Source organism: Zhongshania aquimaris (genome assembly GCF_019312595.1).
GTDB classification, from domain to species: Bacteria; Pseudomonadota; Gammaproteobacteria; order Pseudomonadales; family Spongiibacteraceae; genus Spongiibacter; species Spongiibacter aquimaris.
On record NZ_JAHWDQ010000001.1, the window covers coordinates 1,552,926 to 1,610,596 of the forward strand.

37 protein-coding genes and 1 pseudogene (1 of these 38 only partly in view) are annotated in these 57,671 nt (G+C 48.8%); 21 read left to right on the top strand and 17 right to left on the bottom strand.

What is annotated here, in order from left to right:
• Window positions 1-434 precede the first annotated feature (434 nt).
• Both KXJ70_RS07085 and KXJ70_RS07090 read right to left on the bottom strand, forming a co-directional pair.
• Entirely contained in the window at window positions 435-1,988 is a 1,554-nt protein-coding gene (locus KXJ70_RS07085; RefSeq protein ID WP_219042720.1) for a hydantoinase B/oxoprolinase family protein, read from the bottom strand.
• A 112-nt stretch (window positions 1,989-2,100) separates the two neighbouring features.
• On the bottom strand, window positions 2,101-4,506 hold the full coding sequence (locus KXJ70_RS07090; protein ID WP_255558213.1) for a TonB-dependent receptor: 2,406 nt from the start codon (window positions 4,504-4,506) through the stop codon (window positions 2,101-2,103).
• Between the two features lie 227 nt (window positions 4,507-4,733).
• Here KXJ70_RS07090 and KXJ70_RS07095 point away from each other — a divergent pair, with 227 nt between their 5' ends.
• From KXJ70_RS07095 to KXJ70_RS07120, 6 genes are all read left to right on the top strand, one after another.
• Window positions 4,734-5,894 carry an iron-containing alcohol dehydrogenase gene (locus KXJ70_RS07095; protein WP_219042721.1) on the top strand — a complete coding sequence of 387 codons (1,161 nt, stop codon included), beginning with the start codon at window positions 4,734-4,736 and terminating at the stop codon, window positions 5,892-5,894.
• A gap of 261 nt (window positions 5,895-6,155) precedes the next feature.
• On the top strand, window positions 6,156-7,346 hold the full coding sequence (locus KXJ70_RS07100; RefSeq protein WP_219042722.1) for an acetylornithine transaminase: 1,191 nt from the start codon (window positions 6,156-6,158) through the stop codon (window positions 7,344-7,346).
• Window positions 7,347-7,373: 27 nt separating this feature from the next.
• Window positions 7,374-8,288, top strand: a complete 915-nt coding sequence (argF, locus tag KXJ70_RS07105) for an ornithine carbamoyltransferase (protein WP_219042723.1) — start codon at window positions 7,374-7,376, stop codon at window positions 8,286-8,288.
• Between the two features lie 150 nt (window positions 8,289-8,438).
• Window positions 8,439-9,500 (top strand): ABC transporter ATP-binding protein, encoded by a 1,062-nt coding sequence (locus KXJ70_RS07110; protein WP_219042724.1) that lies wholly within the window; start codon window positions 8,439-8,441, stop codon window positions 9,498-9,500.
• Window positions 9,501-9,908: 408 nt separating this feature from the next.
• Window positions 9,909-12,803 (top strand): ribonucleoside-diphosphate reductase subunit alpha, encoded by a 2,895-nt coding sequence (locus KXJ70_RS07115; RefSeq protein WP_219042725.1) that lies wholly within the window; start codon window positions 9,909-9,911, stop codon window positions 12,801-12,803.
• A 95-nt stretch (window positions 12,804-12,898) separates the two neighbouring features.
• Window positions 12,899-14,137, top strand: a complete 1,239-nt coding sequence (locus KXJ70_RS07120; protein ID WP_219042726.1) for a ribonucleotide-diphosphate reductase subunit beta — start codon at window positions 12,899-12,901, stop codon at window positions 14,135-14,137.
• Window positions 14,138-14,344: 207 nt separating this feature from the next.
• Here the strand turns inward: KXJ70_RS07120 and KXJ70_RS07130 are convergent.
• The 8 genes and pseudogenes from KXJ70_RS07130 to KXJ70_RS07165 all read right to left on the bottom strand — a co-directional run bounded on the left by KXJ70_RS07130 (window position 14,345) and on the right by KXJ70_RS07165 (window position 27,949).
• A pseudogene (locus tag KXJ70_RS07130) lies at window positions 14,345-17,566 on the bottom strand (phosphoribosyltransferase-like protein).
• Between the two features lie 50 nt (window positions 17,567-17,616).
• Complete coding sequence (locus tag KXJ70_RS07135; RefSeq protein WP_219042729.1) at window positions 17,617-18,333, bottom strand: M48 family metallopeptidase; 717 nt, start codon at window positions 18,331-18,333, stop codon at window positions 17,617-17,619.
• 39 nt (window positions 18,334-18,372) lie between these two features.
• Window positions 18,373-21,651 carry a type I restriction endonuclease subunit R gene (locus KXJ70_RS07140; protein ID WP_219042730.1) on the bottom strand — a complete coding sequence of 1,093 codons (3,279 nt, stop codon included), beginning with the start codon at window positions 21,649-21,651 and terminating at the stop codon, window positions 18,373-18,375.
• Between the two features lie 43 nt (window positions 21,652-21,694).
• Window positions 21,695-23,434, bottom strand: coding sequence for an ATP-binding protein (locus KXJ70_RS07145; RefSeq protein ID WP_219042731.1), 1,740 nt, complete (start codon window positions 23,432-23,434; stop codon window positions 21,695-21,697).
• A gap of 1 nt (window position 23,435) precedes the next feature.
• Window positions 23,436-24,521, bottom strand: a complete 1,086-nt coding sequence (locus tag KXJ70_RS07150; protein WP_219042732.1) for an SIR2 family protein — start codon at window positions 24,519-24,521, stop codon at window positions 23,436-23,438.
• Between the two features lie 12 nt (window positions 24,522-24,533).
• On the bottom strand, window positions 24,534-25,787 hold the full coding sequence (locus KXJ70_RS07155; RefSeq protein WP_219042733.1) for a restriction endonuclease subunit S: 1,254 nt from the start codon (window positions 25,785-25,787) through the stop codon (window positions 24,534-24,536).
• Complete coding sequence (locus tag KXJ70_RS07160; protein WP_219042734.1) at window positions 25,777-27,300, bottom strand: type I restriction-modification system subunit M; 1,524 nt, start codon at window positions 27,298-27,300, stop codon at window positions 25,777-25,779. The genes KXJ70_RS07155 and KXJ70_RS07160 overlap by 11 nt, the downstream gene beginning before the upstream one ends.
• A 43-nt stretch (window positions 27,301-27,343) precedes the next feature.
• Window positions 27,344-27,949, bottom strand: coding sequence for a restriction endonuclease subunit S (locus tag KXJ70_RS07165; protein WP_219042735.1), 606 nt, complete (start codon window positions 27,947-27,949; stop codon window positions 27,344-27,346).
• A 335-nt stretch (window positions 27,950-28,284) separates the two neighbouring features.
• On the opposite strand from KXJ70_RS07165, the gene KXJ70_RS07170 reads away from it, so the two are divergent.
• The 7 genes from KXJ70_RS07170 (at window position 28,285) to KXJ70_RS07200 (ending at window position 36,704) form a co-directional block, all read left to right on the top strand.
• Entirely contained in the window at window positions 28,285-29,037 is a 753-nt protein-coding gene (locus KXJ70_RS07170) for a hypothetical protein (protein WP_219042736.1), read from the top strand.
• On the top strand, window positions 29,037-30,983 hold the full coding sequence (locus KXJ70_RS07175; protein WP_219042737.1) for a TnsB C-terminal domain-containing protein: 1,947 nt from the start codon (window positions 29,037-29,039) through the stop codon (window positions 30,981-30,983). Before KXJ70_RS07170 ends, KXJ70_RS07175 begins: the two co-directional genes overlap by 1 nt.
• A 23-nt stretch (window positions 30,984-31,006) precedes the next feature.
• Window positions 31,007-32,002, top strand: a complete 996-nt coding sequence (locus KXJ70_RS07180) for a TniB family NTP-binding protein (RefSeq protein WP_219042738.1) — start codon at window positions 31,007-31,009, stop codon at window positions 32,000-32,002.
• The gene (locus KXJ70_RS07185) at window positions 31,992-34,073 is read left to right on the top strand and encodes a TniQ family protein (RefSeq protein ID WP_219042739.1); all 2,082 of its coding nucleotides are present in this window, start codon (window positions 31,992-31,994) and stop codon (window positions 34,071-34,073) included. The genes KXJ70_RS07180 and KXJ70_RS07185 overlap by 11 nt, the downstream gene beginning before the upstream one ends.
• Window positions 34,074-34,351: 278 nt before the next feature.
• On the top strand, window positions 34,352-34,741 hold the full coding sequence (locus KXJ70_RS07190; protein ID WP_219042740.1) for a hypothetical protein: 390 nt from the start codon (window positions 34,352-34,354) through the stop codon (window positions 34,739-34,741).
• A gap of 699 nt (window positions 34,742-35,440) precedes the next feature.
• Window positions 35,441-36,235, top strand: a complete 795-nt coding sequence (locus KXJ70_RS07195; RefSeq protein ID WP_219042741.1) for a metallophosphoesterase — start codon at window positions 35,441-35,443, stop codon at window positions 36,233-36,235.
• A gap of 46 nt (window positions 36,236-36,281) precedes the next feature.
• Window positions 36,282-36,704 (top strand): DUF6957 family protein, encoded by a 423-nt coding sequence (locus KXJ70_RS07200; RefSeq protein WP_219042742.1) that lies wholly within the window; start codon window positions 36,282-36,284, stop codon window positions 36,702-36,704.
• A 738-nt stretch (window positions 36,705-37,442) separates the two neighbouring features.
• Here KXJ70_RS07200 and KXJ70_RS07205 read toward each other — a convergent pair.
• The 3 genes from KXJ70_RS07205 to KXJ70_RS07215 all read right to left on the bottom strand — a co-directional run bounded on the left by KXJ70_RS07205 (window position 37,443) and on the right by KXJ70_RS07215 (window position 41,632).
• Entirely contained in the window at window positions 37,443-39,488 is a 2,046-nt protein-coding gene (locus KXJ70_RS07205; protein ID WP_219042743.1) for an ATP-dependent helicase, read from the bottom strand.
• Complete coding sequence (locus tag KXJ70_RS19320) at window positions 39,485-40,105, bottom strand: hypothetical protein (protein ID WP_255558214.1); 621 nt, start codon at window positions 40,103-40,105, stop codon at window positions 39,485-39,487. Before KXJ70_RS19320 ends, KXJ70_RS07205 begins: the two co-directional genes overlap by 4 nt.
• 387 nt (window positions 40,106-40,492) lie before the next feature.
• Window positions 40,493-41,632, bottom strand: a complete 1,140-nt coding sequence (locus KXJ70_RS07215) for an RWP-RK domain-containing protein (protein WP_219042745.1) — start codon at window positions 41,630-41,632, stop codon at window positions 40,493-40,495.
• A 1,086-nt stretch (window positions 41,633-42,718) separates the two neighbouring features.
• Here KXJ70_RS07215 and KXJ70_RS07220 point away from each other — a divergent pair.
• From KXJ70_RS07220 to KXJ70_RS07230, 3 genes are all read left to right on the top strand, one after another.
• Window positions 42,719-44,968 carry an argonaute/piwi family protein gene (locus KXJ70_RS07220; protein ID WP_219042746.1) on the top strand — a complete coding sequence of 750 codons (2,250 nt, stop codon included), beginning with the start codon at window positions 42,719-42,721 and terminating at the stop codon, window positions 44,966-44,968.
• Complete coding sequence (locus KXJ70_RS07225; RefSeq protein WP_219042747.1) at window positions 44,956-46,128, top strand: PD-(D/E)XK nuclease domain-containing protein; 1,173 nt, start codon at window positions 44,956-44,958, stop codon at window positions 46,126-46,128. Before KXJ70_RS07220 ends, KXJ70_RS07225 begins: the two co-directional genes overlap by 13 nt.
• Before the next feature lie 509 nt (window positions 46,129-46,637).
• A complete protein-coding gene (locus tag KXJ70_RS07230; RefSeq protein ID WP_219042748.1) occupies window positions 46,638-47,042 on the top strand; it encodes a PaaI family thioesterase in 405 nt (134 codons plus the stop codon).
• A 121-nt stretch (window positions 47,043-47,163) separates the two neighbouring features.
• Here the strand turns inward: KXJ70_RS07230 and KXJ70_RS07235 are convergent, their stop codons facing one another.
• A complete protein-coding gene (locus tag KXJ70_RS07235) occupies window positions 47,164-48,231 on the bottom strand; it encodes a hypothetical protein (RefSeq protein ID WP_219042749.1) in 1,068 nt (355 codons plus the stop codon).
• A 300-nt stretch (window positions 48,232-48,531) separates the two neighbouring features.
• Between KXJ70_RS07235 and KXJ70_RS07240 the strand changes: the two genes are divergently transcribed.
• The gene (locus KXJ70_RS07240) at window positions 48,532-49,356 is read left to right on the top strand and encodes a restriction endonuclease (protein WP_219043114.1); all 825 of its coding nucleotides are present in this window, start codon (window positions 48,532-48,534) and stop codon (window positions 49,354-49,356) included.
• 95 nt (window positions 49,357-49,451) lie between these two features.
• Here the strand turns inward: KXJ70_RS07240 and KXJ70_RS07245 are convergent, their stop codons facing one another.
• From KXJ70_RS07245 to KXJ70_RS07255, 3 genes are all read right to left on the bottom strand, one after another.
• Complete coding sequence (locus KXJ70_RS07245) at window positions 49,452-49,742, bottom strand: helix-turn-helix transcriptional regulator (RefSeq protein ID WP_219042750.1); 291 nt, start codon at window positions 49,740-49,742, stop codon at window positions 49,452-49,454.
• Window positions 49,739-51,073, bottom strand: a complete 1,335-nt coding sequence (locus KXJ70_RS07250; RefSeq protein WP_219042751.1) for a type II toxin-antitoxin system HipA family toxin — start codon at window positions 51,071-51,073, stop codon at window positions 49,739-49,741. The genes KXJ70_RS07245 and KXJ70_RS07250 overlap by 4 nt, the downstream gene beginning before the upstream one ends.
• A gap of 309 nt (window positions 51,074-51,382) precedes the next feature.
• A complete protein-coding gene (locus KXJ70_RS07255) occupies window positions 51,383-54,364 on the bottom strand; it encodes an ImpA family metalloprotease (protein ID WP_219042752.1) in 2,982 nt (993 codons plus the stop codon).
• A gap of 411 nt (window positions 54,365-54,775) precedes the next feature.
• Here KXJ70_RS07255 and KXJ70_RS07260 point away from each other — a divergent pair, with 411 nt between their 5' ends.
• The 4 genes from KXJ70_RS07260 to KXJ70_RS07275 form a co-directional block, all read left to right on the top strand.
• Window positions 54,776-55,600 (top strand): restriction endonuclease, encoded by an 825-nt coding sequence (locus KXJ70_RS07260; RefSeq protein ID WP_219043115.1) that lies wholly within the window; start codon window positions 54,776-54,778, stop codon window positions 55,598-55,600.
• Window positions 55,601-55,981: 381 nt separating this feature from the next.
• Window positions 55,982-56,134 (top strand): hypothetical protein, encoded by a 153-nt coding sequence (locus tag KXJ70_RS07265; protein WP_219042753.1) that lies wholly within the window; start codon window positions 55,982-55,984, stop codon window positions 56,132-56,134.
• Between the two features lie 238 nt (window positions 56,135-56,372).
• Window positions 56,373-57,251 carry a sterol desaturase family protein gene (locus KXJ70_RS07270; RefSeq protein ID WP_219042754.1) on the top strand — a complete coding sequence of 293 codons (879 nt, stop codon included), beginning with the start codon at window positions 56,373-56,375 and terminating at the stop codon, window positions 57,249-57,251.
• 187 nt (window positions 57,252-57,438) lie between these two features.
• Window positions 57,439-57,671 carry the beginning of an AMP-binding protein gene (locus KXJ70_RS07275; protein ID WP_219042755.1) on the top strand. 1,441 nt of this gene lie beyond the right edge of the window, so 233 of the gene's 1,674 nt are visible here — the first part of the coding sequence; its start codon is at window positions 57,439-57,441; its stop codon lies off the right edge, out of view.

Sequence of the window (57,671 nt, forward strand, 5' to 3'; positions counted from 1 at the left end):
CGTCTGACTTCAGGCCTGCGACACTTTTCAGTTTCTCCCATCTCCCGTCCAGCATTTTGCGCCCGGCCTGTCGTTCGCCCTCAACCCGCCGACGCTTGCGCATCTGGATCCCCGATCGGGGTCTGGGATGACGTACTTAAAGCTTCAAACTTCTTTTGACTTTATCGTCCGACTTCTGACTTCAGACCTCCGACACTTTTCAGCTTCTCCCATCTCCCGTCCAGCATTTTGCGCCCGGCCTGTCGTTCGCCCTCAACCCGCCGACGCTTGCGCATCTGGATCCCCGATCGGGGTCGGGGATGACGTACTTTAAGCTTCAGACTTCTTTTGACTTTATCGTCCGACTTCTGACTTCAGACCTCCGACACATTCAGCTTCTCCCATCTCCCGTCCAGCATTTTGCGCTCTGCCGTCCGACTTCAGAACTCCGACGCTTAAAGCCCTCCCCAGCCACCCCCGCCCGGCGTTTCTATCGTCAGTACGTCACCTATATTGGCATGCATACTTACCTTAGCCGGCAGGGCCTGGCCATTAAACATATTACGTCCGGGCTGGGCATCACCGCCGCCCGCCAGCCCCCAGGGCGCGATAGACCGACGCTCGGTGAGCAAGGTAAATTGCGCTGGGGCGAGAAATTCAAACTCGCGAATCACACCTTCACCACCGACAAATTGCCCGGAGCCGCCGGATTGCTTGCGCAGCGCATAGCGCTTTATTCGCAAGGGGTAGTGCATCTCAAGGCTTTCAACAGGAGTATTAAGGGTATTTGTCATATGACTTTGGACGGCACTTAAACCCTGCCCATCGGCGTGTGCACCCATGCCGCCGGCAATGGTTTCGTAGTAATTCCAAGTCGCCGCTTCGCCGCGAGCATTGCGCAACCCGCCCATCGCCACATTATTCATGCTGCCCTGGCTCGCTGCTGGAATCAGTTCTGGAACCGCCTGTGCTAGCGCACCCAATACCGCATCGGTAATACGCATTGAGGTTTCCACATTGCCGGCGGCCACCGCCGCGGGCCGCTGTGCATTGAGTAAACTGCCGACGGGTGCCGATAATTGAATCGGCCGAAACAGCCCCATGCACACGGGTACTTCATTGGGCATCAAACAGCGAAAGACGTAATAGACTGCCGCCGCTGCCACCGACAAAGGGCAATTAATATTGCCCGCCACTTGCGCTGCGCTACCGCTAAAATCCACGACAACATCGTCACCACCCAAGCGAATACTGACCGCAATCGCCAAGCGCGAATGCCCAAACCCATCACCATCCATGTAATCGGTAAAGTGATAAGCGCCAGCCGGCAGCTCTGCCAAGCGTCGCCGCGCTATGCCTTCGGCGTAATCTTGCAACTGCGATACCGCATTCGGAAATGGCAGAGGCAGCGCGGCAATGACCTCGGCCAAGCGCACCAAACCGCTGCGGTTGGCACTAATTTGGGCGATGAAGTCACCGTGCTGGCCTTCGCCAAACCAGCTATTTAATAAGTCGCGATCCAACTCTCCATTGCGCACCAAGCGGGTCGGCGGAATCACCACACCCTCTTCATCGAGGTGTTGCGACAGCGGCATCGACCCCGGCGTAGATGCACCGATATCAGCGTGATGAGCGCGGTTAACAATAAACGCCAGCAACTCACCGCGCTCGTCGAAAAAGGGCGCAATCACCGTCACATCCGGCAAGTGGGTACCGCCAAGAAAGGGGTCATTAACCACGACCATATCGCCAGCATGCCATTCGCAGGCGCTCACAATATCGGCCATCGCGTAAGCCATGCTGCCAAGATGAACCGGAATATGCGCCGCTTGCGCACATAAATCGCCACGGGCATCAAAAATTGCGCAGGAGAAATCCAAGCGGTCTTTTATATTCGGCGAGAATGCGGCGCGCTGCAGCACCGCCCCCATTTCTTCGCACACGGATTCCAAGCGGCTAACGAAAAGACCGAGTTTAACGGGGTCGAGTTTGGAAGGTTGCGCCGCCATGGAAATGCCATCGGATTAGAAAAATACTATTATCGCGGATATCTGCGCGCATACCAATTCAGCACCAAATAAAAACGGCCCAACAGGGCCGTTAAATATCGAGGGGGCTTCGCTAGAAATTATAGCGAGCGCTAACACCAATCGTGCGCGGCTGATTAACGTGATAGGCAACTCGCCCGCGACCATCGCGCTCAGTATCTAGCGATAATATCGCTTTTTCATCCGCCGCATTATTAATAAACAAGGCGGTATCCCACTGCTCCGTTTTTGCGCCTAAGCGCAGGTTTACAATCTGATAAGCCGGCAGCTCGCGATCGTACTCATAAGTTGCTTGCGACAGAGGCCCACCCACTCCGGGGAAAAGCGTAACGCTACCTTGGCCACCATTTTCTTGATCAGCGATTTGTGTGTAACGCGCGCCAATATTTTGATAAGTCGCCGTCAAGTAACCTTCCCACACATCAGCAATAGGGAAGTAATAGGTCGCCGTTATCGCCATCTGAAAACCCGGCGCTGTCGGCAACTCGTTGCCATCTCTAATTCCACCCACAATACTCGTCACGCCACCAGTGGTTGAAGTCACCTCTGAATCAAGCTCGGCCTGCACATAACTGCCAGAGAGACCAAATTCCAGATTGTCTAAGGGGCGGCTAAACAACTCTAGCTCAAACCCTTGGCTATGCGCCTTGGGAACGTTATATACCAAGCGAGACGAGCACGAGCCAGCAACCACCGTCGCCTGCAGGTCTTTAATATCGCTGTAAAACGCCGACATATTCAAGGTTGCCGCGCCGCCAAGCAGCGTTGTTTTGGCACCGACCTCGTAGTTGGTTAGCTTTTCATCCTCCCAGGTGTCATTGCCGCCAAAGGTGGTTAAATCAGTGGGGCTGCAAAGCGGAACATTGAGGGGGTCATTAATTCCCCCTAGGCGAAAGCCCTGTGACACTTGCGCATTCAGCATAACCTCATCGTTAAGGTCATAGCGCACCATTACCCGCGGCGAGACACCATCAGATGAGACCTTGCCTTTTTTTGCGATAACTGACGCAGCGTAAATGCCGTCAAACGTAAGCTCACGGGTTTCTTCATAATCAAACCAGCGCGCACCGACAATAACCGTTGTCTTGCCATTGACGTCGAGGGAGAGTTCACCAAACACAGCGATCTGCTCAAGCTTGTAGGGAACCTCAGAAAAATACAGCTCATCGGTTCTTGCTCTAGCACCCGCAGTTGGCCCAGACAAATCGCCAGCCACCGGCCCTGACGCCTCGAAGCCCGCTACGAATAGTGACTGTGCGTAGTCGCGCCGAACGTCGCTGTAAAACAGGCCACCCACCCATTGAAGTGCAGAGTCACCGCTTGAGCTCAAGCGCAATTCCTGGGTTGTCACTTCAGCTGCGGTGGTGTCGTACAGCGGCGCGTCCAGCGTATAAATCGACTCGGCCTCGCCGTATGAACCGCCCACAATACTGGCGTTCAAGGTGGTTGCATCACGCAAAACCAAGACATCACGATCAGTATAAGAAGTTACCGATGTGAGCGTTAAAGACTCTGACAAGTCGTAACTTACCGTCAAATCAAAAAGGGTAAAGTCGTCTTCAAACTTTTCCTGAAGCTGGGTGAACTGTTCGTATTCGCCAAGTGTTATCGGTGTACGGCTACCGGGGTCGGTATAGGGGTTAGCGAGAATATTGTACTGATCCTCGCGATTAAAGCCGTCCATTTCAATGGACTGGTAAACGATCTTAGGCGTAATTGTTAATGCGTCACTAGGCTGGAAAGTCATCGCCAAACGCAGCCCCTCACGGCTACCCTCATTAACATCCTTATCGACACTTCCGTCTGGCTGACGGGCGTCGATATATCCGGCATATTGTTGGTAATAAGCCACCGCACGCAAAGCCACCGTACTACTCAAGGGAATATTCCAATGGCCTTTTATATTTCCGCCCTCACTACCTTCTTTTACCGTTTCCCCACCCACCTGCAAGGAACCACTCTGCTCTTCAAAGCTAGGTTGATTAGTAATGTAACGAATGGTGCCAGACAAGGAACCCGAACCAAATAAGGTACCTTGGGGGCCGCGCAATACCTCCACGCGATTAATATCGTAAAAATCTAAATCGGGGGTGAACAGCGACATAGAAATCACTGATTCATCCATGTACACGCCAACCTGCTCTTTCACACCCGGCTGATCGCGCACAATTTGGCCTGCAGAAATACCCCGAATCGCAACCTGACTTTGACCAGGGCCAAGGTTTTGAATTGAAATACCGGCGACATTGGCGGCCATTGACTCAAGATCATTCGCGCCACTTTGCTGCAGCTTGCTCTCGGTCATTGCCGCAATGGAAAACGGCACATCTTGCAAGGTCTCGGACTGCTTACGCGCCGTGACCAGCACCTCCTCGATCACCCGGGTGGATTCTGCAACACTCGACGGCGCGGCAACCGCAATCCCCATTGCCGCCGAAACCCCGAGCACTGCCCTTATCGATCTACGATTTTTATTCATTGCACTCTCCCGATTTTTATTTTTTCTTCTTATTAAGTTGGTCCCGACTGCGCTGCATGCCAACACACTCATTGACGCTCACCGCAATATGACTCTTCCATTGGTATAGCAGACTCGATGGGAAATGCACTTTATTGAGGCAATAAATTCCTGGGAGCAAAACCTCATTTGTGTTTCGAGCCCACTCAATATTAAATGCCGTGATAATTAAGAAAGAGAACCCGACCATGACTGCGAACATCAATCTGCCGAGAATACTGCGCATCGGTGCCGAAGCCAGCCAAATGCTGCCAGCAACCTTGAAAGAGCTTGGCTTATCGCGGCCGCTGCTCGTCAGTGACGCCTTTATTGTTAGCCTGGGGTGGCTTAATACCCTGCAAGAGCAACTGGATAAGGAAGGCATATTCCACCGCAGCTTCACCGGTGTGGTACCAGACCCCACCACCGACGCGATTTACCAGGGCTTAGCGGTATTACGCCAAGAAAATCACGACTGCGTGGTGGCACTCGGCGGTGGCAGCACTATTGATACCGCCAAAACGATAGCCGCCATGGCCAATCGCGACCAGCCAATCCGCCACTACAAAGTGCCGCAAAGTCTGGACGACGGCTTACCCATTATCGCCATCCCCACCACCGCCGGCACCGGCTCGGAGGCCACCCGCGCCGCCGTGATCACCGACACCGAAACCCATGAGAAAATGCTTTGCATGGGCTTGGGGCTCATGCCGGTGGCCGCACTGGTAGATTACGAACTGACCATGACCATGCCGCTGCGCTTAACCGCCGACACGGGTTTAGATAGCCTTTGCCACGCACTCGAAGCCTACGTCAGTCGCCGCGCCAATCCCTTTACCGACACCATTTCGCTAGCGTCCATGGCGGCCATTGCCAAACACCTGCGCACAGCCTGCCGCGAACCCGACAATCGCACCGCTCGCGAGGCGATGATGCTGGCGGCAACCCAAGGCGGTCTTGCGTTTTCGAATTCCTCTGTCACCCTAATTCACGGCATGAGCCGACCAATCGGCGCGCTGTTCCATGTTCCCCACGGCATGAGCAATGCCATGCTATTACCCGAGATCACTGCATGGTCTATATCCGGTGCACCTGAGCGCTATGCTCACAGCGCCCGCGCCATGCAACTCGCCACCGACGAAGATAGTGACGAGGAGGCAAATCAGAAACTTATTATTGGCCTGCGCCAGCTGTGCACCGACTTACAGGTGCCGACACCGGCGAGCTTCGGCATTACACATGCACAGTGGCAGGGTTCAATCAGCACCATGGTTCAGCAAGCATTGGATTCCGGCTCGCCAGCCAATAACCCTCGTATTCCCAATGCCGAGCAAATCGCCACTTTGTATCAAACGGTTTGGGGAAATTAATTTGGCGCAGAGCAATTGGTAAAAACGCTACCGAAGCAAGCGCAGAATTCCGTGGGCTGAGCCGTAAGTTAACGCTCGCCTACTGAATATGTCGGCTTCGGTGTTTTTCCCACCTCAAGGCCTAGAATTCCCGCCTAGTTCCTTATATTATTGGGGGTCTGACTGGGCAGCTCTGGCTGCCTTTTTGCGTTTTTAATCCTTTACACTGCTTTTTTTGCGCCTAATTGCATCTTAGATGCATACGCGCACGGAGACCTGTTGATGACACAGCCCGCACTAATGAACACCTACGGACGCTTACCGGTAACATTTACCCGGGGCGAGGGTGTGCGACTGTTCGATACAGAAGGTAAACGCTACTTAGATTGCATTAGCGGTGTTGGCGTAAACTCCTTAGGTCATGCCCACCCCGCCGTAACCGAAGCCATTCAGACCCAGGCCGGCCAACTTTTGCACACCTCCAATTTATACTCGGTGCAAAAACAGCAGCAATTGGCAGAAGCACTGTGCGCCGTCAGTGGCATGGACAATGTATTTTTCTCAAACTCTGGTGCCGAAGCCAACGAAGCGGCGATTAAGCTCGCGCGTAAACACGGTCACAATCGCGATATCGAGATTCCCCACGTTGTGGTGATGGAACAAGCCTTTCACGGCCGGACCTTGGCGACCCTAACGGCGTCGGGCAATCGCAAAATTCAAGCCGGCTTTGAACCGCTGGTGCGCGGCTTTATACGCGCACCCTTTGGCGACATTGCCGCACTGGAAACCATCGCTCACAACAACGACAGCGTTGCAGCGGTATTAATTGAACCGATTCAAGGCGAGGGCGGCATTCACACCCTGCCACCAGAATACCTTTCGCAATTGCGGGCGCTGTGTGACAAGCACGACTGGCTATTAATGCTGGACGAAGTGCAAACCGGCAATGGTCGTACCGGCAAGTATTTTGCTTACCAACACAGTGACATCATGCCCGATGTGGTTGTGACGGCTAAAGGTCTTGGCAACGGCGTCCCCATTGGTGCCTGCCTTGCCCACGGCAAAGCCGCGTCCTTGTTTCAGCCCGGCAACCACGGCTCAACCTTTGGCGGTAATCCGCTGGTGTGTGCTGCGGGGCTGGCGGTAGTAAATACCTTAACCAGCAATAATATGATTGAGCAGGTAGCCGAGAGCGGACGCTACCTTATTGCCGGCCTAAAAGAACAACTTGAATCGGCAGCGCATGTAAAAGAAGTGCGGGGCCAAGGCCTTATGATCGGCATAGAATTGACTACGCCCTGCGCGCCACTGGTTGCACAAGCGCTGGCGAAAGGCCTACTGATCAACGTGACATCAGAGCGGGTGGTGCGTTTACTACCACCACTAATTATTAACCAACAGGAAATTGATGAATTGCTCTCGATCCTTTGCCCGCTGATTTTAGCGTGGGCGGATCAGGGCAGCGCGGCGTGATGCCGGTTCAGCAGTAAAGGTAGCCGAATGGCCTTAAGACATTTTTTGACCCTCACGGATTTGAGTCCCGCCGAACTGGAGCAACTGATTCAGCGCGCCATCGAACTCAAAGCAGAGCACAAAGCCCGCAAAACCAGCGTGCAATTTCCTAATTACGTCTTGGGCATGGTGTTTGAAAAAGCCTCTACCCGCACGCGCATTTCCTTTGAAGCGGGCATGGCGCACTTAGGCGGTCACGCCATCTTCCTGTCACCACGCGACACCCAGCTCGGCCGTGGCGAACCCATAGAAGACAGCGCCAAAGTCATCTCATCAATGTGCGACATCGTCATGATTCGCACTTTTGAACACGACATCATCGAGCGCTTTGCGGCCAACTCTAGCGTGCCCGTCATCAATGCATTAACTGACGACTACCACCCCTGCCAGCTACTCGCCGACATTCAAACCTTTGTCGAAAATCGCGGTAGCATGAAAGGCAAGCAAGTGGCCTGGATTGGCGACGGCAACAATATGTGCCAGTCGTATATCAACGCCGCCGTGATGCTGGACTTTAAATTAATGGTCGCCTGCCCAGAGGGCTTTGAGCCCCGCGCCGACCTTGTCGCCGCCGCTGGCAACCACGTCGAAATCGTTCGCGACCCAGTCGATGCCGCGCGCAATTCAGACTTGCTCGTCACCGACGTGTGGGCCTCGATGGGCCAGGAAGAAGAAAAAGCAGAGCGTCGCCGCAAGTTGTCTGGCTACCAAATCAATCGCACCCTGATGAATTTGGCCAACCCCGACGCGCTGTATATGCACTGCCTACCCGCCAAGCGCGGTGAGGAAATCAGCGCCGAATTAATGGATGACCCGACAACCGTCATTTGGGATGAAGCGGAAAATCGCCTGCATGCGCAAAAGGCCTTGCTGGAGTTTTTATTGCTAAAGGCGCAGGCCTAGTGCTTGGTCGCTTAACGCTGGACGGGAGACGAGCGGCTGGCGCTCCGGAAACGCTGAAACATTGCGGCTGCGCCGCCGAATCAGCGCGGCAAAGCCGCGCCCGCTTTTGCATCTCCCATCTCCCATCCGGCCTATAGCGGGTCCAAAGCCATGCTGCAAATTCACGAAATCCAATGCCAATACGAAAGCGACATCGTCGTCGACAAAGTCAGCTTCCACGTTAATGACGGCGACATTTGCAGCCTGCTCGGTCCCAGCGGCTGCGGCAAAACCACCATCCTTCGCGCCATTGCGGGCTTTCAACCGCTGACCCACGGCCAGATAATTCTGCGCGACCGCTGCCTGAGCGAGCCGGGCAAGTTAGTCGACCCCGAGCAGCGCAATATCGGCATGGTGTTTCAAGACTACGCCCTGTTCCCACACCTCAGTGTTGACGACAATATTCGTTTCGGCCTGCGCAAACAAAGCAAAGCGCAGCAAAATAGCACCGTAAAGCGTCTGCTAGAACTGGTGCAATTAGAGGGTATAGCCCACCGCTATCCCCACGAATTATCCGGCGGACAGCAGCAGCGCGTCGCCCTCGCCCGCGCCCTAGCGCCAAGCCCTGACCTGCTCTTATTAGACGAACCGTTTTCAAACCTCGACGCCGAGTTACGCAAGCGCTTAAGCCTTGAAGTGCGCGACATTCTCAAAGAACTCAAAATCAGCGCCATTTTAGTGACCCACGACCAGCAAGAGGCCTTTGCCTTTAGCGACCAAATTGGCCTGCTGCACGGCGGCCAACTGCAGCAGTGGGACACACCATTTAATCTTTACCACGAACCCAATAACCGCACCGTCGCCGACTTTATTGGCGAGGGCTGTTTTCTACCCGGCATTATTGGCAGCGAAGCGAACACCGTCACCACCGAGTTCGGCACCTTAATGGGCAACCGCGCCTACCACTGGCCAGAGGGAACGCCCGTAGAGGTGCTGCTGCGCCCCGATGATATTGTGTTAAGCGATTTTGGCGGCATCACCGCCACCATCGAAAAAAAGGTGTTTTCTGGCAGCGCGACGCTCTACACCCTGAGCCTGCCAACCGGCAGCCGAGTAGAAGCCTTGCTGCCAAGCCACCGCAATTACGCCATAAATGAAACCGTGCAAATCACCACCGAAGCCGACCATTTAATCGCCTTCAGTCGCGAAGAATTACGGCACGGCAGCGTGTAATTTTTTAAGATATAAAAAAACCTTTTTTATTCACAATCCGTCTACCGCACCGCAAGCTGTAACAGGCCGCCGCCAATCTGGCGGAAACCCACGTGTCGTGGGCCTCTGCAACTTCGCACAGGCTTTACACACCTCTTACCGACACTTTATCCACAGAAAACACACAGCATCTAGTGCTTGCGAACTGGAGCAAACCGCATTATCTTGTATCCCAGCTTCAGCCAAGCCCCATATATAGGGTTTCAGCCAAACAAAATAACAATGGATCACAGATCCAAACTGAAACCTCGTTTCAAGGTTATAGAAGCCTCATACAAAGTCCTCAACCCACAATTGGGTATCAAGAGGCAACGCAGGACGACTGCCGCACAAAACGTTCAAGGACATCAGCAAGGGCCCGGAGATATCATGCAAACCCAACAAGACAGCACCACCAGTGCCACAGGCATTCCCCCGCAACACAATAACGAAGCAGAACTCAAAGCCACCGCTCCCGGTCAGTTACGGGTAATCAAGCGCAATGGTTCTGTGGTGCCCTACACCGACGACAAAATCAGTGTGGCAATCACTAAAGCGTTTCTGGCGGTAGAAGGTGGCAATGCTGCAGCCTCTACCCGCATCCATGAAACGGTTGCCAAGTTAACTGACCAAGTCAGCGCCACCTTCAAACGCCGTATGCCCTCCGGCGGCACCATGCATATTGAAGAGATTCAAGACCAGGTTGAACTGGCCCTGATGCGCAGCGGCGAACACAAAATTGCCCGCGGCTATGTTTTATATCGCGCCGCCCGCGCTGAAGAGCGCAGCCAGCTAGCGCCTGTTGGTGAAAAAATTCACCCCAGCATCCGCGTTAAGCACGCCGATGGCAGCGAGTCGCCACTAGATCTAGGTCGCTTAGAATTCATCGTGCAAGAAGCCTGCGAAGGTCTTAAAGATGTCTCTGCCGCAGCCGTCCAAGAAGAAGCGCTGAAAAGCCTTTATAACGGCGTACCAGAAGATGAGGTCAATACCTCTCTGGTCATCACCGCCCGCGCCATGGTGGAAAAAGAACACAACTACAGCTTGGTCACCGCCCGCCTGCTGCTAGATAAATTGCGCGCTGAATCCTTGAGCTTTTTGAACATTGCGCAAAGTGCCACCCAGCACGACATGACCATTTACTACCCACAAGCCCTGCCCGCTTATTTAGCTAAAGGCGCTGAGCTAGAGCTACTGGACCCGCGCCTGGAAACTGAATACGACGTTGCCGCACTGGGCGCCGCCATCAAGCCTGAGCGCGATATGCAGTTCCATTATCTGGGCCTGCAAACCCTGTACGACCGCTACTTTATTCACAGCAACGAAGTGCGCATTGAATTGCCGCAAATCTTCTTTATGCGTGTTGCCATGGGTTTGGCAATGAACGAAGAAGATCGCAATGCCCGTGCCATTGAGTTCTACGACCTGCTTAGCTCATTCGACTATATGAGCTCTACGCCGACGCTATTCAACGCCGGTACGCTGCGTCCTCAGCTATCTTCTTGCTACCTAACCACTGTGCCAGACGATCTGCACGGTATTTACGGCGCCATTCAAGACAACGCCATGCTGTCTAAATTTGCTGGCGGCTTGGGTAATGACTGGACACCGGTTCGCGGCCTGGGCGCTTACATCAAAGGCACCAACGGCAAATCACAAGGTGTTGTCCCCTTCTTAAAAGTAGTTAACGACACCGCCGTGGCAGTAAACCAAGGCGGCAAGCGCAAAGGCGCGGTGTGTGCTTATTTAGAAAGCTGGCACATCGACGTTGAAGAGTTTCTTGAGCTGCGCAAAAACACCGGTGATGACCGTCGTCGTACCCACGACATGAACACCGCCAACTGGATTCCTGACCTGTTCATGAAGCGGGTTTTCCAAGACGGCGAGTGGACCCTGTTCTCACCAAACAATGTACCCGACCTGCACGACCTGTACGGCAAAGCCTTTGAAACCCGCTTTGAAGAATACGAGGCGATGACTCGCACTGGCGAACTCAAACTGTTCAAGCGCATAAAAGCGGCTGACCTGTGGCGCAAAATTCTGTCTATGCTGTTCGAAACTGGCCACCCATGGATCACCTTTAAAGACCCATGCAACCTGCGCAGCCCACAGCAACACGTTGGCGTAGTGCACTCATCCAACCTGTGTACAGAAATCACCCTGAACACCAGCAAAGATGAAATCGCTGTTTGTAACCTCGGCTCGGTTAACCTGGCTCAGCACATTGGCGACAATGGCCTAGACTTGGTGAAACTAGAGAAGACCGTTAAAACCGCAGTGCGCATGCTCGACAACGTCATCGACATTAACTACTACAGCGTGCCACAAGCGAAAAACTCAAACTTCAAACACCGCCCTGTTGGCCTGGGTTTGATGGGTTTCCAAGACGCGCTATACAAGCAGCACATCCCCTACTCCTCTGACGAGGCAGTGGAATTTGCCGACCGCTCAATGGAAGCCATCAGCTACTACGCCATTAAATCCTCAAGTGATTTGGCCGTAGAGCGCGGCGCTTACCAAAGCTACGAAGGCTCACTGTGGAGCCGTGGCATTCTGCCTATCGACTCAGTTGGCATCTTGGTTGAAGAGCGCGGTGCAGACTACATCGAAGTGGATCGCAGCGAAACGCTAGACTGGAACAGCCTGCGCGCCGTTGTTAAAGCGCAAGGCATGCGTAACTCCAACGTGATGGCGATTGCGCCTACGGCCACTATCGCTAACATCACCGGTGTGTCGCAATCTATCGAACCGACTTACCAAAACCTGTATGTGAAATCTAACCTGTCTGGCGAGTTCACCGTGGTGAACCCTTACTTGGTAAAAGACCTAAAAGAGCGCGGCCTGTGGGACGCGGTGATGGTTAACGATCTCAAATACTACGAAGGCTCGGTGAGCAAAATCGACCGTATTCCAGACGACCTTAAAGCGCTGTACGCCACCGCGTTTGAAGTTGAGCCGCGCTGGTTGGTAGACGCCGCAAGCCGCCGTCAAAAATGGTTGGACCAAGCCCAATCGCTAAACCTATACATAGCTGGTGCATCGGGTAAAAAGCTCGACATCACCTACCGTATGGCATGGTACCGCGGTCTAAAAACCACTTACTACCTCCGCGCATTGGCCGCTAGCTCCACCGAGAAATCAACGGTATCTCAAGGCTCAATGAACAAGGTATCGTCGCAGTCAGCACCTAAAGCAGCCGCCACCGCGTCTGCCGCTGCACCGCAAGCTGCGCCGGTTCCACTGGCCTGCTCGCTGGACGATCCAGACTGCGAAGCCTGTCAATAAGTGCGCAGGGGCCGCTGGCCCCTTGGTCGGACGCCGGATGTCTGGCGTCTGACGAAAAATACAGAGCAACACACATAAAGAATTGAGGTTATAAAATGTTAAGTTGGGACGAATTCGACAAAGACGAAGCACCCGCAAAAGCACCAGCGCCCAAAAGCCAAGCACCAAAAACTGCCGAGCCTGTGGTTAGCGCAGCACTCAACACCATGAACGAAGAAGACGGCGTCAGCATTGCCGATCAATCTGTGCTCGAAAAAGCCAATGCCGCTATCGAACACCTGGACGTTGCCGCGGGTTTAGAAGAACTGGAAATGGGCGCCGCGCGTCTGCGCGTAGAAGACAAGCGCATCATCAACTGCCACCTCGACCTAAACCAACTCGTACCATTTAAATACGACTGGGCATGGCAGAAATACCTCGACGGCTGCGCCAACCACTGGATGCCGCAAGAAGTGAACATGACCGCCGACATCGCCATGTGGAAAAATCCAGAAGGCCTGACCGACGACGAGCGCCGCATCATCATGCGCTCACTGGGCTACTTCTCAACCGCCGACTCGCTGGTTGCCAACAACCTCGTATTAGCGGTGTATCGTCACATCACCAACCCAGAGTGCCGCCAATACCTATTGCGCCAAGCCTTTGAAGAAGCCATCCACACCCACGCCTACCAATACTGCGTAGAGTCACTGGGCATGGACGAAGCCGAAGTCTTCAATATGTACCGCGAACTGCCCTCCATCGCCAAAAAAGCCGCGTGGAGCCTGCAGCACACCCAGGCACTGGGCGACCCGAACTTCCACACCGGCACCCCAGAAACCGACCAGGAACTGCTACGCAACCTGATTGGCTTCTACGCGGTAACCGAAGGCATCTTCTTCTACTGTGGCTTCACCCAAATACTGTCTATGGGCCGACGCAACAAAATGACCGGCATCGCCGAACAGTTCCAGTACATACTCCGCGACGAGTCTATGCACCTGAACTTCGGCATCGACATGATCAACCAGATCAAACTGGAAAACCCACACCTCTGGAGCGAAAAATTCCAAGGCGAAGTCACCCAAATGATCGTCGAAGGCATGCAGCTAGAAATCGAATACGCCCGCGACTCAATGCCGCGCGGCGTACTCGGCATGAACTCCGCCATGATGGAAGAATACCTCCAATTCATCGCCAACCGCCGCCTAAGCCAACTCGGCTTAAAAGAACAATTCCCCGGCGCGCAAAACCCATTCCCATGGATGAGCGAAATCATGGACTTGCGCAAAGAGAAAAACTTCTTTGAGACGCGTGTGATTGAGTATCAGACTGGTGGGGCGTTGACTTGGTAGGGGCTGCGCCATCAGAAACACTTAGAGGATGGACTAGACACTTAGACACTGGACTGGCAGAAACTTAGAGGATGGACTACATCTTTGGTGACTGAATCGAAAAAGCCGAGGTTAACCTCGGCTTTTTCGATTCCAACATATCGGAATAACTGGTTTCAGTGAACAAAGCGAAAAAATGCATTATTCAACGTTCTCTTGTGCTCCGGTTCAATTCTTGGCCCGCGGGAATAGAGCTCTCCACTGAAAATCTCCATCTGAGTCAGAATGAAATATAGGCAGCGTGTTATTTGGACACCTGTCTGGAAAAACTAACAGCAAACCAACCCCTCCATACCCTAGCGGACTTTTTGAGGCGACTTGTGCCCCAAGCCGAGAACAAAGAGCCTTTGCTTTCTGTCGTTCAATCTCATCACCCCAAGCACAAGATTCTTCTGAAAAAGCAAAATGCTTTGGCGCCAACATTTCGCTAGTTTTAAAATGAACATCCAATTCGGAATACTTCCCCAAGACACTCTCGACAACTTGCTCAGCGGCAGGGGTAGAAATAAGAACAGAAACTAAAACTGTGGCTGAGCGCGTCTCAATCATTGCACGATTGTTCGACAGAAATAAATCAATGTTATTTGACAACGACCTCCCTGTCGCAGAAATATCATCTATCAAAACAATTCCATTGATAGTCACATTACTTTGAGATTCAATTCTAGTAACCCCATCTAAAAATCGCTCTGAAGAGACCACGTTTTTTGAAGGAATTAAATTCTCCTCAGCGTATTTCGAAGCAAAGTACTACCCACTCTTTGCCTCGCCATCCACATATACAACTACAATATCACTTCGCTTTTCATTACGAGCCTTCTGCACATACGGTTTAAAGTAACTTTTAAACCTCTCGTGTATATCTTTCAGTTTCTGCCTTATTTCTATTTCCGTCAAAAACCTAATATTCTTAATCAGTTTAAACAATAAGCGCTGCTCTTCAATATCATCCAGTTGCCGCAGCCACATCTTCACATTTTCCGAAGTAATAGACATACCTCGATAAGGCCGCCACCGTGCAACTACCGAATCAATTTCTGAAGAACTTACCAAGAGTCCTTGTTCACGCTTTGCGGCCTCGGACTCCACCGCATCACCTAAAGCGTCAACCATCAGTTTCACCACCCCAACATTACATATCCATTTCTCAAAAAATGGAACAACAAACCCATAGATCCCTGCAGCCTCAAACAGAATATTTCGACGAACAAACTCATCCAAATAAGCCTTTATTTCATGCCCACCAATTAACGATGAGTTATTTGAATTTTGTATATTTTCCAAACTTAACGCCTGGCGCTCCCTCAGACACCGTGCAATTGCAACCAACGTCCTGCACCGCTTAATTACAACTGCTTCAGCGTCAATCTCAGCTTTCTGTATTCCATCCTTCCAATGATGCGCAAATGAATTAGTATCCAATCGATCGACAAGTCGATCTATAGACAACAAAACCTCCCTTTCCGAAATCTCTGAATCCCTTTCACTCACAGCCTCCGAAAATATTTCGGAACAAACTAATTTCGTATAATACGGATGCCCATTTGTAAAAAAGAACAGCTCATTAATGGCAGCATCCGACCAAGATAAAATATCACTAGCGGGCGAAACAACAAGATCCCTGTAATCCTCTTGCTCGGTCTCTTTAGAAAAATAATCGATTGACTCATAGACAAATTTATTAAGCTGGTCGCCTTGCGCATTAATAATGAATGGCATGTTTTCGCCACCAACAAGAATAAATGCCAAATTCCTCTTAGAGCTAAGAGTTCGAATATTAGCAAAAAACGACTCCGCAAGAGGCCCATACCTATACATTTCAGAATGAATTTCATCAAACTCATCTAAAACCACAAGATACTTTTCATCTGGACTATATTTTAATAATTTCGTTGCCAATTCATTTAAGGGAGATAAACTTCCATTAAATACGATTTCATCACGCGCAAGGTCACCCGGCAAACTCTCCTTCAGAAAATTCCCTATATTTCGCCCAAGTAAATTTACTGACTCTTCCGATCCCGGCGCCGCCACTTCACCCCACTCGATATAATGGCACTTAAACTTATCCCCCCCCTGCAGCTGAAGACTGTCTACAACCGCAAGCGCCAACGAAGTCTTCCCGATACGCTTCTGTCCGGAAATATAACAAGACTGCATCCGCTGCTTCAAAAAAAGCTTAACAATTTCACCAAGCTTTCGCTTTCGCCCTACAAACTCTTCGCCCTCCGCGACCTCAGTACTATATGGCTCCTTATATCCCAAATCATCCCAATCAACATCGCTCTTCTGCGCTTGCAACGTACATTCAAACACCTCATCATCAAAATCAGAGCTTCCCTGCCTCCTCCAGCTAACAACAAAATGAAAAGTAAAGTTGTCTACAGGAGATAGCACCAAAATTGGTATTACAACCTCAAAACTTCCGGGCCGCACTTTCCCGAGCGCATGAGTGGTTGACAAATAGATAGGCATATCCTCATCTATTGATATTTCTATACGCACATCATAAGCAATACCGGGGCCACGATTTATCATCGGCACCCGCACATCAATCTCCCGATCAACATCATGCAATGGGTAGCGCTTTGCAGCGCAATATTTCCCCGCTCGCAACGGCTCAATACTGCAAGAAAACTTCTCACCCGCTCCGGATTCCGCTCTCTCTAGCGCTCGCCTTATAAGAAGAATTACTGGTCGGTACACGCCATTAGTAAGAAAATTATAATTTTCATCTACATATGCCTCTTGCGAATCAAGAAACTTACGTAAATCATTAATTGGGTCTACAAATTCATCACTAGTTTCATCAACTATAATATCAATATAGTGAAAAATTTTATTCATGGCTGTAGTAATATTTGAAATACCATAAAAATCAAGATACGTTTTACTTGTTCTATTATTAAGAGATTTTAAAATTTCCTCTCGATTGGAAATAACGCCTTCAAGCGTATCCGGTATTGCAGCCCAAAATTTAAATTCAGAAACCACGTCACCATGCAAAGATTTAACTAAAGGATAATTTTCGTAAGTCTGTTTCTTGGAGTCAATTTTAAACTTCTTACACAGATCAGGAAGATACTTATCAACTGCACTTACGAACAAGACCTCTATCCTAGATTCGATTCGCGTAGTAGGGAGAAGTCCGTCCACTGAAAGAGAGCGCAAAAGTATAATCAGTATTTTACGCCTAAGTGCGTGTTCACAATCACCCAAACTATTAAGCAACTTCTCAAAAGAATTAGACTTCCATTCAATATGATTCGGCAAAATATCGCCTATTAAGTCTTTTAAGGCTTCAATTGAGTCCGACAATATTCCCTCGGAGCTATTTTCAAGGCTCTTTTCAAAAATTGAAACCAATTCATTACTTCTTCGATATTCCATTATCACACCTTACATTTTACTTAATTTTATTAACATGTAATCCCAAGAGCCTAAGAAACGAACTCGGATACCTTTGCGTCCAAAATATCTTTCACTTTCATATAATTTGGCAGGACGCCAGCCAACATCCTATAAAACCGTTCACTATGGTTATGCTCCGCGATATGGCAGAGCTCATGCAATATCACATAGTCGATACACTCACGCGACGCTTTGACTAGATGTGGATTTAGCGTTAACCGGCCATTTGGCGAGCAGCTCCCCCATTGTGTTTTCATGCTAAATATTCGCATTGGCGGGCGTTCGTTTACCCATAGCGCCTGCTCAAGCATGGCATCAAGGCGTTTAGCGAATACTTCTTTCGCGCGAACTCTGTACCAATCAACCAAAACTTTCTGTACTGCTTCCGGGCTTTTCTGCTTTATCGTCACTTCTAGCTTCCCGCGCAGTAATTTAACGCCAGGAGCTTGGCTCAAATCTTCAATCACTTTAAGCTGATATTGCTTACCCAAGTAATAATGGCTTTCGCCACTAATGTATTGGCGCGGTGTGATGTGTTCCAGCTGTTTGCGGAAATCCCTTAATTGCTCGTAGATCCAACGGCCACGTTTTTTAACAGCGGTAAGCACGTCATCATTACAGGCATCCTCATGTGCCGAAACGACTACTCGGCAATCAGGGTAGACCTTTATCAGCGCTTTACTGCTACCTTGGTGACGCAACACGCGCTCAAAGCTGATCTGCTCATCTCCGTAGCTAAAGCTCATTCGCTTAGCCTTTGTATAAATGGGGACACTCATCAAGCGTCAAACTCCACTTAAGCCAATACGAGTGATTTGCACGATCATCTCAACAATCTTTTTGGCTTGATCCATGCCACCGCCGATTGCTTTGCACTCTTGGAACATTCTAGGCAACAGCTGCTTCCGTATGTCGGCTTCGATATTTTGAGGATTGATGGAATTTTCCGCCACTGACATCTCAACTGTTTGGTCGACATCGAGTGCCAACTTGACCCACTTGTCCTGCACCTGGGGATCGAATGCCGCAAAGGCTTCCGGAAGTATTTTTTTAAAGACTCCAAAATAAGCCTGGGCATGACGATTACCCGCAAAAGAATCGGGAATATCATCTAAACTACGCGCTTCAACCTGTTCTTCAAACTCTCGAAAGAGCATGTACTGCTTGAGTGGATGTTCGAAAAGCTTCTCCGCATCTGCGATCGCCTCACGCAATAACTTAGAAAATGCTTCCTGCGCGTAGGGGTCATCGCGCAGCTCTTGCTCAATCATCCGCGTAACGCGGGTTTTAATGATATCGGTCTCGTTACGAGTCTTATCTTCACTCCAGTCGTCAGGCTGCTTTTGGCCCATTTTGCCGACTTCATAAACACCATCCGGCTCTTTAACCTCAACGCCCACCACATGTTTGTCCAGCAACTTTTTAACTTGCTCGGCGTATTCATCATAGTCGATGCGCTCACCGGCATCCTGCTGGACTAATTGCCGCAGACTGGAGAACTGCTTAACGGTCTCTTTGTAGTGACGACGATCATCGTCGCTAAAGCTCTTGTCCTCAAAGAACGTCGCTGATTGCAGCGCTACCTTCAAGCAGCTGGCAAACGCAGTAAGGGCTTCATAAAAGTCTTCACGCACCTTTAGGTGAACATCAACCAGTTCACCATTACGATCTTCGGTTTTGGGTACCAATACTTGTCGTAGTTGCTCGATATCGTTTTTATTCTTAACACCACTAAATATCGCCCAAAGTGTCTTATAAAGCTGCGGCAGCCGCTTGTACTCGGTACTCATCTGATTATAGAGACCCGCAATATCATTAAGGTCATAGCCCCCCTGTGTACGGGACGCAAGATCCTGATATTTCTGAATAGTGGTGTCCAACTCCGAGAGAATGCCGCGATAGTCTATTAATAGGCCAAATTTTTTCTTCGGGTGCAGACGGTTTACCCGTGCAATGGCCTGAATCAGACTATGCTCTTTTAGAGGCTTGTCGATGTAGAGCACTGTGTTTCTCGGCTCATCAAAGCCGGTAAGCAATTTATCCACCACTATGAGTATTTTCAGCGAATCGTCTTTTTCGAAGCGCTCGACCAAATGTTTGGTGTATGCCTGCTCATCCTGAGAGCCAACATTATTCTTCCACCACTGGGTTACTTCGGGCGCGGTCTCTTCATCAACAGCAATATTGCCTTCTCGCGTATCTGGAGGGCTCATGACCACCGCTGACTCAAATAGCCCAGCCTCATCTAGGTATTTCTTATACTTGATAGCAGCAGCTTTACTATCGCAAGCCACCTGGCCCTTTAGGCCGTCATCAATGTTCTTAACAAAGTGATTGGCGATATCAAGGGCAATCAGCCGGATACGGTCATCAGCGCCATAGACTTGGCCTTTTTTCGCAAACTTTCGTTTTAGGTCAGCTTTTTGGTCATCACTCAAACCCTCGGTAATGCGGTCAAACCAGCTATCTATGGCTCGCTCATTTACGTCTAGATCAGGGATACGCTCTTCATAGAGTAGCGGTGTCACCGTCTTGTCTTCGACAGCGCGCTGCATAGTATAAGCATGTACTATCGGGCCAAACTTACTGGTCGTTTTATCGTCTTTCAGTAGCGGAGTGCCAGTAAAAGCAACAAAGGCGGCATTGGGTAACGCCTGCTTCATACGGATGTGGTTTTCACCACCCTGGCTACGATGCCCCTCATCAATCAGCACAATAATGTCGGGACTTATGTTCACACACTCAGGTAGCTTGGCTGCAGTATTAAACTTCTGAACAAGTGAAAAGATGATTCGTTCAGTACCCTTACCAATCTGCTCGGCCAGGCGCCGACCAGATGTTGCCATGGCTGCCTCTTTATCTTTCCTTCCGGCTAGCTCGCCACCCGAAGCAAAGGTCTTACTTAACTGGGTTTCTAGGTCTACACGGTCAGTGACTACGACAATACGGCACTGCTTGAGAGTTTCTTGCAGGATAAGTGCCTTGCTTAAAAACACCATGGTGAATGACTTACCCGAACCCGTGGTATGCCAAATAACACCACCTTCACGGCCACCGTCAGGCCGCTTGGTGTTGATACGCTCTATAAGGCGCTTAATACCAAAGACTTGCTGATATCGAGCGGCAATTTTTCCTGCTTTCTTATCAAACAAGGTGAAGTAGCGCGTCATTTCCAGCAGACGCGCAGGGCTTAGTAAACTTATCAACAATTGATCTTGACCAGTAACCGCCAGCTCACCACCACCAACAAGGTTTTGATACCAGCTCAAATCACCAGCAGGGCGATGACTGAAGAGATTCTCGATCTGCTCGTCAGAAAGCCGTTTGTTCTTAATCGCATACATTTCAGCATCGGAAATGTCTTCTTCACGCCACGCGGCCCAAAACTTAGATGGCGTGCTGCACGTCCCATAGCGGCCCTCATTACCATTTATAGACAGCAATAATTGGCTGTAAACAAACAGCAGAGGGATTTCATCATGACGCTGATTACGCAGACTTTGCGAGATGCCTGCGTCAATCGTAGGGCCTTTCTGCGCATTTCCATCAGGGCGCTTAGCCTCAATTACAACGAGGGGTATACCATTTACAAAGCAGACAATATCCGGTCTGCGACTTTCCACGCCAGCTGACCTAGTTACACTGAATTCCTCAGTAAAAACGAAGCTATTGTTAGCTAGGTTTTCCCAATCAATAAGAGCTATTGTCGGGTTAGCCTTCTTTCCGTCAACAAACTCAGTAACAGAAATACCATACAGCAGATGATTGTAGAGGCGTTCATTCGCAGCAGGTAAGCCTTCATTAAGGGCGGGACTACATACTTCAGCAATCAGATTATCAATTGCCTGATCCGAAAGAGCAGACTCACGGCCAGCAAAATTATACGTCCGCTTAGCGAGCTCAGCTCGCAACGTTTTACGCAAAACCACTTCGCCATGCTTCCCGTCTCGGGCAATCAACGCCTGTTCAGGCGGTAGGAATGACCAGCCTAGACTAGTCAATAAACTAAGCGCTGGTAGTTTTGCACTGTATTCTTCCTGAAATTTCGGTGCGTATTGTGTCATTCGCTATCTCTCTTCAACCCCGATACCCAAGGTGCTACTTGGGTTAAGACTTTGTTCTATTTTGTCTACGCATATTCTCTACGGCCAATGTAAAATCTCCATTGGTAACGTCCTCCTGCCAACGAGACCAGAAATCTATTGTTGCACTCAACGGTTTTTCCGTTGGAGGGTCAATTTTAATTCTGCTTGGCAGAAGTACCGAGTCACCTACAACCATAGCTTCCCCAACATCCATTATGGGTAATGCCTCTAAGAGGCTTTCCAAGCTTTCTGGTAGTAATTTACGCACAGTTGCTTGGTCATCCGCATTCGTTAATCGCAGTGAAATGATGTTGTTACACTGACTGAGAATGGTGGCACTTACATCTGAAGGCCTTTGGCTTACAACCATCAACGCAACGCCATATTTCCTTCCTTCTTTGGCGATTTTTTCAAATGCTTCAACGGCTCTGCGTTCAACTGGATTACCTTCTTTTCTTGGTAGGTACAGGTGCGCTTCATCACAGACAAAGGCGACCGGCCTGCGACTTTCCGGATTCGTCCAGAATTGAACTTGATAGATAATGCGAGCAACCAACCCAATAATTACTGGCAGTATGTCGGCAGGAACCTCTGAGAAATCGATTACTTTAATACTTTGCTTTTGCTTGCCAAAGCCCATTAGTTTTTCCGCAATCATGCTCAACGAATCGTATTGATTATATTTATCTGGGCTATTGAAGAGGAAACCATAACGTCGGTCGTCTAATCGGCTAGCCATGCGAACCAGAAGCCTTGAAAATTCACCGTTAAAAGGCCCATTTTTGGGTCTGCTGGCCCCTGGGACTTTTTCTTCGTTGAGATATCTTAATTTATTAATAACGTTGTCGAGAGAGTATGGAATTGGGCTATCAAGTGTAAAAGCCTGTAATAAGTCTGTTCGGCCATTAGCCTGAAGAAATTCTTTCTTCTGCTCAGTAATTGCATCCTGCACAACCACAACTTGGTTATGTGCACTGAATTCACTTCGGTCAACAAATAATGACTGAATTTCTTCAGAATTAAGCAACCAATAGGGTAAAAAGAGCAGAGAATCATCTTCTACATCAACCTCATCCGGCCCCGGTATTCTCAGTTGCTTCGCATAGGAAAGTTCTTTGTATTCACCATGCAAGTCGAATACGACAAGGTTTGAAGATGGGAGTTGCGAGCTTCGCTCCAGAATCGAAGCTACCGTCCATGATTTACCAGAGCCTGTGCTGCCAAGTAGAGCCGCATGCCGCTGGAACAATTTATTACCATCAACATATGCTCGAGCGTTTTCATTGAGCTTATAAGAACCCAATTCAAGTGAGTGCTCTCCATCGCCACATTCAGAAATCACACGCATGAATTCTTCTAGGTGGGCATCTTTAAGTACGTAACAAGTTGAATCGATTTCAGGGACGTGATCTAGTGATCTTGAAAACTTATACTTTTGATCAACTGCATCCCATCTGGCTGCACCCATCAATGTGATCTTGACTGTGTTGACTACACTATCTTCAAAAACATCAATTTCGTTAGCGTCATCTTCTTGCACTTCCAGCGCTATCGGCTGAGCAACCACAGCTTTGATGACTTTATCAATCATGCCAATGAGCCAACATTCAGTTGCACCGCTAAGTTGCACGGTTACAAGCTGTCCAACTCTGGCTTTACGGAGATCCCTATCAGTCTTTACCAGAATGGATAGTTTTCTGGTATCAACTTCACGAATATTTCCAAGTGTGTAGCTGTCATCACTAAAAGTGAAAAGCGCCATATTACCCTCCTAAAAATTCGTTGGTAAAGGCGCCAAAACGCCATAATTCCTTGTTATCGATATGCAGCCAGTTTTCAAACTTTGTGTTGTAGATTCTGCTTTTATCTGAGTCTGTCTGTTTGCAGACAAGCCACATGTTTGGACATTTATTTAGCCACTCCTCGATTCTTGGATTCGAATCCCGAGTAATTACCAACGCACGGCACTGGTCTTGTTCTAGCTTTTGTCTAAATGCATTATTAACAAGCTGGGAATCATTAAAGCCAAATCCTAAAAACAAAAAGCTGGTATGGTTTCCGACGGCGTTGTCATATTCAGCCAATTGCGCTCTGTCCTTGTGCAACCGTTGGTATTTGGCCGTACCGGGAGTAATCATGGCCCGCACAACACCCTCAGGTTTATTAAGTATCCAGCTATTACACTCAATAAGTTGCGTTTCCCATTCAAATGTATTCAACGAGCCATGTGGTTTATGTAGTCGAACATGCTTGCATTCAACGGCTCTTAATGGCTGTCTTGGCTTGCCGAGGCCTCGCTGTATCGACTGAACCGACTTTTTCGCTTCACTCCAATCGTAACGTCTAAGGAAGCCGCCATAGAACCCTGTAATATAGGGAACCTTGTGTCGAACAAAGGCGTATTCAGCCAATAGATCGTAATTTGGCGTTGCGACGTGAAGTTGTTTATCGGCCTGCGGTAGAGCCTCAACGAGCTTTTTCAGTAGAGAGCCAGCGGGCCAATCGCGTAACCCTGACATGATTGGATGAGCATAAGCGTTATCGTGGTGCGCAACAAAACTGGCAGTAAGTTCGACTATTCGATTAGTTAGAGTATTATCCTTGATGAAGTCCATTGCGGATTCAAAATCATGAGTACTGGTATCGAGCGCAGAGACAACTTGCTGCCACTGTTGTTCCTGCGTCTCCGTCATACCGCGGGTAAGCCCGGCTCGAAGGTGACGCTCAAGAGCAGGCATCCCAAAATTGAGATCAAGTGCGCATGAAGTTCCTGTACCAAATAGGACAAATGGCTTCTCGGTAAAAAACTCAGCAATTTCCTGATATGCAACTTCCTTTGTCAGCTCCATTTGCAACCTCCCCTAGCCCAACAAAACTCGACACTTACCTGTCAAAAGCTGCTGCATAAGAGCTTTCCTCTCTTGTTTTAAGACATCAAGCTTCTGCTGCAAAGTGCTGATTTCCTGGTCGGCGGTGAATAGCACGGCGGCGATTGTTTCTTGCTCCTCAACCGGAGGCAGCCTGAAACAAGCTTTATGAATAGCGCCAATCGTTAGTCCGAAGCGTGTTGCTCCTGTAGCTAGGGTAAAGAAATAATATCTGGTTTTTGGTATTGAAAATAAGTAGCTTAAATACTCGCCAGATAAGTATTCTTTATTGGGTCTTACAATCGCCAGGTGATAACCACAAACCACACCATCTAAGTCCTCAGAGACTAAGGCTGGCACAGCAATGTCACCAGGAGTCTCAGAGTCCTTAGTGATGATTACGTCATTGACTTGAAGTGTATATTTTTCAATTTCTGAGGGCTTTGCTGTAGCTTTCATAAAGCTCAAGCTGCGTTTAATTCTATTGTTGTAATACACGTCGGTGTAGTTGCAAAGCTCGACCGGTAGCTCGCCCTCAGTAGTCTTTTTGTCTACAGGACTAACTATGACTTGTGCTAGATCTGTTAGGTAGTGATCATTCCACTTCCCACTAAACCTAGCCCCATTTTTATCCAGAAGACGCCTTTTTCCGGTTAGCAACTGCTGCATCAGTGCTTTTTTCTGTTGCTGGCTGCTGGCGAGAAGCTGCTCGCAGATGGCAATGGCCTTATCCCAAGTGGAAAGAATTTGGGCCATCTTCTTTTGTTCTGCGCGAGGAGGTAGAAGTACTGAGAACTCCTTAATATCGTTAGGGCTTATGTGAGGTACAGCCGTGGCTGTTTGAACAGATTTAACGTACTGTTCGAATTTATGCCCAGAAAAGTACTGTCGAAGTAGGGCTTGCTCCAGAGTCCCCCTAGCACGAACCCTCGCAACCCGCTGAACTAGCAAGCAAGGCAGGTCTTCAGCTTTCAACTCAGCGACTTTCAGTCCAGTCGATATCCAGGTACGATCGAGGGCAACAACGAAATCGCCCTCCTGCAAGTGGTATCGATCAAGACCCTCCAATTCAGTTTGAGGCCATAATTTTGCGTTTCGCCAACGTAGGCTCCCGGGCTCAATATTGTCACCTCGAAGCAACCGGATATCGCCACCTGCACTTGAGTAACGATCACTTTTAAAAGCAAATCCTGTCAGGCAATCGATATGCTCTCCAAATGTCGTGTGAACCCAACCCTCAGGCGCCATAACCGAGCTCCTCCAGATATTTATTCATTTCGCCCTCCAATAGAGCTAGGTGCGATTTCAACCTTTCGCGCTCTAGACGAACCTCCACCAAATCAATTTCCTCCTCCTCCTCAAAGGTATCAACATATCGCGGAATATTAAGGTTATAGTCGTTTTCTTTTATCTCTTCTGCACTAGCTATATGAGAATATTTGGCATATTCCGCACGATCTCGGTACGAGGAGATGATTTTGGAAATATTCTCTTCCGTAAGAATATTTTGGTTCTTTCCCGCCTTAAACTCATTGCTTGCGTCAATGAAAAGCACCGTATTGTCAGGCTTTTCTCTTTTGAAAATAAGAATCGCCGCAGGGATACCCGTACCGTAAAAGAGCTTTTCCGGCAGACCAATAACCGCATCAAGCAAGTTCTCTTCAATTAGCTTTTGACGAATCTTTCCCTCAGTTGATCCGCGGAATAGGACACCATGCGGCACAACCACGCCCATGCGGCCAGTGTTAGGCTTTAGGGTTTCGATCATGTGAAGGATGAACGCGTAATCACCTTTGGTTTTAGGCGGTACGCCCCGACGGAAACGACTGAATTTGTCGTGCTCCGCTTCGTCATGGCCCCACTTGTCCAAGGAAAACGGCGGGTTGGCGGTAACGATATCGAATAACATTAGATCGCCATTCTTATCCAACAGCTTGGGGTTACGGATTGTGTCGCCCCATTCAATTTTGTGATTGTCTTCGCCGTGCAAGAACATGTTCATTTTAGCGAGTGACCAGGTCGAGCCAATGGCCTCTTGCCCGTACAGGGCGTACTGTTTACTACCGTGATTGCTAACGACTTTGCGACCACACTTCATTAAGAGCGAGCCAGAACCACAAGCCGGGTCACAAATGCTGTCACCCGCCTGAGGGTCAAGCAAATCTGAAATCAGATCTGACACTTCTGGCGGGGTATAGAACTCACCCGCTTTTTGGCCACCGCTGGCCGCGAAGTTTTTGATCATGTATTCGTAGGCATTACCAATGACATCAAGCGTGCCGACTCGAGAGGGTTTTAGGTTAAGCTCTGGCTTGGCAAAGTCTTCAAGCAGGTGACGCAGAATGGTGTTCTTTTGCTTTTCCTCACCTAACTTATCAGTATTGAAGCTGATGTCTTGGAATACGCTTTTACCGGCATCTTTCAATTTCGTGCCGTTCGCTTCTTCGATGGCATGCAGCGCTTGGTCGATGCGCTCGCCATTGCCGGGCTCATGACGCCGATCGTACAAAGCGTAGAAGCTCGCCTCAATCGGCAGCACAAAGCGTTCATTCTTCATCATCTCGATAATTAATTCTGGCTCATCACCGTACTCGGCTTTATAGCCATCGTAGTGATCTTGCCAAACATCAGAGATGTACTTCACGAAAAGCAGCGTAAGGATGAAGTCTTTGTAGGTATCTGCGCTCACGGTTCCCCGGAACGTATCACAAGCGGCCCATAAGGCTTTGTTGATGCTGTCTTGGCTTATTTTGTCGTTCATGGAAGTCCTTTGTGTGTTTTCCAATAGTCGGTGTAAGTATGTGTTAGCGGCTAACGCCGTCGATGAGATGTGCACGTTGCATCATCTGAGTCGCCAGTCCTTTCATCTGGCGCTCTCGATTCTCTATAAGACCCTCTAGCACTCGTCGCTCTTCGCGCTGCGCGCGGTACAACGCTGCAAACTTTTCCTGCTCGGCTAATGACGGTAGCGCCAACAAGATCTGCCTGAAATCTGCTATTCGAAGGGTAAGCGACGTGACGCCCTCAGCATCCAACCGCACCTTGTTCTGAAAGGGGCCCTGATTCATCTGCCATGCTATAAAATCAGGTAATGCCATATTCGGCCGCACACGCAGATGAAAGAAGTGCGGGGAACAAAGTACCTGACCAGGGATATCTCGCGCCACCGTGGCATTAAGCCGCGCCCCCCGAGCCGCAAAAAGTATATCTCCATCCTCGACCCAGCGCTCAGTACGCTTGCGCTCCACACTTGTCAGTATCACCGAATCCCAGTCTACGCCGCGATGCATATCGACATCGCGAAGCTGAACCATAGCCACACCATCGGGCGACTCGCGAATCCCTCCGCGTATCGGATGGCCAGGCCAACCACGCCCCTCAAAAACGTCTGCAACAGTAACTAGACGCACTTATCCCCCCTTAATGCAAATCAGCAACAGGTAGCCGATGGGGAATTATTATGCCGTAAATTAAATATTCTGCAATAGGAGGCATGATTAATTACATCATAAGCCGTACTGCATTTAATTATTGACAAAAAGGCAAGGTATTATTATTATATGACATCATGAGCCATACTCATTATTTATATCGGCACTGATTACACCTTAAAAAAGGCCAGGGGTACGCATGAAACAGACCATAGACATATAGCAGTCGCCACCCTTCGTGGCGACTAACGTCACCCTTTAATTTAATCAAATCAACTCCAAAACAAGACACTCAATACTGGGAGGGCCTCGCTATGTCCAAAGGATTTTCAATCACTCTTCCCGATGGCGAGTACTTCCTAAAAGATATTGATCAAGCTGCAGCCGAAGCACCAAACTTCCCTCCGGTTCGCAAGATTTACGGCTATCGCGGCGGCCCTAGGAAAATCAAAGCTAAATCCCGAAAAAATAAAGCGGAAATGCCCGCATTTTCGCGGGTGACACTAGAAGGCGATTATGAATTTGCGGCCTTTTACTGGCTCGAAGCCAACCCCTTAGTGCAATGGTATAAACCACAACCATTCAAAGTAAGATTCCACGACGGCTTAACTACAACGACCTATGTCGGCGATTTCCTAGCCCGAATGGTCGATGGAAGCTACACAATCTACGAAGTAAAAAAGAGTACGAACCTCGACGACCCAGATGTAGCCAAACGCTTAGAAAGTTTACAAAAAGCTTTTTTGAAAACCAATGTGAAATTTGAAGTGTTGTTAAGCGATGAACTAACAGCACAACCCAGACTGCAAACTTGGATGTATCTCTACGGTAAGACACGAAGCGCGCTAACCAAAAAAGCAGTGCTACAGACCGCCAAACAAGAATTCCTGAAGAGCCTCACACACCTTGGGGGGTCTGCAAAGCTTATAGAATTGAAGAAGACCTCACCGCTGGTCAACGAGACAGGGCTAGCGCTAGCTATTTTTGATGGCGTTGTGACAAGCAAATACCGTCTACCAATATGTGACGGGTTCGACGCTTTCTTTACCGCTCCCGGAGAGAAATAATGGGAAGACTAGCCTCCAATTCCCCGCTACCCGACGGCTTAAAGTTTGGCGACGTATTCAAAATTCGCGGCGAAGAATATCTCTTAACATCGCTCAATAAGCGGTCGATGAACGCGCGCTTGCGACCAAAAATCGGTTCAAAAGACATCAACTTGCCTCTCAACGATCTACTTGATTGGCTTAAAAGCGGAAAGATTAATCACGCTTCAGGCGTTAACTCGGAAACAAGGCATTGCGTCCGACTAGCATCCCTAACCAATATTGAACGGCTGGCGTGGATTATGCGCTGCGATTATGTAAGGCCTTTACTCGCATACCAAAAAGGTGAGACTACGCGTCAGCTAGTTACCAAATACATTAACAAAACTTTTGATCGGCGCTCTCGGAGCGCACAGAGTAAATATATTAATAACGATACCAAACCCGGAGTATCTACAGTCTATATGTGGCTTAAATTAGTCCGGGATAACAACTACCTAACAGCCGTACTCGCCTTTAAAGAACACCGACATAAAGCACGCAAAGACCGTCTAGACCCAATTGTTTCGGAAATTGTCGAATCCGCAATCGACTACTACCTATCACCGGAGAATCCCAATCTATTTGATTCATACGTTATCGTAGAAAATCGTATCAAGGCGTTTAATAAAAGCAGACCTAAAGGTGCCGAATTATTGCCGATCCCATCAAAAACCACGATCAGAAAACGACTATTTGCGCGCAACAAGATGGATGTGGACACCCAGCGAGATGGCGTAGAAAAGGCAATCAAAAAGTACAATCATGGCGGAAAAACCGACTATGGTCACTTTATTGGCAGTCGTGTAGAAGGTGACACCAACTATGTCGACTGCTTAGTTTTCGATCCCGTGATTAATTTCACATACCGCCCCCTGCTACTTCTATTTATCGATTGCTATACGCGCGCAGTGGTTGGATACGAAGTCTCTTACCTACAACGCGGCTCACAAAAACTAGCCAAAGCAATGACAAATATGATGTCGGTGAACGATACCGCATGCTACTCATGCGTACCGGTCTTGATTGTTGTTGATAACGGCAAAGAGTTCGATAACAACACATTACTCCACATCCAAGACCGAATGAACATCCAATACTTGTTCAGCCCACCTTATTCACCAAACTGCAAAGCTATGATTGAGCGGTTTTGGGGAACGTTAAATTCAATACTTCTTCACAAAATGAAGGGAACAACCAAAGGTAGCATTGAGAAACGCGGGTACTACGAATCCGATGAGCTTGCAACATACACCATGCAAGAGTTAACCGATTATATCGATAGAGCTATCACCATTTACCACCTCACACCGCACTCCGCCACATGGCTAGCGCCTAAAACCATGTGGGACGACGCGGTACAGATGCTACCGCCAACCGTATATGACCGAGATACGATCGTTGCTTTAGGCAGCAAGCATGCGATGTGTACTGTCAATAAGGGGCGAGTTGGATTTGAATATTTAGAATGGCGAAATTCGGCAATGCCAGAAAATTTCAACAAAGAACAGGTAATCGTATGCATTAACGAATCCGACCTAACAAATGTCTGGGTAATCAACCCCTTTGATGAAGACGATATTTATATCCTAGATCCAGTGGATCCAGAACTTCAAACAGGGCTATCCCTAGATTTTTGGCGCAGTTACAGAAAGCAATTACAAGAACGCGAAGCGCAAACAGGAAACAGGGAAAACGCAAGTGGCCTGCGGTATGAGTTGATCCAAGAACTTTATGTCGAAGCCCAGACTGGGAAGGATAAGGCCACGCGCACACGCGCTCGGTTAGCAAATGCCGCGACCAAGCAAATCGAACGGCAATCTCAGAATATCAAGGCGTCTCAAAAAGGTCGCTGCACCAAAAACAAATTTATTACTGCACCTAAAAACACCCCAAAACCAAACAGTTCTGACTACGGAATTGAATAGCCCAAACCTAATGGAGAATACACATGGATCTAATTGATATTTCGAAGCGACTGATCAAATTTGAAAGACGTCGAGTTAAAAACCCAATGAGGTCACTCGTATTTTCTCGGCTTGACTTTATGGTCGCTTATTCCACCGTTCTTCAAATGGAGAAGGACTCCGAGGACTACGATCAGTACGAACATGAAAACGAACAAAAAGGACTTATTATTGCTGGATTCGCTGGCGTTGGAAAGAGCTCTCTAGCTAAAACCTACGTAAAAAACAACAAACCGACGTTCGTCACTAATGACGATTTCACTCAGAAATTATTTCCCACCCTCTATTATCAGCTACCCGGCCAAGTCACATTCAAGCGAATTATTGCCGGCCAACTGCGCGTATTGGGCTACCACCCCAACATGAAGCACGACGAGGACACACTCACAACTCAACTCTTGGATGCCCTTCAAAAATGCAAAGTTAAAATCATCATTCTTGACGAAATCCAGCATCTCACAACTAAAAAAAACATCGATCAAATGCCGCTAATCCAAAATTCACTAAAGGGTCTAATCAACGCATGTGATCAACATTTCGTCTTCATCGGCGATGAAACTACGCCCAAAATTATTAAGGGCTGCGGACAGCTCGGTCGACGAGCGCCGACTGTCATTGAACTGCTCCCATTCACGTTCCCATCTGATTGCGATTCGGAAGTATACCAAATGATCAATCCACTCCTAGATCTAATGCCATCTGATACCGGAGTTTCACTTAGCAGTAAAATTAATCGCTTGGATTTTTGTCAGCGACTCTATCTAGCTTCGGGCGGCGTCATCGACGCCATGAGATTCTATATGCACGAAGCACTCGGTTATGCAATGCAGAAAGGTAGGCGAACATTAGATTACAGCGATTTCAAACATGTATACGAGATGTCACCATCAGACAACTCTATCATCAATGAAAATCCCTTTGGCCTGACAGAAGCGCAATTCACTAAATGGCTCGCGAAGGAGCTTGGAAATGCAGCTTAATTTTATCCCCAACGCCCGGCCAAACGAAAGCCTATCCGGTCTTTTGATTAGGCAGGCCTCAGGTGTATATCAAACTCCCGGTGAATTGCTTGCCAACCTTGGCAGCAAGTGCAATCCGCCGACAGAACTGCGCGCACTTTTAAGAGGAAACAAAAGCGCCCTTAAAAAGCTGTGGCGCAATTCCAACTGGGAGCCATCGCCATTTTATAGCTTCATCGCCCAAAAACGAGATTTCAATCATTGGGTTAACTACAATCGGCTTGGGGTTTGCCCCAAATGTGCCAGCGACGGACTTACACTCGAATCTCATGATTTCAATTTCATTAAGGCATGCACAAAACATTCAATGGCGCTCAGTCGTCAATGCCATTCATGCTTAAAGCCCTTTCCTGTAAATCGTCCCCTCTTAACCCATTGTCGTTGCGGGGAGCCCATTAGATCAAAGGCAGCCGACCCAGCTCAGCTTGAAGAGTCGCAATATTTAGAAGCACTAATGCTGGAAAATGACCCTCAGAGTCTATTTGCCTTTAAAGAAATTCAGTCAATCATGTCTGAGCGGCTAAGCGAAAAGTCACTTACAGTAATTGATTACCGTAATTTTCTCGAAGGGAATGTGGACGGTGTCGTTGCGGCAGTAAACAATGCTATTCGAAAACTGCCTGCGATCAGCTTGCGAGCGATATGCGCTCCATTTGCTTGCGCAAAATCCGATGTGATCAAGCTTTCCGCCCCACGTATTCTGAGTATGGTGGAACGCACCTCTGCCGAAAATGACATGAAAATTAAAACTCCAGAATTCTATCTTACACATGACGAATTTCGCTATGCCATTGGCTTAAAACAAAAGACCGCCGTGGTAATTGAGTCTACCTACTTTGACCACAAACATTTCCAAGGCCGCTCAGGATTAATCTTTAACTACAACAAACTGTCTGAGTTCTTTGCTCCGCTCATTCACGGCAACCGATGCGCTGATGACACTACATCAAGCTTGGCGGCATTAAGTGTTAGTCGGAAGCAATCTATCGCCAAGCTACTTGAAAAGATCTTTAGTAACGATTTACCGATTTCCAGCTTCGACGAAAAAAAGCCGCTAAGCCAAATCCACACCTTAAGCGGCACCTTGAATTCAAGTAATACTCCGGCAGGGTTTATGACCATGGATTCCGTAGTAGCCCACCTAGACAGCTATGAAGAAGCGATTCGAGGTGCTCGCGACGCGGGACTTCTCCCATATACGCACCAAAAATCGTGTAACAACCGGTATTTGTTTGCGATTAAAGACGTGGACGCCTTCCACTCGAAGTACGTGCTTATCGGTGAGCTGGCAAGGGAACTTCAATACCCACCAATGCGACTCTCAGACCGCCTACGAGAGCTTGGCGTGGTACCGGTGGCGGGCCCATACGAAGGAAACTCCTCTGTCTCAACATTCAAACGCGCCGATATCGAAGATGTCGATTTGAGGGCTGCTATTGGTATCACCAACTATGCAACTAATAGCGGGCGCAATGCCGGCGGCACACCGTCATTTGATGCCGAGACCTGGGCCACCGGTCATGAAGTCGCCGCGCAACTCAATGTACCAATCGCACAGCTTCACCGAATCACTCGGCACAATCTGCTGGTTAAAGGGACGCCGCGCATCCGAGGCTCACAAAGGCGACACTACTACCGCAGAGATTCAATTCAAAATGTCGTCGCGCTGTTAACTGACGCAGTAGAAGTTGACCATCTGGCCAAAGAATTAAAGGCTAACCGCAAGAAGCTGATCTCTCGCTACTTATATCTTTTGAAAGCAGAGCCTATCAAAGTCGGCGCCAAGACTCTTATCCCGATCGATGACGCCAAGCAATTACGGGCTCACTATGAGCAGTTCAAAGACGCTAGCGCGGCGGCCGACTACCTATCCACCACTCGACATCAGATTGGTAACTGGAAAAAAGCGTCGAAACTGTCACCGATCCTCAAGGATGACCCGAATTTTATCAAGTCGCCGCTTCTTTACAGAGTTTCCGACCTAGACGGCATGCGGAATTCTACACAATTAATTCGAGAATCTAGAACTTGATGCCTTAACCCAATTACACCGTCGACGAGAAAGTAGATAACAGCACGGCCTTACATCAGTGAATTGGCACCCGGCTCTGTATGTCGCCCACAAACTAGTACTAAGCCCAACTAAGGCACTCCATATTGGCGAATACCTCATAGACGACTACGCATATGGGAAGGGGCAGGAGGATTTTACAGCCAAACTCTTACAATTCGGCTCAGATCAATTACCCAACTGGTTCGCTGGAATCCGCTTTCTTAATGACAAATTAATTAGCAGGGGGAATCACCAACATGCCTCACTTCCCAACAGACGAAGATTATCAAAATCTATTTAGGGACTTTCCCGACGTATTCTATTGGAATGATACAGAACATGAATACCGAGCATCAATTTGCGTCGGGAACGGCTGGGTTTCACTAATTCGAAAACTGATCGAGGCGCTCCAAGATCAAGCAAAGACAGAGGGCACGAGGTTGCCAGTGATCACCGACATCAAAAGCAAATACGGCAACATGTCAGTGTCGGCTGATTACACTACCGCCGCTATGGACGACATCATTGAGGACTTCGAGGATATTAGCGGAAGTATCTGTGAAACTTGCGGCGCATCCTTCGCAAAACAGCAATTGACAGCCGGATGGGTGACCAGTATGTGTCAACTCTGTGAGCGCAGAAATTAAGTAAATTGACGCGTTCGAAGACTCAATAAATGCGACATAACGCAATTCCAGACACATTATCAATAAAACGGCGGCGAAATTCGCAATAAGACGCCAAAAGAACACCGCACAACAACATTAACATAGCCAACCAACGCAATATTTGAGCAATTTTATTGCTAATCGGGCATTTACTAAACCGTTTAACAGATATTCAAGTCATTGATTTAAAAAGAGTTTTTTTGACGAAATCTCGATGTAATGCCAAGATATGTGGACTAATTTTGATTGCAGCCAAAAACTATGGACAGTAACCCCTCCTCATATAAGAAGCCTTATTCGGGCGAGTTTTCAGATTGGGTTCTTCTGACTTGGCACGCCGACGGTCGAATAAAGCACAACAACAAAATCGGAAGCGCAGACTCGATCACCGTCTGTATAGGCGTCTTACAATCAGACACTTTAAAACGATTCTCAGAATACCGCCCGATCCGGACTTCACCTGTGATCCGTTTCGATCAAGTGAATATGACGTTAGAAACTGAAAACAGTCGCTATTCACTTCAAGGCCAAGGGAGTTTGCGGCAAGTAACTCATCGTCGCCTAGAGGAAGTATTTTCCAAACTGACCCACAAAATTAGTGCCATTGCGCGAGAGTACCGAGAAAACAGAACCACACACTAACCCGATTTCTCACAAATACCCGAGCCCGGATCGCGCATGAATGGAAAACAAGGTCAATGTCAAAAACTAAAGATCAGTATCACTAGTGATCGCCACCACGAATTCGGCTGGGACTATCTCACTAGGGACACTCTACCCGTCGACGCAGACATCTACGTACTTGCTGGCGACATTGACGTGGGCACGAGGGCCCTTGAATGGGCAGCCTCACTTGGCAAGCCAGTTTTGTATGTGCCGGGAAATCATGAGTTTTACCGTGGAAACCTTGAACAGATCGAGTATGCGTTTCGGGAAGAATCCAAATCATACCCAAACGTAGACGTCTTACAAAACGACGTTGTCGTCATGGGCGACACACGCTTTCTCGGAACAGTACTGTGGACTGACTATGAGATCTACAACAATGCAGAGTATGGAATGACGATTGCAGAGCACTATCTAGCAGACCATCGCCTGATCACAACCGGCCTAGGCAAAAACTGCTGCTTCTTTTCGGCCAAGCTAGCCCAACAGAGACACATACGAAACCGAACCTGGCTTGAAATGGAATTGCAAAAGCAGTGGAGCGGGAAAACCGTCGTAATCACACATCATGCTCCGCACTCCTTGTCAGTAAACCAAAGATTTTCTGGAGACCCGCTGACCCCAGCCTTTGCTTCTGACTTGACTGAAATCCTATCAACTTACGACATCGACATATGGCTGCATGGCCACATGCATGACCCTGTGAATTATACGCTCTTCGACACCCGAGTTATTTGCAACCCTAGGGGCTATGAGGGTACTGATGAGACAAATAATTTCACCCCGAATTTGATCATCGAAATTTAAGTACTAGCACCAAGAATAAATACCAAAGAAAAGAGGAGTTTTTACTATGGAAGATTCAGAATTTCAAAAGCCATTCGGAGGGGAGATAAAATTCTGGTGCAGACACGTTCTGACTGATCTTTTACCAGAAGAATTATTGAAAGAAAAACAAGCTGAAAACGCGCACTACAGCGCAGAAATATTTACCGGCCAAGTTATCAACGATGCGCTCAGGCGCTGGCGTCCTGGCGACGCGATGCAATCCTCGCCTATCGTAAATTTTGATGAAGAAACACTAATGGTAGAAACTGAGAACACTCTTTACCAACTTGTAGGGCCGGGAAGAATATCGCGTCTTCCGCCAAGGGCTTACTGGGAAGAGGTCGGCAAGACGATCATACTTCTTAGCGATGGACATAACCTAACCGTTGCAGGCGAGGACGATAGTATTTTAGTTTTTCCAGATCAACAAGATGAGGCTAAAAAATGACATGCATCATGATAGCTATCGAGGCCAACTTCCCCATACTTGGACTGTACTTGAAGTGGACTTCCCAAGCTTTACTAGACGTGAAATGTATCTGCACAGGGCTCAGGCAGCTCTAAGTAATTTTTAAATATATACTTGAATAACATACTTCAGTTCTTACAAAAACTTCTTCAAGATAAGTACAATCTTAATACCTGTACTGCAACCTAGATTGGTTATATTGGCTAATATCTCGTGGGTGCTGACGGTATACCAGCTGTTTAATCTCTACCTCGAACATCAGCTAAAAATGGACAGAATACTGGGGCTGTGATTCAGCATCTATCAATTGAACTTCAAGAGTGAAGCAAGGATTTGAATAGCCCATAAATTTTATTTTGAAATCTCAAACAAAAAAGCGAGCCGCTTCACGACAACTGCCGACAAAGAACTCGCTTCGCGCCTAAGCAGAGGCCATATAGATCAGTTCTTGCATCCATTCTTAGCACAGGTAATTCTTTCAGAACTCGAAACCCAGTGACTAGGGTGTTCACGAGTATCAAATCCGCAGCCGGTTGTTCCGCCTTTAGTTCCTTTATGAACTTCATTGGTAGGGGTGTGTTTAACTGCCATCTTAGCTTCCTCTATTACCATAGTGAAAATTTAGAATGAGGTACAACAGAACTTCCCCTCAACAATTACGATACCACCAAAGAACTGTTCATACAACCAGCTTGTTTTTTTATACAGTATCAATCTTTAAACTTTTAATCGACGAAGGTCTTTCAGGTACCATTGATGGAAGCCGCTCATCCCAGACTGCTGAGCAGGAGTAATGCACTCATAAATCACTTTGCTAGTACTCGTGCTTGCAGTTAATCCAGCCTCATATACAAACCTAGTTGCAATCGGGGGCTTCCTTGGCGTGGAGTCCCATGAATTATTTAACCAACGGTTTAAACCCTCATCTTCCGGAACGACTAGAGTCAGCCGCCGCTTAGCCCGGGTGATCCCTACATAAAATAGACGGCGCTCTTCTTGAATCTCATCTTCTGTTATCGGCTCATATTCGAGCTCGATTGCCTTGAAATCGTCCCTAAGTTTGCCACCGGGAAATTCTTCGTCTTCTAAACCGATCACTACAACATTATCCCACTCCATACCCTTTGAACCGTGCAGAGTTGATAGAACCAGTGGATCACTGCCCTCTGACGGCTGCTCGGTATACAATATGAGATCCAGAAAGGTACGCGCATCAATTTTGCTCGATGCAAGTAAATCCTCAATCCGAACAACGCCGCGCTTCTCATCATTTGATCGAGTACGTATAGCTGTTCCAGCACCAACACCGTCAATGAGGCCACTTAGCTTCAAATGCGCGAGCACTTCGGCTGCAGGTGTCTCTTCACGTTCTTTATCACATAGGTTAATCAGAGCCCGCACAAGTTCTTTCTGTTCACTTGAAGCCGAAATAGATCCTTCAAGTACAGCCCACATATCTGCGTCACGAGCCATTATTCCATTTAATGCCTCATTAAATTTTCCCTTCTCAAATCTGAAATCAGCACCCCATAGAAAACCAAAGATCAATGCGCGCTTATCGGGATGACTTACCAATTCGTTCAGGTTACCGTATAAGCATAGCAACACACCTACGACCAAAACTCCTACCTCGCGCCTTTTTGCCAACGCTGACGACTTACCGTCAAGATAGCAATAGGGCACTCCAGCAAGACGTAGCGCAATTTCAGCTTCTGCGAGGCTAGCATTTGTGCGTGACAGGATAGCTATTGAACCATCAAATTCAGATATGCTTGGAAGTACCTTAGACAAACAATTATCGAAGCGCAGCGTAACCTCTGTTTTCGGTGTACTCGGATGGCTAACACAAAGCCTTTCCAATTTTGTAGAATTGCGTTTTATTACAGAATTGGCCATCAAAGAGAGTGTGTGACCAAAACGGAAAGTACAAGATAGATGAAAAACAGTTGTCTGCTTAAAATGCCGTTCGAATAGACCACCGATAAAATCCGGCCGAGCTCCACGCCACTCATAGATGCACTGATTAAGGTCTCCAACAGCCATCACTGATGTTTCTTCCGTAGCAAGAAATCGAATCATCTCGTGCTGTACCAAGTTTACATCTTGGTACTCATCAATAATGATATGGCGAAAGTTTTCTATGATCTGCTGCGTCGAACGTAATAACGAAGCCGATTCAATTAAGTACTCATCGAAAGTACGCAGCCGATTTTCTTCTAGAAGTTCACAATATCGAGTAAAAGCGCGAATATATTCAGGCTTTTCATCCGCAAATATGGGATCCGCCATCACATCTTGGGGTGAGACAGCCTTTGCACGACACCGGCTTATAAACAGCTCCAAATCTTCTATGTCATTTATTGGAATGTACCCGGAACCCTGATCAAAACCTGCCTGGTATGCCTCATTAATCAGATTACTATACCGAGGGTCTTCTGGCCGCAAGAGTGTCTTTCTTTTAATTATCTTTTGCTTCTCGCCGCGACGCACGATTTCAAAAGCTAAGCTATGAAATGTACGAACCTCAGGAACGTCATCTGAATTTAAGGCTATTTTTAATTTATTCTTAAAACTCAACTGTGCAGATTTGTTGTACTGCAGGATTAGAATTGAGCGCCTATCTACTCCCGCTTTAACCAACCGTTCAACACGCTTTACAAGCGTAGTGGTCTTACCGCTACCTGGCACAGCCTTGATCAGAGCATGGCTATGTTCATGGCTTACTATTTTTGCTTGCTCCCATGTCAGACTCTTTTTTTTCATATTTCTTTCTCATAGCTCGCACATGTGCGTGCCTCCGTGTAAGCAATACGCTTACCTTTGCTTTGACACTCTAAATAGCCATATTCCCATCCGGAAGAATGCTTGCACATAAGACAGTTCGGAAAGTTTTCGTCAGGATCTACGTGACTCAAAAAGCGGCCCAACTTGCTCCGAAGCTCAGACTGAGCTACCGACTTTGGCCATACATTTATCTGTGAATTCTCTGCTAAATCCACCTCTCTCAGCGGGATCACACGTTCGTTAAGTCGACCCGAATCGCTCAAACTCCACAAAGACATCTCGACACAGTCCATCGAAACAACATCACTGCAACTACTCATAACTTTAGGTTTAGGGTGGAAGTTATACGCTCGCAAATACCAATCATCCATTGAGTAAGAGCCGCCGAGTATGATTTGAATGTCATCCACTGAATCAATCTTAAATTCCAAAATTGGAATACCGCTCTCAATCTTTTCAGGTGTGCACGGGTGCGAAACACACATTTCCACATAGCAAAGCCGCTCACTAGAATTGTCACTTAGCATCACATCTGGCGTCAATCCAGTTACTCTGTCGCGCTTTTCAAGTTCGGCCCGATTAAAAATCTTTGTCAAATCGTAGATCGCTGGTACAGCTTTCTGACACCTGTGTTTTTGATCGCTAAAAATCTTCAGGCGCTTGTCGCCACAAGTAATCTTTCGCTCAAGTACCAGCTTGATGGGGGTTCCACTACTTATTGCCTCTATATAGCAATGATAAAACGCTATTTTGGCGCACTTGTGGAGATAACTTTCAAAAGCACAGGAATGATCAGCATGACGGAAGTGCTGCGCGTTTACTTCCCCTAAAACCGGAGTAAGAGGTTTTTTACACCCCGGGCAGATATATAGCGCTGTACGTTTAGCGACACTTATATGAGCGAGGGCGCCCTTTTCGTCTAGGGCGTATGCGTACTGTACCAAACTGTCTTGAGCCATCCTGGACACGAACCTCCATCACAACTAATCTGGCCAGGGATAACTGTCATCCTCCACCAATACGTCTTTAAGCACTTCCAGCTGCCTTACTATTTCCAAGTCCTGCTCATTGTGACGCTGCACTATGAACAACTCCGGAAGCGTAAACTCTTCATTGGCCCATTTAAGCCAGGCGTTAAACTCCTCACCTAAATTAGGGTGTTTCTGAGCGCCTAATGACGTGAGAAAATCTACCATACTTCGGTTTGTTTGTACTTCATCCTTCATCGCAAGGAAGTTACGACGCCTTTGATCGGCATAATCTGCTATTAGTTTTTCACGTACAACTTCACGTCGTTGAAGTTGATAGCTACGCCGCCGCTCCCGAAATTCGGCGCTCTTAACGAAGGATAAGTCACGGCATTTTATTAACTTTTGAACAACCAAATGCAATTGCTGCTCTAGGAGCAATGACTTTGTATCACTGACCGTTTGAGACGCTCCCCAAGTTCCCTCGTACAAAATTGACAATTCACCGGTCGGTAAGAAGTCAAATTCTGGGCCGTACCTATCACGTCTTTCTTTCAAAGGTATTGCCCGCCGAGTAACCCTCTCCTTAATAGTGACATCAATAGATATCGAGTTCATCTCCAATGCAAACGCTGCATTTCCCGAAAGCTTTTTTTGTGGCTTGATATTGAAATCCAGAAGCGGCGCAAGTTGATAGAGCCAGTCTGACAGCAAGTATGCTCGCCGAAGCGCAGCCTTAGTGACCAAAACCCGTCGCGGGACATCCTGCCGCAATCTCAAAAAGCCATAGCGATCAGGGTAACCTTTCTCCATAGCCTGCATACACACCTTCGAACCATTAGAAAGTCGAGTACTAACGCCTTTCTCAAGCAGCGCAGAAACCGCCTTTGGGAACTCGTATACATCATTCGTCGCGACCGTTACTTCGGCTGTGGGCGAATTTATCACAATGATTTTTTCAGCTATGCCATGGTTGATAGCTGAGACTTCTCCCTTTCGGTGTTGTCGTTGCCAATAACCCTGAGGGGGACGAGGAATCTTGTGTTTAACGCAGATTTTTCGCACAGCCACATCGGATACACGTAATTTCTCAGCTACCGAAGTCATCGGCATCGACCAAACTAAATTGTGCAACTCTTTGACTGTAATGCGCATAACCATACCCAGTATTAATCCAACATCCTCATATTCTAGGTTGAAATTATTACTTTGATCATTGTGCCTATAAAACAATGCCGACGAACCACTTCTAGACCCTCATTCAAATACAATTTTAATGACGATCGCAAAATTCATATATTCTAGTGAAAGTACGCGAAAATGCTTCTTGGCTACCGAAGTCAACGCTAGCTGCAACCTGTTTTACGCCGTATCGAGCAGGGTGAGGATGACTATACCCCGACGCAAATCACCAGGGAGTCAAGTACGCTAAGCATTCAAGAAGAAGCCAATAGCGTCGCCGTCGATTAAAAATCCAGGGCCGACTACGGCCAAGAAGTTGGCTCAGATATATGACGAAATCTATGACCAAAACGATTCTGGCGGGCCGCAAAGGTGGCTTACACAATATTTTAGGGCCATAAAGGCATAGTAAGTACTTACAAATTAAACTCGAAAGATGGGTAGTCCAGTCTCTAAGTTTTCACCTCACTACAAGCCCCGAAATACGGGAAATCCAGTCCAGCCTCTAAGTGCTTCTGATGTGCGCTTCAATGTCAGTGATTGTTAAAACCCCAAGCTTGTGGGGTTTTGGGGAAATGAAATGGCTGCGACTTCGTTTTTGTTGGATTGACGTCAAAATGGCCTTCTATATAAGGTCATTCTGATTTTGAAATAACTGCTAAGTACTATTCGCTGCCGTAGTATTTACAATTTGGCAGCATGACAAAGAAGTAAAACCATCAAGAGGTACCACTTGTACAAACTGTGGAGAAACAGTGACTCTTGATAATCATGATGACACTCTTCCTCCATGCCCTCGATGTCGCAAAACAAACTATACCCCTTAACATGAAAGTTAGCAGTAAAGGAGAAAGCTATGGGAATTAAAAGAGGTCCGAAAAGAATTGCGGATTCAACAGGGAAACCAGATAGACGCCAACGGGACAACAAAAAGACCCCCGAAAATACTCCATCGCTAAAACCCCACAAGCACAAGAAAGGTGACTAAAAACGTGTGATCGCACTTAACAAACGCAGGTTGTCGGACTGGTTTTCCGCTGCGCCTCAATCCAGCCCCAAATGCGCGCGTTAGATGCTAAAAAAGGTACGTGCATTGACCAAAGAAAGGATCGAGTTTTGCCCGTCTTCCTGAACGCATTTCCACTTAAAATTCCCGATGTGGAGCTTGAAGCTATCCAAGTTCCCTATGACAAGGAAACGCTGGATAGTCTCCGCGCGCAACACGGATTGACGCACTCCTTCCGTCGGCAGGGCGATGATATTTTGATCTTTTCAGCAGACGGCATTTTCCCTGTCTCCGGCGCACCCAAAACCATTGCGCTGACTAAGAATTTCGGCATTTTCTGCTCACTGGTGAAGGACGGGCTGACACGGCACTTTGAAGGACTGGGTCGCAATCCCTCCGGTTTTAACCCTATAGAACTGGTCAGTATCAGGCCCGATGACAATCTTCTGACTCCGATTCTAGGCAACACATTTCCATTTAAGATTTGCGCAAAATATTCAATCCATACTCGCTATATACAAGGTCATCCGTGCCTTGTTATTGATTGCTCAACACGTCGGATTCTCAAAGAAAACAGTTTGTTTTTCTTAAATGACAGTTTCGACCTCATGGGGCGATACGTAGTCTCCGAACAGGAGGACGGGTACAGAAAGCTCTTGGGATCAGTAAATGCGATCAATGGAGAGACTTTGAGCGTCACTCGGACTGACGGACAGATCGTGCAAGCGAATGCTCAAGACGTTTATCTTGAAGCCAGCCGGACGAACTTCGACGACTACATTATGCATACGCACGGTGTGCAGAAGGATGCCATTGTGGAACGCATCCGGCAGGATGTCTCCAAATTCAATAGGGGCGAGAACAAGAAGGCACGCATCGAAACTCTCAAGAAGTACATCCAGTCGAAGGCTATTCCGCTGATAGACGGAACACGCATCGAGATTGAGGATGCGCCCAATATCCAGAAGGATTCCGGACAAATGCAGAAGCCAATATTCGTCTTCAACGACAATGGCGAAGCGGAATGGGCAGAAAAGGGACTGACTCAGAGCGGCCCTTATACGAAACGCACATTCGACAGAAACGATCCGTCGATCTGTGTAATCTGTTCCCAACACGACAAAGGCCGCGTCGAACAGTTCGTCCGCAAATTCCTCAAGGGCATCTCGAACAGCAAGTATTTCAGTAACGGCCTCGAAGGCAAGTTCGCGCTCGGAACGAGCCGCGTAGACGTTTTCGCTACGGCCACTGACAGCATTGAGGCATATAAGCACGCCATCGAGTGCGCTCTCCAGAAGAAGGTGGATGACGGTGGACGATGGGACTTGGCCCTCGTGCAGGTCCGGCAGTCCTTCAAGAAGCTAAAGGTGACTGAGAATCCGTACTACCTGGGCAAGAACCTGTTCTTCCTGCACCAGGTGCCAGTGCAGGACTTTACCATCGAGCTTTTAGCACAGCCCGATTACTCGCTCGGCTACTCGCTAAACAACATGGCTCTGGCCTGCTACGCAAAGATGGGAGGCGTTCCGTGGCTGCTCAAATCCTCGCCTACACTTTCCCATGAGCTCGTTATCGGCATCGGTAGCGCGAATATCGGGCAGGAGCGCGGAGCGGATAATCAGCGGATTATGGGCATCACGACAGTCTTCTCCGGCGACGGCAGCTACATCGTCTCGAACACGTCGAAGGCCGTCCTACCAGACGCGTATTGCGAGGCTTTGACTTCCGTTCTCGGTGAAACTATCGAGAAGATTCAAAACCGTATGAACTGGCAGAGAGGCGACACGATCCGCCTGATTTTTCACGCGCAGGTCAAGAAGTTCAACAAAGACGAAATCACAGCGGTTCGCGCGGTGATCGATAAGTACCGCGAATACCAGATTGAGTATGCGTTCCTGAAAATCTCAGAAAATCACGGACTGCATATGTTCGACTCCGCGACTGCCGGGCTACAGAGAGGGCGGCTCGCGCCGTCGCGTGGCAAGACGTTCAAGCTCTCCAAGCATGAAATGCTCATTTATCTAATCGGCCAGCGCGAGTTGCGGCAGGACACCGACGGTCATCCGCGCGGTGTGATCCTCGATGTCCATAAGGACTCGACCTTCAAGGACATCAAGTATCTTAGCTCCCAACTTCACTGCTTCGCATCCCACTCCTGGCGCAGCTACTTTCCTAATCCGATGCCAGTGACGATCAGCTATTCCGACCTGATAGCCCGAAATCTAGGATGGCTCAATCAGCTTCCGGGCTGGAACGACTCAGTGATGATCGGAAAAATTGGGCAATCCCAATGGTTTCTATAGAGAGGGAGAACGCCTACCAGCTGCGCGAATATCTGCACCGCAAGGTGATTGAGTACGCGCACGCTGACCCTTTCAAATACACCTTACTGCGTTTTCTAGGATTGTCGAACGACTGCGTTCAGGCCTTCGACTTCACCTCGCTTTCCTTATACCAGCGATCTGCGATCGCGGGTCTCCGCGTTCTGGACGAGACCGTCTCTAGCCAAGATATCACGCGCCTGCTCGGGCAGGCCCCCAAGATCGACTCCACTCCGCGCCCTTGGGTCTCGGACGTGTTCGGCGTCATGGCCGTGAAATGGCTAGTAGACCAGACAAACGATAACCGTATCACACGTGAGTTCGAGAACTGGATTTCAGGATTTCTGGAGCAACAGGTCAGTAGCGATCATCTCAATCTTTTCGAGAAAGACATCGTGGCCTACATCCGCAGCAGCGAGTCTGCCGACTGTGCCAGCGCGTGCGTGCCACTCTTTCTTCATTACAGTAAGCTCCAGCGGATCGAGGATCACAAAATCCGCATGTCCCTGATCGGCCGCTTCATGCGCGAATTTCGGGAGCAGGCACATGGGGACGCTTCAGCTGCGCTATTATCTGTGATGGTCTATGTCTTCGATCAAGTCAATCAGGATGTCGCTGTCGTGCCACCAAAGGGCTGGAGCCTCGATGATCTTCTGGGATTTTTGGAGCGCATTCCCGTCGGCCTCAAGCGATGGACATGGGAGGACACGGGCCGCACGCGCGGCGCGAAACCCGTCAAGTGGCAGGTAGAGAACGAATACCATGTTCAGAATCTTCTCTATGTTCTGCTTGGGCCGATCTTCAACGACATCGCAGATGAAGTGAATCTCCAGCCCGTTGGGCAGAAAAATCCGCGCATTGACCTCTACCTTCCGTCACTGCACACGATAATTGAAGTAAAGTACCGCAAGGATGCGAAGAAATCTTTCCCGGCGCTTATCGGTGAGATTGCCGAGGACGCCTCACTTTATCGCGCTGACGCGAAATACAAGGATTCCCAGATCATCATTTTCCTGTGGGATTGCACACGTGCGACGCAGGAACACGCTAAGTTCAGGGAGGGTGTGTTAACGTTGGACGGAATTAACGGCTGTGTAGTGGTTAGTGCTCCATCCACTATGGATTTCCGGCCACCGAGTTAGATTAAGGAACCCATAAGGTGGCCTTTTCCTCTTATCTTGATGGTCTACGCCACTCCCAAAGCCATGAGGGTCAGGTCTTTGATTTATGATTTAAATCCAAAACCAAAGACCGGATCAAACGATGGATGGCTATGAACGCCCGCCGATATCAGCCTTGGGATCTTTTAATTTCCTAAGATGCTTACCTAATCCCGACTTGCTACGACCTAAAACGTAAACTTCCGGCTGGTTTAGTAGAACTTTACCAAACGGCCTGCCATATCGCTGGCGACTTAGGCATCCCGTTATTTGTCGCTGGTGCAATGGCACGCGATTTAACTTTGGTACGCGGCTACGAAGCATAAGCAGTCGAGCACTCGCTTACATAAAGCAAAATTGGGGTCAGAGTAAAACCCCTCCTGTTGACCTTGCGATTGGCAGCTACGTAATATCAGTTGCCCATACTGATCTACCTAGTAACGCCGACTCACCCATTAAACGTTCTACTCGAATTGACGGGAGCATGACAAATGCAATGGACTTCGATCCCTGAAGGCTACAAACATTGGGCGGGAGATCCTGCCGAAGACAATATCGGTCCATTTTTCTTTAAGTCGATGGCGCCAAAGTCAGAAACCGCCCTGTGCTTGCAGGAAAAGCACTGCAATATGTTCGGCATTGTTCATGGTGGAGTATTGATGGCGTTCGTCGATTACACTCTGTGCCTGGCGGGCTTGGAATCGACAGAGGACGGCTGCGTAACCGTGACCTGTGACAATCAGTTTATTGGCTCCGCAAACGCTGGCGAGTTACTCACCGGCCATGGTGAACTCATTCACCGCACTCGCAAACTGGCTTTTGTCCGGGCCACATTGACCGTAGAGGATAGAACGGTGCTCTGCGCAACAGCGACACTAAAAATGTTAGCGAAGTAGGCTCAACGGCGGCAACGCTTACCGGCAGCGTTCAGTCTTGGGTGCAGCAAACGGGAATAAAAAGGCAGTTCAAGGCGAGTTCCCCAATGAGCAATTCAGGGCAGTGCTATGTTTGGCATGCTTAAATTAATTCTACCCGCTGTGCAATATCACCGGATTGAACCAGCTGTAAAAATTCCTCACCCAACTCCAGGCTGCGCGTTGCTGAGTCCTGCCAAAGCCGTTTACGCTTGGCATCATCATGTTGCATCCGCAAAAAATCTCTACGATCCGGGATGCGCCCCAAGTCGGTGGACGCTATGAATTCCTCTGAAGGTGCTAGCAACACGGCCTTATCTAACTGTGAAGCGGGTGTTTTTCGCCACGAGAAGTATTTATCAAACCAGCCCGCTATCGCTTCGGTGTAAAAATGCGGATACAGCACAATGCCCCCGCCCTGCCATAAACTTCCCGGCAGCGGGTGGTAATCCAACAAGCCACCATCTCGATGAGTCCCCAAAGGGCCACCGGCTATATCGCTAACACCGGCCATAATCACCGGAATCGACCCCGATGCCTGTACCGCTCTGTGCAAGTTTTGCGGTGACAGCGGGGCATAGTGCGTCACATACCGGTCCGACGCCCGCACGGCACCATTGGCCCTGACATCGGAAAAAATAACGCGCTCCATCGCTCCAATATTGGCATTGCGACCCAAACCACTTAGCAAGAAGGCCTTTACCATCGCGATTTTCTGGCTAGAAACAGTATCCCTACCTAGTAAACCACGCGCCAATACCGTGCCGCAGTGATATCGAAATTGAGGGTGGGAGAGTATCTCTTCACTACCGCCTCCGCCCAGCACAAGGTCGAGTATCTTTTTTGTTTCCTGGTCGATGTAATCGGCCGTAATACCGTGTGGATAAGATTGCTCTATATAAGCGGTAGCCAAGTTATCTAAAGCTGCCGCTGCATCACGGCGACAGGCCGCCGCGAGTTTAAAGGCACCGATAGAGGTACCAAAAACATCAATGGGGTGATCAACATCGGTCAGCCATTCCGAAAATATCGCCCGATCTAATCCGTATATAGCCAACCACTTTGCTGCGCCCGATGCACCGAAAATGGCGCTGACATCAGACTGTTGAAGGCCGTGCTGCCGGATATGATCAAATGCGGTTTGCCCTGCAAGGATTCTTAATTTATTCATCAAACGACCAAAAATCTTCAATGGGATTTTATACAGAGAATTAGGCTTTCAGCCTCATTTCAGGCAGCGATATTTAGCTATAACACTCATAACAACTCCAAATCGACAAAACTTCGAGGGTCAGGTCTTTGATTTATGCTTCAAGTCCAAAACCAAAGATCAGATCGCCCTATGAACAGTCATGAACGCACGTCGGCGTTAGTCTTTCAAACCCCAGCGAAACGAAGTTAATTCCAACTTGTTCCAGCCTATAACTTAACGCAAACTACATCTACTAAACTAGCCGCTAAGGAACAGGCGATGGCTAAATCCACTATCATGGATGATCTTTTTACCCTAGGTGCCAAGCTTCCTTGGAAGTTGAGCCTCGCCCTCGCCTTTGGCTCCGCAATTGCTTTACACCAACTCTCCCTCATTGAACCACCTGCCTCTACTGGACTGCATGATTTATCCAAGGTCGTGTTTGTACAGGCCGCAAGAGTTTTCGGATTATTCGGCCAATATCTAGTGCCAGCGGCACTGCTATTTGGTGCCCTTGCGGGTTTCATGCAACGCCGTCGAGGCAAGGATTTGCTCGCGCAAACCAGAACCCAGCCCAAGGGCCTCGGTACGCTCTCATGGCAGCAATTTGAGCAGCTAGTTGGCGCCATCTTCAGGGAGCAAGGCTATCAGGTTGAAGAGCGCGGCAGGCAAGGTGCCGACGGCGGCGTAGATTTGGTACTAAGGAAAGCCGGCGAAAAGTATCTGGTTCAATGCAAGCACTGGCGATCTCTTAAAGTTGGCGTACCGGTTGTAAGAGAGCTATACGGCGCCATGGCGGCAGAGGGTGCCGTAGGAGGTTTTGTTGCCACTACCGGACAGTTTACCGCCGATGCCAAACGCTTTATTGAAGGCCGCAATGTAAAGCTGATCGATGGCCAGCAACTCAGTAAACAGATGAAAAAGAACAGCGTTAATACTGCTAACGTTCAAGCCAAGATAACGCCGTTGCGCCCGGCAATACCCGACTGTCCTTTATGCGCTAAACCCATGATTAGTCGCGTAGCGAAAAAGGGAGCACAATCGGGGAAGCGGTTCTGGGGGTGTACAAATTTTCCAGCTTGCCGAGGCACGCGACCGCTTTAGCGCAGGTGAGCGCGAGTTTTTAATGCACGCACTATTATTGAAATTATAATATTTTGAGTAGCAGTAAAATTCTCAACTTATAAATCACACGCTCTCTAACTACCGCCCTTACTCGGCTTCCGCGAGGCGGGAATAATAAAACCCACCTCTAGCCCAAAAGGTCTGGCAATTTTCTTAAGGGTTTCCAGCGTTGGATTGCCCTTATCACGCTCTACTTCCATTAAGGCGCGGGGCGCAATACGCAACACATTTTTGGCATATTCTTCTTGGGTCATGCCGACAATTTTGCGCATTTTTCGCGCAGCTTGGCCCAGGGTGAGTTCGCCATCTGCGAGCTGCCGTTGCAGTTCCAACTTTTTCTCGGTGGGATTATTAGGGCGCTTCATGAGATCACCTTTAGGTCTATGAGTGCAGATGCCTCCCGCTCAATAGCGTGTTTGCGCTGCGCTATTACCACCGGTTCAATCGCCTCCCGCGCCATAATATCAGGCAACGTCGCCAGGCGATGACCAAACGCATTAAGCTCTGCAATGAGAACCTTTTTGTTGATCATTGCCGGCATGGCAGCAATCACTTTGTCCCAAACCGGGATGCCGCCTTTTTCCTGATCGCCTTCCCACCGGCTCACTCTCGCAATGCCCTCGGGGTCTAAGTACATTGGTGCAAAATCAAATAATGGGGTCAGCTCGACGCGACCATCCTGATGGCGAAACACAGCGGTATTTCGGCCATGGTTGTCTTTGTTGCCAAGAGCAATGTTCAAAGAATCGCGCCTAATGTACTCCGTTACTTCTCGCTGCGGGTCAGTGGTATGAGCGATCAAGGCGTTGAGCAGCACGTTGTGCGAAGGTGTGCCTCCCGCTTCCCCGCCGTAACGACAAATTTCAGCCAAGGACAATAGGCTCTCCATGCCAATACGCTGAAGTCCTTGTGCCGTGCGAGGACGGTCAAAGCGTGGAATCAACAGGGTATTTCTAGTCCACTGCAACTCGTCATGCACCCGAATACCAAGTGCTTTGGCCAACTTCATATAGGTGGCCTCTAAACGCAGCACCAGCCGGTCACTGTCGGTTTTTCCGCGCGGAAACTTAATTAGCCACGACGAGGCTATGGCCGCATCAGGCAGTGCGCCCTCTGCATGCCAGCGACCGGCTTCATCAAGCACCATTAAAAACTTTGGGGCAACGCCCGCCACATCTGATGCACCGGAGGTGTGGGCACCATTTTGGTAAGCGTATTCAATAAAATGTTCCTGGCGCTCACAAATCTCATCGAGTGTGAAGCCCGGGTGGTCAGACATTGTAACTGCAACACCGTCTGACCCCGGTGCCTGCATATTAGGATCGCGAGCCAATACCGCTTCGCGAATACGCAGATGACCTGGCGGCGAGCCGGCGCCATGCAAAAGCAACTCCAGGTCTGCGTCGTAGCCGTCTGTTATCCCTAGGCGTTTCACCCAGTGATCTCGGCCTGCGCCGCTGGGAAGAACATCCAAAAGAAACGCTGGCCAACTGGCAATATCGCGAATCAACAGCTCAACGGGATAGTTGCAGGCAAGCCCAGCGGCTTTTTCGGTACCCTCTTTAATCTGGGCGATCGCATAGTCATCGTCATATTGCAGGCGAGACGAATCGAGGTGACTAGGGCCAGCCACAGAGATGGTGGCGGCTTTCAGCCATTCGCCGTTACGATAAATTTCAATTGTGGCGGTATCCACAAAACACCCCGAAACAACAAATAAGATATTAAAATAGCTAAAAAATGAATGACAGTCAAATTAATAAGCCATTATGATGACCAAAAATTTATTACCGCTGCCCTAGCAGCACCATAGCTAACCCGAACCAAGAACCCGAACACCAGAATTTAGTAAATTAAGCCATTTTAATATCCAAAAATAGTGACTCCATCAAAATACTAGCCATTATAATGGTGTTTATTTGCACAGAATTTTGAGCCAATGGGGATGCAAATCTACACCGCAAAAGACCACTGCTCGCCCGCACCCGCGACCACGCCACAAATCTTAATATACAGTAGGTCGCGTCACTGGCCAGGTACTGACACCGTCTACCGGCACCGCGACTGCATTGGCAATACTGCAGACGTCGTCAAAGGCATAGAACTGCTTCGCGGCGGGCAACAGCAGCAACGCCTGCACCTGTGACGCCGCCTTGGCGGTATAGTCCCAGCCCAACATTGTGAAGTAATTGCGCTGATCTTTTCCGGTAATCAGGGAATAGGCAATCAGAAACCAGGACCGCCTCCCATCGCGATTGCTGACGAGCTCTTGGGCTTCTGCGTGACTGTAGAGGCCAAAACCGTATTTTGCTTTTACTGCGTCAAAGGCGGCTTCGCCTTCATCGAGTTTGGTTTTGAACTCCCTAGCCATTGTTAACACCAGCGGGAAGTAATCCCAACCTTCGGCGAAGCCACCCTGATCCGCTGCGTGCGCTGCAAGCTGGGTAATGATAGCGCGGTTCATCGCGCTGGCCTCGCCGGTCGACCAGACATTGTCATTCATATAGGTGACAGGATCACCCGAGTTTTGGGCCGCCTGCAGGAAGTCATAGCGTCGCCCGTTAGTCCTATGCTCGTTGCGCTCTACACCACATGCGCCGATATTCCCACCCGAGGCGCCGCCGGTATCGCGGTAGTAAAAATACGGTAGCGCTGCCCGCCAAGTATTGGTGAGCTGGTGATTATCCAGTGGCGCAAAGCGGTGATAGTCCGCCCCACTATTCCCCTCCAGGTGATGTCCGCGCTCATGTACCGGGCCTGCTCCCAGGGGATCCCAGGACCAGGTATAGGTCACGGGCTGATTACTACACCCACCAAAGCTGCCACAGTTGGTAATGTATTGGCGAATATTCCCTTCTACACTGCCCGCCACACCGTGAATATCACTATTACCACACTCCCAACCTTTGCTGGCGCAGAAATTCGCGATCGCGGTAGAGCGCTGGGGTATATCAAATCCGATATAGCCACTCAGGCGAAACATCTCATTGTAGTAATAGTCGCTTGCGACTCTCGCCACGTCATCGACATCCCAGCCCATGCGATCAGTCAGTTGATCGAGGCTGTCTTGTAATGGCGCCAAGGGCGATGTCACATAAGTCTCCGGGGTCACTATCTCTGCCCATTCATAATCACCCGAGGCCATCCCCGCGTAAAAATCCGTGGCGGTGTCCGGGCCGTTATAGAAGGGATGGGTTCCGATATTGGCAAAGCTCAGGTCAATAGTGCGATCGGCTGGGTCCACTTTCGAGTGAGTGATGTGAACCACCCCACCGTAGGAGGAACTCAAATTCAATGTTTCTCCTGGCGACAGCTCATAGAATACCGACTGCAGGTATTTGGGCATATTGTAATGATCCCGCGAATCGCTGGTGCGGAACGCATATACCGCGCCAGGAAACTGTATATTCCAGAACAGCGTCACCGAAATATCACTGTTATTATCTGTGCGCGTGACCGAAAACGCCTGCCCAGGTAGCACGTAGGCCCCGGTTGGTTTGCGGCCGTAAAACCGCGTTGGAATGCTGACGCTATAATTCTTGGGCGTCACTTGCAGGTAATCGCTGGAGCCCTGAAATCCCCTGTCCGGTTGCCTAGCCGAAATATCACGCTCGTTATAAACCAGATGATCCGCCAGGTAACTGCTGAAAAAATCATTCTGGTCGGATTCGAGGATATCCATTGGAAACACAACATCTTGACGCAAACGATCACCCAACAGGGCGTAAGCACGCTCCCGGCGGTAATCCGCCAAGGCCTCATCAAAAATGCGGACTTTATCGCTGTCCATCGCCCGCATCAGGGTACGCAGTGCCGATGCGCCCCGATCAAAGTTATCCTCAAAGCCAAAGACGGATGACGTATCCACCGTGTCGCCCGACAATCCTGCCGCCAGATCAAAGGAGAAGTCTCCATTTAACACATGGGCAAGTACGGCGTTGATCCCCACGCTATCGGCCTGCAGTGCCGCGATTAACTCCCCCGCATTATTCCACTCGCTATTCCGGTTCGCTTCGCTGAGAAAATAATTTCCAGGGCCCGGCAAATCAGCCCCGAAAATGGCTGAATAAGCTTTAGAAGCAGAAGTCGCGTGTTCCTGTCCGGTATGCAAATACAGCACAGGCACTCCCGCTTGCAGCTGCTGCTTTAACGCCAACACATCGCCGTCTAGCGTTTCTTCCGCGCCATTCTTACCCAACACAATCAAATCAACACCACTGGTACAGGTATTAAGCTCCGCGGTTTTACTGCACGTGTTGACACTAGAATTGGGCAAAGCAGCCTGGAACCAGGCTTGAATCACAGCCGTATTTTGAGTTCGCGCTACCAACACGGTAAGCGATGACTGCAAGGACGATTCGTCACCCGCGGTATCACCCAATAGCCAAGCAACTAGCCGACGAAATGCTGATTCAAAACTCTGGTTGAGCCCCTGACTGAACAGTAAGGGGGGATTGCTACCAAATAAACTATAGCGCGCATGCTGTTGCTTATAAACGCCCGCCATTGCCTGTACGCGCCCTCCATTCTGCATGAGCAGGGGAATCTGACCATTCGCCTTGCGACGATAGCTCGGCGCCGACACATAGCTTGTGCGGTTTGGAATCTGATAAGAAATGGCGCCACTACCAAACACGCCAGAGACCAGATCTGCCACACTTTCCTCAAGCGCACTATTTTCAGCAATGGCGGTATTGATCAAATCGGCCTTGGGATCGTAGCCCGCGACGGCAAAAACGTCCCCTGTCCGTAATACGGTTTCCAACGGAGCTTCGCCCTCGCAAGCATCGCCTATTCCATTGGCATTACCGTCCTGTTGCGAGGGGTTGATGACATCAGGACAGTTATCCACCGAGTCATAAATACCATCATTGTCACGATCCGGCGGTGAGACTCGATCACCCGCACCGCCCCCGGAGCCGCCCCCTCCACAGGCAACAAGGGTGAGCAAAATAATAAACAGGTAAGCACGGGTAACATTTGTCATATAAAGGCTTCAAAGAGTGTGTCGTGATTTAGCGCAAAAAATCTAACGCAATGTATTATTGGCGTTAAAAATCATAATCTCTTTGAATTCGCCATCTTAGGAACTACGTCTCATTTATCAGGACAATGCGCACCAGTAATTACCCCTACTACGCGGCGATTCCTCGATGTGCTAAGGGTCTTCTGGGGCCATATGGATCAAGCCTTTGATATATGATTCAAAACTTCGAGGGTCAGTCTTTGATTTATGCTTCAAGTCCAAAACCAAAGATCAGATCGCCCTATGAACAGTCATGAACGCACGTCGGCGTCAGTCTTTCAAACCCCAGCGAAACGAAGTTAATTCCAACTTGTTCCAGCCTATAACTTAACGCAAACTACATCTACTAAACTAGCCGCTAAAAAACAGGCGATGGCTAAATCCACTATCATGGAAGATCTTTTTACTCTGGGTGCAAAACTTCCTTGGAAGCTAAGCCTCATCCTTGCCTTTGGCTCCGCAATTGCTTTACACCAACTCTCCCTGATTGATCCGCCTGTCGTTACCGGCCCGCAAGACCTATCTAAAGTCGTGTTTATACAGGTCGTTAGATTTATCGGGTTGGTCGGCCAATATCTAGTGCCTGGGGCGCTGCTATTTGGTGCCCTTGCCAGTTTCATGCAACGCCGCCGAGGTAAGGATTTACTGGCACAAACCAGAACCCAGCCCAAGGGCCTCGGTACGCTCTCATGGCAGCAATTTGAGCAGCTAGTTGGCGCCATCTTCAGGGAGCAAGGCTATCAGGTTGAAGAGCGCGGCACGCAAGGCGCCGACGGCGGTGTAGATTTGGTACTAAGGAAAGGTGGCGAGAAGTATCTGGTGCAATGTAAGCACTGGCGATCCATCAAAGTCGGCGTGCCCGTTGTGAGAGAACTTTACGGCGCTATCGCCGCAGAGGGCGCCGTGGGAGGCTTTGTTGCCACTACCGGACAATTTACTGCTGACGCTAAACGCTTCGTTGAAGGCAGGAACATAAGGCTTATCGATGGCCAGCAGCTCAGCAAACAAATGAACAAGAGAAGCATTGGAAATGCCCGGATTCAACCTAAGATGACGCCGATACGCCCTGCGATACCCGACTGCCCGTTATGCTATAAACCCATGGTTAATCGCGTCGCGAAAAAGGGAGTGCAGTCAGGAAAACAGTTCTGGGGATGCACAAACTTCCCTACCTGCCGGGGTACGCGACCGCTTTAACAAGCCTAACTGAAGCAGACAATTTTTCTGGAAGCATTTCCTGAAAAAGTCGCGCAAAAATAACTTTAATAATTCCGCTACGAAACAAGATGAAAGATCCACCGCGAAGGATAGCCAGAACCTATAACTCATGTGCTCATTCGAAACTTTTTATATTTCGAGTCAAAGTAAAAGCCCGCCACAACGAGGGCTTATCCATGAAGTGATTTCTTCCCCCGAGCAACTAGATCCGCAATAAATTCTGCGACCCAACTCATTGTCTCCCCACCACTGTTCATTCGCAGCGAGCGTTCATTATTATTGAACAGCCACAGCAAGTGAACATCGCCCATCTTTTTTCATAAAATACTATTGTTCACAAATTATGAACATGACAGATTAATGAACAACACATTCCGCCACGTTGAAGTTATGAATAACGCACTTGACAAACAGAGCATATTCGATATCACCATAGACCAGCTTCAGAACGAAACCGGTCTATGGCTAAATTTTGATCCAGCACGCCGTCAGGGGCAGTTCTTTGATTTATGACTCAAGGTAAAAAGTTTGCGAGATGTTGATTTTCATCAAATACTAAGCAAGGGTTTTCATATCTAAATGATCAACGGCGAGTAATACTTTCGCTTCTAAATTTAATACTCACAGGTAGATAACTGGGTCAATCCATCATATAAATTTCTGTTTTTAATGGCGCAAAATTAAATACTATTCAACAAGCATGCAAACTAACGTATTCTCGTATAAAAATAAGAACTGCTGTGAGTAATAAATGAAAGCGCGTGATGTCATTTCATGGTCTGTCTTTCCGGTGACGGTTGCGGCGGTGCTGCTTGGCGCAGTATGGGCTATCGACGCCGGCCACGCGCCGAGTTTGGTCGCTGGGATCGGAACATTTACGAGCCTAGTGCTGGTGGTGACGTTCGAGCGTTTACTTCCCTACCGTAAAGAGTGGAACCAAAGTCAAGGCGACCTGCGCGCGGACTTGCTGTATCTGCCCAGCTACTTTGGCATCAACGCGCTGGTGCAGCCCTTGGTCGCCGCCGGGGTTGTGCTGGGCGGCGCCATGTTGTCGAATGCCTTGGGCATAGGTCTATGGCCCTCAGAGTGGCCATTGCTCGCTCAGTTTATGTTGGCCTGCATAGTCGTGGAGTTTTTCGACTACTGGCCTCATCGATGGCTACACGAAGTACCGTTCCTTTGGCGCTTTCATGCCATTCACCACAACCCAACAAGACTGTACTGGCTTAACGCAACGCGAGCCCATTTTGGCGAAGTGGTGTTTCGCGGTGTCATCAATGCGGTGCCGCTGGCACTGGCCGGTGCAAGCGCGGAAGTGTTGGCGCTGGTGGGATTGGCGAACTCCTTACTTGGCCTGTTCCAGCACGCGAATATCAACTTTAAACTAGGTCCATTAACCTGGATCTTCAGCGTTGGCGAAATGCATCGCTGGCATCATTCGCAGAAGGTGTCTGAGGCAAATCATAATTACGGTAGCAACTTCCTGTTTTGGGATGTTGTGTTTGGTACCCGATTCCGTGATACAAAAAGATCTGGCCCGGAGCGTCTTGGAATCGATAATGACTCCATTCCAGCCAGCTGGTGGTCGCAACTTTCGGTGCCTTTTAAAGCGCATAAAAATAATCTATGAAGGGACCTAACTGAACTCAATATTGCCCCGCTTGCTCGAGCCTATATTGAATGCTGTAATACTGGCATGCATCGCAAGCGCGGCGCGAGATTGCTCAACAGCTTTGACCAACGCTGCTCTTCGGCAACCTCGTGTATGACGGGGAATCCTCGGGTGGCCACATCAATTTGATATGGATCCAATTGCGATGACCACTGCGACTCAAAACTCCATTCTTTCTCGCCTCTATCACTGGGAAAAAACCGCGCCGAACGCCGTTCACTTTGTGCAGCCCATAGGCAACGGGGAAGTCGAAGAATTGACTTGGGCACAGTGCATGGACCAAGTGCGACGCATGGCCGCGTATTTAAAGTCCTTGAACCTGCCAGACAAAAGTCAGATTGCTCTGATCGGTAAAAACAGCGCGCACTGGATGCTGGC

Coding starts and splice junctions, on each gene's coding strand:
- KXJ70_RS07115 (WP_219042725.1), top strand. CDS start 9,909: ATGCAAACCCAACAAGACAGCACCACCAGTGCCACAGGCATTCCCCCG.
- KXJ70_RS07140 (WP_219042730.1), bottom strand. CDS start 21,651: ATGACACAATACGCACCGAAATTTCAGGAAGAATACAGTGCAAAACTA.
- KXJ70_RS07225 (WP_219042747.1), top strand. CDS start 44,956: ATGGTTTCTATAGAGAGGGAGAACGCCTACCAGCTGCGCGAATATCTG.
- KXJ70_RS07230 (WP_219042748.1), top strand. CDS start 46,638: ATGCAATGGACTTCGATCCCTGAAGGCTACAAACATTGGGCGGGAGAT.
- KXJ70_RS07190 (WP_219042740.1), top strand. CDS start 34,352: ATGCCTCACTTCCCAACAGACGAAGATTATCAAAATCTATTTAGGGAC.
- KXJ70_RS07255 (WP_219042752.1), bottom strand. CDS start 54,364: ATGACAAATGTTACCCGTGCTTACCTGTTTATTATTTTGCTCACCCTT.
- KXJ70_RS07110 (WP_219042724.1), top strand. CDS start 8,439: ATGCTGCAAATTCACGAAATCCAATGCCAATACGAAAGCGACATCGTC.
- KXJ70_RS07160 (WP_219042734.1), bottom strand. CDS start 27,300: ATGAACGACAAAATAAGCCAAGACAGCATCAACAAAGCCTTATGGGCC.
- KXJ70_RS07145 (WP_219042731.1), bottom strand. CDS start 23,434: ATGGCGCTTTTCACTTTTAGTGATGACAGCTACACACTTGGAAATATT.
- KXJ70_RS07120 (WP_219042726.1), top strand. CDS start 12,899: ATGTTAAGTTGGGACGAATTCGACAAAGACGAAGCACCCGCAAAAGCA.
- KXJ70_RS07270 (WP_219042754.1), top strand. CDS start 56,373: ATGAAAGCGCGTGATGTCATTTCATGGTCTGTCTTTCCGGTGACGGTT.
- KXJ70_RS07095 (WP_219042721.1), top strand. CDS start 4,734: ATGACTGCGAACATCAATCTGCCGAGAATACTGCGCATCGGTGCCGAA.
- argF (WP_219042723.1), top strand. CDS start 7,374: ATGGCCTTAAGACATTTTTTGACCCTCACGGATTTGAGTCCCGCCGAA.
- KXJ70_RS07205 (WP_219042743.1), bottom strand. CDS start 39,488: ATGAAAAAAAAGAGTCTGACATGGGAGCAAGCAAAAATAGTAAGCCAT.
- KXJ70_RS07260 (WP_219043115.1), top strand. CDS start 54,776: ATGGCTAAATCCACTATCATGGAAGATCTTTTTACTCTGGGTGCAAAA.
- KXJ70_RS07220 (WP_219042746.1), top strand. CDS start 42,719: ATGCGCGCGTTAGATGCTAAAAAAGGTACGTGCATTGACCAAAGAAAG.
- KXJ70_RS07245 (WP_219042750.1), bottom strand. CDS start 49,742: ATGAAGCGCCCTAATAATCCCACCGAGAAAAAGTTGGAACTGCAACGG.
- KXJ70_RS07085 (WP_219042720.1), bottom strand. CDS start 1,988: ATGGCGGCGCAACCTTCCAAACTCGACCCCGTTAAACTCGGTCTTTTC.
- KXJ70_RS07135 (WP_219042729.1), bottom strand. CDS start 18,333: ATGAGCTTTAGCTACGGAGATGAGCAGATCAGCTTTGAGCGCGTGTTG.
- KXJ70_RS07175 (WP_219042737.1), top strand. CDS start 29,037: ATGGGAAGACTAGCCTCCAATTCCCCGCTACCCGACGGCTTAAAGTTT.
- KXJ70_RS07100 (WP_219042722.1), top strand. CDS start 6,156: ATGACACAGCCCGCACTAATGAACACCTACGGACGCTTACCGGTAACA.
- KXJ70_RS07170 (WP_219042736.1), top strand. CDS start 28,285: ATGTCCAAAGGATTTTCAATCACTCTTCCCGATGGCGAGTACTTCCTA.
- KXJ70_RS07195 (WP_219042741.1), top strand. CDS start 35,441: ATGAATGGAAAACAAGGTCAATGTCAAAAACTAAAGATCAGTATCACT.
- KXJ70_RS07265 (WP_219042753.1), top strand. CDS start 55,982: ATGAACAACACATTCCGCCACGTTGAAGTTATGAATAACGCACTTGAC.
- KXJ70_RS07215 (WP_219042745.1), bottom strand. CDS start 41,632: ATGCGCATTACAGTCAAAGAGTTGCACAATTTAGTTTGGTCGATGCCG.
- KXJ70_RS07185 (WP_219042739.1), top strand. CDS start 31,992: ATGCAGCTTAATTTTATCCCCAACGCCCGGCCAAACGAAAGCCTATCC.
- KXJ70_RS07235 (WP_219042749.1), bottom strand. CDS start 48,231: ATGAATAAATTAAGAATCCTTGCAGGGCAAACCGCATTTGATCATATC.
- KXJ70_RS07200 (WP_219042742.1), top strand. CDS start 36,282: ATGGAAGATTCAGAATTTCAAAAGCCATTCGGAGGGGAGATAAAATTC.
- KXJ70_RS07240 (WP_219043114.1), top strand. CDS start 48,532: ATGGCTAAATCCACTATCATGGATGATCTTTTTACCCTAGGTGCCAAG.
- KXJ70_RS07150 (WP_219042732.1), bottom strand. CDS start 24,521: ATGGAGCTGACAAAGGAAGTTGCATATCAGGAAATTGCTGAGTTTTTT.
- KXJ70_RS07155 (WP_219042733.1), bottom strand. CDS start 25,787: ATGGCGCCTGAGGGTTGGGTTCACACGACATTTGGAGAGCATATCGAT.
- KXJ70_RS07180 (WP_219042738.1), top strand. CDS start 31,007: ATGGATCTAATTGATATTTCGAAGCGACTGATCAAATTTGAAAGACGT.
- KXJ70_RS07090 (WP_255558213.1), bottom strand. CDS start 4,506: ATGAATAAAAATCGTAGATCGATAAGGGCAGTGCTCGGGGTTTCGGCG.